We start from the raw sequence: 57671 nt of genomic DNA on the forward strand, positions 1-57671 counted from the left end.
TTTGTCTAATTTTGTTTTATTTTTTTCAATTACAGAATTTGCTGCCTGCACAATGTTATTTGATGAACGATAATTTTGCTCTAATTTAAAAATCTCAACCTTGTCATAATCGCGTTGAAAGTTTAAAATATTTTGAATGTTTGCTCCACGAAAAGCATAAATACTTTGAGAATCATCACCTACTACACAAATATTTTGAAAACGATCTGCTAATGCTCTTACAATTAAATATTGAGAATGATTTGTATCCTGGTACTCATCAACCAAAATATATTTAAATCTGTTTTGATATTTTGCTAAAACGGCTGGAAAACGAGTTAATAATTCGTTAGTTCTCAGCAATAAATCATCAAAATCCATAGCACCGGCTTTAAAACAACGCTCTACGTATTGATGATATATTTCACCCATTTTAGGACGCTGAGCCATTTTATCAGCTTCAATAAGTTCCGGGTTATTATAATATGCTTTTACTGTAATTAAGCTATTTTTAAAGGAGGAAATTCGACTTAAAACCTGTTTTGGTTTATAACGGTCTTTGTCTAATTGCATTTCTTTAATTATTGAAGAAAGCAATCTTACGGCATCTTGTGTATCGTAAATTGTAAAGTTTGAAGGGAAACCTAAATGTTCACCTTCAGAGCGTAATATGCGTGCAAAAACAGAGTGAAAAGTTCCCATCCACAAATTCTTTGCTTCCGAAGCACCAACAACAGTTGCAATACGATTTTTCATTTCGCGTGCTGCTTTATTGGTAAATGTTAATGCTAAAATATTAAAAGCATCCACATCCTTATTCATTAAATGTGCAATCCTATATGTTAAAACACGGGTTTTACCTGAACCTGCTCCAGCAATAATAATCATAGGTCCTTCTTTATGAACAACCGCCGCTTTTTGAGATTCGTTAAGATTTTCTAAATAATTTATCACAGGAATTCTTTAAAATTCAAAAGTACTATTCCAAATTAAGTTGGGCAATAAAAGTTATCGACAAATAATTATTTTATAAAATTATAGTGTTTTGTAAACTGGCTTATAAAAATTAATATTAAACCAACCACAATTAAAAAACTAAAAATCAGTAATATAATTGTATAGTTTTCAATAGGTTTAAATTGAATTAAAATTAAAAAGCCTTGTAGAAATAATACTATTTCTGTTAAAAAAACACCTACTAAAAAAAATCCTATTCCTGTTTTAGAAATTGGTTTATTAAAAAAGATGATTTTTAACTCTTTTAATAAAAAGAAGATAAAAACACTCATAAAAGCAAGTGTAAATAAATGTAAATATCCAATTATAAAAAAAGGTTTTAATGCCAAAGATTTTTTAACAAAATACGGAAATGCAGAAGCTGTTTGAGCTAAAATTTTTAATGCATATGCAACTGTAGCAAAGGTTAAAAGTATTTTTGAAATAATACTGCAATTAATTTGTTGAAAGACCTGTTTTAAAATTTTGAAAAGAAATACTAATGATATCAATTGTAAAATTGATGCTAAAAAACCAATTATATTTAAAGTGCTATTATTTGAACTCCATAAAATAGAAAGTATATATGCTGGAATACAAGCTATATTTAAAAATATTAAAAAGTACTTTTTAAATTTATTAGATATTAAAACTTCCTTATTTTCTAAAACTTTAAATAACAATCCGAATAAAGCAAAAACAAAGAATCCATTGTATAAAAAATGTAAATAGAAATAGACTGTATTATAATATAATGTTGTTTTTCCTTGTGTTACAATTACATAAGCTAAAAACCAGGTTGCAAAACTTGAAATTAAATAATAATAAATACCATATTTAACCAGTTTAACTGAAATACTTTTACCGCTTACATCCTTTAATAACCTGAAAGATAGCATATAAGAAGTTATTCCAAATACTGAAAGCAGAACTATAGAAAACACTCTATAACCACTTATTAAAAAGCTAATTAACATTAAAAAAACAACAATTAATATTATAATTAAAGTATTTTTATAAATAGTTGAATTCCTTTTTTCTTTAGGTATAAACAATTTTAAAATTAAGGAAATAACAGCTAAATATCCCCATCCTAAAAATGCTACATGAGAGTGCCCTTGTAATAAATTTTTATATGAAATAATTTTAGTTGGAAAGGCAAAATTATAACGTAATATTAATCCATATATGGCCGAAAGTATAAATAAAAATAATGAATATAAAATAAGTGTTCTATTGTTTCTAAATAGCATTAATTAATAATTTGGTATTGCAAATAAACATTAAAATTTAGAACAAAAAAAAACGACTTCAAAAAAATGAAGCCGTTTTTAAAATTAACTTGTGATTGTATTACTATTTACTAAAAGTATAAGATATTCCTAACATTATCATATCAGTAGTCATTTCATAACCAACTTTAGATCCAGGAATTGCTCCGTATGGATTTGAAGCAGAAGCCATCATTGGGTTTAAAACTTGACCTTCTGTTTTTCCATCACTTGAACCGTGATGATAAACTCCATTTAAAGTAAAATTGTCATTAAAGTGGTATCCAAAACCTAATTGAAATGCATTCGCAATAACAGCAGTTGCTGGTGTAGAGAAAAATGCCAGTTCCTCTTCAATTGGATTGCTGCTATATGTATAACCAACTCTTAAAGGTAATTTTTCAATACCTTTATATTGTAAACCAACAGATATTATATTAATGTTTTTCCAACCAAAACCTGCTACAGAACCTGTTTGAGTCCATCCTTTTTCAGCAAAACCATCTGTGTTTTCATAATCTACCATTCTATAATCTAAAGCTAAATCAATTGTTTCATTTGAATAACCTGTACCAAAAGACAATATAGCAGGATAATCCATATTAAAACTATTAGTAGTTGTAGCGTTATCTAAATGTGTGTTTTCAAATTCTAAATCTCCAAAAGATTGTGCAGTTTTATAAGAAGCACCTAATTTAAAACCTCCATCTGATTCATAAAACAAACCAACTTGTGCTCCAAAACCAATAGCAGAAGCTTTATCGCTTATTCCATAACCTGCAGCAGTTGGACTAGCAGTTGGGTTTGGTGCTAATTCTAACGCACCATAATTAATTGTTGGTTCAATACCAATTGAGAAATTATCAGAAATTTCATAAGCCCAAGTTACCCCAATTTGCAATAACATATAATCAGATTCTAAATGTCCAAAACCCATAGCTTGTTGAGGATAGTTTATAGGGTTTGAGTTTTCAGTTGGGTTAAAGTTAGGGCTCATTGGATTGTTTGCTTCCTCTGGAAAAGTAACTCCAAAACCACTAATACCAAAAGCCGAAACTCCAAACGTGTGTTTACTATCTTCATTACCCCAAACCATTGCTAATGCAGGCATTGGAGAAACACCTCTATCATCTTCTGTAATTCCTGAAACAGACGGAGCTCCCGCACCTAACATTCCTGCAGGTAAAGTTGCACTTAGTTCTGGTGAAGAAAAGAATAACCCTAAATCAAAATTCATTATTTTATTATCAAAAGTTGATATTGATGCAGGGTTCCATTGCAATGCACCACTAATATCAATTGGTTGTGCTGTTGCTGCTCCACCCATAGACATATTAACAGAACCAACTCCTTGCATAATGTGTCCAGCTTGAGAAAAAGTTGCAGTTGTAAATAATAAAACTGCTAATTTTAGTAAATTTTTCATAATTTAATATTTGTTTAATATTCTTTGTTATGTAACAATTATTGCTTTAATTATAATTATTCTACAATTGTTACACAACAAAATTAAATAGATTCGTAAGTATTAATACTGACAATTATCATTAATTACCTTTTACAAGTGTAACAGATGTTACACTGATAAGATGCTTAATTTCATTTTATTAAAATTTGTAATATTTATTAAATTTTCAATAATTATTGAAGGAATATTGTGTATTATTTTAACATAGTTTAATTTTGAAATGAAATTTATATTTATGGAAACCGAAAAAATAATTGACTTAATAAGTTACACAGTACCAGCAATTGTAACAGGTATTGTATCCTATTACTTCTTTTTTAATTACACTAAAAATGAAGAACGTAAAATTAAATTATCAATTCTTAAAGAAAATCAAAATAATGGACTTCATTTAAAACTACAAGCATATGAGCGAATGACATTATTTATGGAACGAATTAAGCCATCAAAATTATTATTAAGAGTAACTTCAATTAATAATGATAAAAATGCATATACACTAAGTTTAATAAATACAATTGAACAAGAATTTGAACATAATTTATCACAACAAATTTATATTTCAGAAGAATGCTGGAGTGTTATAATTGCTGCAAAAAATGCGACTTCACAAATAATTAAAAAAACTTCAGAAGATAAAAATATTACAAATGCACAAGAATTAAGAGAAGCTATTTTAAAAAGAATGTTAGAGACTTCTCCTCCATCAACAACTGCTCTTTCATTTATAAAAAATGAAGTGAAGAGTATTCTTTAAAAAAGCTGTTATAAAAACTGAGCTTGTCTAAGTTGAGATTATATATTAAATCCTCAAACTATTTAGACAAGCTCAGTATAACTTTAAACTTTAAAACAGCGTTTTTTTTAATTAAAAATTAAAATCTAATCCAATTTTAAAATTTCTACCTAACGTAGTATATCCAATTGTTTCAATATAATCTTCATTAAAAATATTATTTACTTGCGCAAAAAGAGTAAGTTTATTTTTTATAATATCATTACTGGCATATATATCAACTAAATTATATGATTTCAGGTTTATATTTTCACCTGTTCCCCACTGATCAAAATAAGTTCTTTTGGAAATATTTTTTAAACGCAATGATAAATAGGTATTTTTAATACTATTTGTTTCAATTAAGGCTGTAAACTTATTTTTTGGTATATAATCTAAATCGGCACTTTTATTAGTATATGTATGACCTAAACTAATTGTAATATCCTTTAAAGCATTAATTTTAAGTGATGTTTCAACACCTTTTGCATTTAAGGTTTCTGTAGCGTTTTGATAGGTAACATAATCTGGTAAAATAATAGCATTATCTTCTTCTCTATAAAAGAAAACAGAATTTATTTCAAATAGTTGATTTTTTGAAAAAACCAATCCGGCCTCAATTGTTTTATTTTCTTCCGGATTTAAATTCACATTTCCATATTGTGAAAATAATTGATATGTACTTGGTGCAATAAATGCTGTACTAATTGAAGAAATAAGTCTAAATTCATTTGAAAAATTAAAGGATGGATTCACATTATAAACCAAATGATTTCCATATTCACTATGATTATTTAATCGGACCCCAGCATTAATATTGAATCCTGATTTTAAATTATAAATAACTGTAGCATAAGGATCTATCGTATTATAATTCGCTAAATCATCTTCAATATTTCCATAAGGGCTATTTGTTAAATTACTTTGTTTCTGATAATTTAAACCTGTAATTAATTGAATTTCATTGGAAAATTTGTAATTATTTACAATATCAACTAAAGTTGTTTTCCCTGCATATTCGTAATGATCTGTAGTGTTTGCCCAGCTATTAAAACTATCAAACATTCTGTCTATTTTATTATAAGAAGTTGTTAAAGATAAGCTCCCTTTTGTATAATTAAAATTTGAAGTAAGCCCAAATCTTAATTGTTTATTCTCTCCATTATTTATATCAGAATCAGTAAAAGCTCCGGCATCATAATCGTACACATCTTTATCGTAATTATTAAATAACTGAATATTAAATTTTTCATTAAAAGCATAACCAATTCTAACAAATGTATTTATAGCTTTTAGGGCATCACTTTCATATTTTATAGCACTATTTTCATTAAGTGCTTCAGATAATCCATCTGTTTTTGAAGTATTTAATGAAGTGAAATATGTAAATTTATTTAAAGTTCCGTTAACGGTTACATTCTGATTGAAATCATTTAAATTAATTTTAGAATCATTTTGAGAATTATTAGTTCCTATTGAAGTTTGATAATTTAATGAAATTGGTTTATTACTCGATTTTTTTAGTTTAATATTAATAACACCAGTTGCAGCACCTGAACCGTATAAAGTACTTGCCGCACCATTCATAATTTCAATAGATTCTATTTGACTTAAAGTTAATAAACGTAAATCAAAAGTAGTATTTACTCCTGAAGGATCACTAACTGGCACTCCGTCTATAAGTACTAAAACCTGACGATCTCTCCCTCCTCTAATGTAAGTACTTTTATTTTTACCCGCTGAACTATTGGTTCCATTAATTTGAATTCCGGCAATATTATCTAAAACATCAACTACCGATTTTCCTTTTAAATTAGCAATTTCTTCGGCTTTAATTTGGTAAATAATTTTACCCACAAGTTCTTTTTTAATTGCAAATTTTGTTGCTGTAACAACAACTTCCTCTAATTGCTCAACATGTGCTGTTTTTTCTTGAGCAAATAAATTGGTGTATACCATAAAAAGGCATACCCAACCTAAATAAAATGATTTTTTCATTTTTACTTTTGTTTGATTTAATTAATAAAATAAATCAGGTAAATTTTTTAAGTACAGAAATTACTATACTCAAACCTTTCGCCCGAAAGTTTGAACTATTACAATTTTGGCAGGTCTCCTGGCTTGCGTATTGTTATTTACCTTCCCATTCTTTAAGAACAGTGGCAAAAGTTTAATAACAACCACCAATAAATTGGCTAAGCTTACAGTTGCGGGTACAGCGTTGGATTTTAACCAACTTCCCTTTTAACTTAATTTATACTGATGTATAATTTAAGAACCATAAATCTGATGCAAAAATAAATATTTAAGAGTAATTAGTACTATTAATTCTCTAAAATATTACATTTGCCAAAATATTTTTTCTATGAGGTTTATAACTTTCAGATTATTAATAACATTACTATTTTTTTCAATTTTGATTTCTTGTAAAAATGAAATAAAAAAGGGATTAACAAGCGAAAAAATCAATACTAAAAGCAGCATTAAATATGCAAGTGGTTTTAATATTGAATATTTTGAAACTTATAAAAAACTTATTGTTAACGCACCTTATCAAGATTCAAAAGAAACATTTGAATTTATTTTAACCGGTATAAACAGTGCTGAAAAAGGTATTAAAACTCCTGTAAATTCAATAGTAGTAACTAGCACAACACATATTCCAATGTTAGAATTATTAAATGTTGAAGATAAATTGATTGGGTACCCAAATACCGATTATATTTCTTCTAAAAAAACCAGAGATTTAATAAATAGTGGTGCTATAAAAGAGTTAGGTAATGAAGAAAGTATTAATACAGAATTACTTCTTGATTTAAATCCTGAGTTAGTTGTTGGTTTTTCTTTAAACAGCAACAATAAAATGTTTGTAACCATTGAAAAATTAGGTATTCCTGTTATTTTAAATGGTGACTGGCTTGAAGAAACACCGCTTGGGCGTGCTGAATGGATTAAATTTTTTGGTGTTTTATTTGATAAAGAAAAATTAGCTGATAGTATTTTTAATGAAATTGAAAAAAATTATTTAACCGCCAAAAATATTGCTTTAAAATCTAACATAAAACCAAGTATAATTTCTGGGGGCTTGTTTAAAGATATATGGAATTTACCTGCAGGAGAAAGTTTTGAAGCTGCTTTTTTAAATGATGCCAACACTGATTATTTATGGGTAAATTCTGCAGGAAAAGGGAGTCTTTCTTTAAATATTGAAAATGTATTTGAAAAAGGAAAAAATGCTGATATCTGGATTTCACCAAGTTTTTACAGTAATTTAACTGAAATTGAAAAAGCAAATGATCTATATTCAAAATTTAAAGCATTTACAAATAAAGAAGTCTTTTCTTTTGTAAATAAAAGAGGTGAAAAGGGAGGAATTATTTATTTTGAATTAGCTCCTGCCCGACCAGATTTAGTTTTAAAAGATTTAATTAAAATTGCACACCCTGAACTATTAAAAGATTATAAGTTTACTTTTTTTGAAAAACTTAAATAATATTTAGTTCTTTATTGTTTTTTATAATTTACCTCAAAATGAAAAATAAATTTAAATATCAATTTGATAACATTACTGGTATTTTTTATAAAACTTATATTGGTGAAATAACTATTGATGATATTAAGTCTTCATGGAAATATGCTTTTGAAAAAAAAATAATCCCTTCAGGAACAAAAGGATTTATAGTAAATTATAAAAAAGCTAAATTAAAAATGAATATAAATGAACATTTATTAATTGCAAATTTTTATAAGAATAACCTTGCTGTTTTTGGAGGTTCTAAAATTGCTGTTATTACAAAAAGACCAAAAGACATTGTAATACCTTTTTTGGTTGAAACAAAGGACGATGGTTACCATTCCAAACCTTTTAGTACAATCTCCTCTGCAATTGAATGGGTTTTAAAATAATGTAGTTTGCCCTTCATCATTTTTATTCAAATCATTTGATTTGTTCTTAGTTTCGCCATTTTCATTATCAATTACCTCTTCTTCATTTACTTCAACATCTTCTATAACAATTGCTTCATATGGCAAAGGAGCTAACATATTAATCGTTTTAATTTTATCGGTAGTTAATTGATTTCCTTGTGCCTTAATCCCTTTTACAGCAATAAACTCTTCTAAATTAACTTCCATATTTTCTAAGCTACGTTTAGAAAATACAATTTCAGCCATTGGCCTATAATCTGTTGAAACAATTTCTAATTGAGACTTTGGATGTTCAGAAATAATGGTTTCTTCCTTATTTGGATTATCAATCATAAAACGCTTAATATAATAACGTTCTTTTTCACCATCAAAATAAATGGCTGAAATTGGTTTTTCAGGAATCCATTTTTCAAGCACAATCATATCATTATCAAAATGTGTAGTTAGTTCTGGTTTCACAGTTTTTACTATGCCTTTTTGATTGATAATTAGTAATCTGTCTTCAGCTTTAAATTCGCCTAACAATTCTCCTCTATCATCAACATTTAGCCGTTGTACAGTTTCATCAAACCAAATTTTACGTGGTTTTAATGTAGAAACTCCTTCAGATTTTAATTCAATTTTTTTGATTGCATATTTTGTTACTATATTTCCTTTTGAACTTCTCCCTTTAATTGCCAAATCTGAAAAATCAATATCCCATTTCAGTTTTTTTACACTGCCAACAGCTCTTAAATTTATAGTAACTGTTTCTGCCTCTCCATTTGGGTTTGCCGTAAAATATAACACCACTGAAGCTTTACTTCCCGAAGTTAAATCATATTCTTTATCACGAGTTACACCTGTAACATTAAAACGTTTCATATAACTTGGGCCGCTTCTACCATCACGATAAATCATATTATAAACAGTTCTCTTGTCGTTCTTTTTAAATACAGCAATATGTATTATATCTTTTCCAACAAAAGTTTTAGCATCCACCTTTGTAACCATCATTACTCCATCTTTTCTAAAAATAATTACATCATCAATATCTGCACAGTCATCTACGTATTCGTCGCGTTTTAAGGAAGTTCCAACAAAACCTTCTTCTCTGTTTACATACAATTTTGTATTTCGCATTACAACTTTTGTAGCAACAATATCATCAAATAAACGAATTTCAGTTAAACGTTCTTTTCCTTTTCCATATTTTGTTTTTAGGTTTTTAAAATAATCTATAGCAAAATCTATTAAGTTAGCCAAGTGATGTTTTACTTCTGCTATTTTTTCTTCAAGACTTTCAATAAATTGTTTTGCTTTATCTATATCAAATTTCGATATTTTTTTGATTCTAATTTCTGTTAATCTAACAATATCTTCTTCAGTAATAGCACGTTTTAAATGCTTTATATGTGGTTGCAAACCTTTATCAATAGCTTTTATAACACCGTTCCAGGTTTCTTCTTCTTCAATATCCCGGTAAATTCTATTTTCAATAAATATTCGTTCTAATGAAGCAAAATGCCATTGTTCTTCTAATTCATTCAATTGAATTTCAAGTTCCTGTTTTAATAAACTTACGGTATGATCTGTTGATAACCTAAGTATTTCAGAAACACCAATAAAAACTGGTTTATTATCATCAATTACACAGCATAATGGTGAAATTGAGTTTTCGCAATTGGTAAATGCGTATAAGGCATCTATAGTTTTATCTGGTGAAATTCCATTTGGTAAATGCACCAAAATTTCAACATTTGCAGCGGTATTATCTTCAATTTGTTTTATTTTAATTGTGCCTTTATCGTTTGCTTTTAAAATAGAATCTATTAAACTTGAAGTTGTGGTTCCAAAAGGAATTTCGTTAATAACCAATGTTTTTTTATCTAATTGAGATATTTTGGCTCTAACTCTTATTTTACCACCTCGTTTGCCATCATTATAATTTGAAACATCTGCAATTCCACCAGTTAAAAAATCTGGAATTAAGGTAAAACTTCTTCCTTTTAAATGTTTTATTGAAGCATCAATAAGTTCATTAAAATTATGAGGTAAAATTTTTGTTGATAATCCAACTGCAATACCTTCAGCACCTTGAGCCAATAACATTGGAAATTTTACAGGTAAATCTATTGGTTCTTTTCTTCTTCCATCGTAAGATGCTTGCCATTCGGTAGTTTTAGCATTAAAAACTACATCTAATGCAAATTTAGACAAACGCGCTTCAATATAACGAGAAGCAGCAGCACGGTCACCGGTTAAAATATTACCCCAGTTTCCTTGCATATCAATCAACAAGTCTTTTTGACCAATTTGCACCATTGCATCAGCAATAGAGGCATCTCCGTGAGGATGATATTGCATTGTATGACCGACAATATTTGCTACTTTATTGTAACGCCCATCGTCTAAATCTTTCATAGAATGCATAATTCTGCGCTGTACTGGCTTAAAACCATCTTTAATTCCAGGAACTGCCCGTTCTAAAATTACATATGAGGCATAATCTAAAAACCAATCTTTGTACATCCCAGTTACCTTTGTAATGGTATCCTGAGTTCCAAATTCTTCGTTGATTTCTTCGTGGTTTTCTTCTTGCATTATTATTGGTTATTTGTTGAAGTTTTTAAATAATTTATAATTAATACCTTACTCTTCAACTATATCTAATTCAACTTTTAAATTTTTAATAATAAATTTCTGACGGTCAGGGGTGTTTTTTCCCATATAAAACTCTAACATTTTGTCTATTGGCATTTCTTTATCAAGCATTACCGGATCCAAACGAATATCATCACCTATAAAATGAACAAATTCATCGGGTGAAATTTCTCCTAACCCTTTAAAACGTGTCATTTCAGGTTTACCTTTTAAGGAATTTATAGCATTTTCTTTTTCTTCTGGTGAATAACAATAAAAGGTTTGCTTTTTATCACGAACTCTAAACAAAGGAGTATCTAAAATATACAAATGACCTTCTTTAATTAATTCTGGGAAAAACTGTAAAAAGAAAGTAATTAACAACAAACGAATATGCATACCATCAACATCGGCATCTGTAGCAATTACTATGTTATTATATCGCAAATTTTCTAAACCATCTTCAATATCTAAAGCTGCCTGTAATAAATTAAATTCTTCATTTTCATACACAATTTTTTTACTCATATTGTATGAATTTAAAGGTTTACCTCGCAAACTAAAAACAGCTTGTGTATTTACATCTCTAGATTTTGTAATAGAACCACTTGCAGAATCACCCTCTGTAATAAACAACGTACTTTCTAACCGGTTGTCTTTTTTTAAATCGTTCAAATGCACTCTACAATCACGTAATTTTTTATTATGCAAACTAGCTTTTTTTGCACGTTCTCGCGCTAACTTTCTAATTCCAGATAAATCTCTACGTTCTTTTTCAGCTTGTAAAATTTTCTTTTGAATTTTTTCAGCAGTATCCGGATTTTTATGCAAATAATTATCCAAATTTGTTTTAACAAAATCCGTTATAAAAGTTCTTACAGTTGGTAAATCTCCACCCATTTCTGTAGAGCCTAGTTTTGTTTTAGTTTGACTTTCAAAAACAGGTTCCATTACTTTTACACTAATTGCAGAAACAATAGATTTTCTAATATCTGAAGCTTCATAATTTTTTCCAAAATACTCACGTACAGTTTTTACTATGGCTTCTCTAAATGCATTTTGGTGTGTTCCTCCTTGTGTAGTATGCTGTCCGTTAACAAACGAGTGATATTCCTCACTATATTGGGCTTTACTATACGTTAATGCTACTTCAATATCTTCACCTTTTAAATGAATTATAGGAAATAACATAAACTCATCAGCAATATTTTCTTCTAATAAATCTTTTAAACCATTTTCAGAAAAGTACTTTTCTCCATTAAAAATAATAGTTAAACCTGTGTTTAAATACACATAATTTTTAATCATTTTTACAATGTACTCACTGCGGTATTTAAACTTTGGAAAAATACTTCTATCCGGCACAAAGGTTACTTTTGTTCCTTTTCTTAAAGAAGAATCATGTGGTTTTTCATTTAAAGTAATATTTCCAGCTGAAAATTCTGCAAAAGCAGTTTGTCCATCTCTAATAGATTGTACTTTAAAATAGGAAGATAATGCATTTACAGCTTTTGTACCTACTCCATTTAATCCAACAGATTTTTTAAAAGCACGAGAATCATACTTCCCTCCAGTATTCATTTTAGAAACTACGTCAACAACTTTTCCCAGTGGAATTCCACGCCCATAATCACGCACAGTAACTGTTTCATCTTTTACAGAAACTTCAATAGTTTTACCTGCACCCATTACATACTCATCAATTGAGTTATCTAAAACTTCTTTTATTAAAATGTAAATACCATCATCAGGTGATGAACCATCTCCTAATTTACCAATATACATTCCAGGACGCATTCTAATATGCTCTTTCCAATCAAGTGAACGGATATTATCCTCTGTATAATTTGTTTGTTCTGCCATTAAATATTGTAAAATTCTTGAAGAAGTGCTAATGTACTATTTTGACTTAAAAAAGGCAAAAAAGTCTGATAAAATAGTTATTAACAGCTATTAAACAATTAATACTTAAACTTTAGCAGTATTTTTCTTTTTTGAAGAAATAACAGCTATTCCAATAATAACAATAAATGCTCCCATTAGCTGTAATAAAGAAAGTGTTTCGTTTAAAAAAATATAAGCCAAAATTATGGTTGAAATTGGGCCAATACTTCCAATTATTGAAAAATTTGAAGCGCCTAATTTCTTTATTGCCAATGAAACTAAAAAAGATGGAATAATTGTTGAAACTACTGCCATTAAAAAACCTAAAAAATAAACTTCAAAAGAATAAACAAAAATAGTTGTTCTGTCTCCAATTAAATAATGAGCTATAACGCACACTGTTGAAACAATCATAGCATAAGCTGTAAATGGAACTACACCAAATTTTGGAATTAACCAACCGCTTCCAACCAAGTATGATGCATACGTTAACGCACTTAAAAATATTAAAAATCCACCTAAAATTGTATGCTCACTTTCAAATTGAATTTCTCCCCAAAAAGTAATAATAACACCAAAATAAGTAATTAAAATAGCAATTATTTGCTTTGTTGAAATAGTAGTTTTTAAAAATATTTTTGAAATTATAATAACCAAAGTTGGATATATAAAAAGTATAATCCGTTCTAATCCGGCTTTAATATATTTTAATCCTAAAAAATCGAAGTAACTAGCTAAATAATAACCTATAAAACCAAAAAAAACAATCCATAAATAATCATTCCTTTTAATTTTTTCTGGATTTTGAGGTTTTACGTAAAAAGCTATTAATACATAAAACGGAAGTGAAAACAACATTCTAAACAATAATAAATGAACTGCGCTTACCTGATATTGATATGCTAATTTTACCATAATTGCTTTGGCTGAAAACAGCACAATACCAATAATGGCAATTAAAACTCCGGAATTAATTGTTTTTGAAATATTCATCTGACAAACATAATCAGATGTATTATTTTAAAAATTTAAGAAATTTCTCTTTTACGATGTTCACTTAAAAATTATACATTAAAACGGAAATGCATTACATCTCCATCTTTTACAATATATTCTTTACCTTCAACACGCATTTTACCAGCTTCTTTTACTTTAGCTTCGCTTCCATAACTAACAAAATCCTCATATGCAATAACTTCAGCCCTAATAAATCCCTTTTCAAAATCGGTGTGAATTACTCCCGCAGCTTGAGGTGCTGTATCTCCAATATGAATAGTCCAGGCACGTACTTCTTTAACTCCTGCTGTAAAATAAGTTTGTAAGTTTAATAATTTGTATGCTGCTCTAATTAACACAGAAGAACCTGGCTCTTCTAATCCTAAATCTTCTAAAAAAAGTTGACGTTCTTCAAATGAATCTAATTCTGTAATATCCGCCTCTGTTCCAACTGCCAAAATTATAATTTCAGCATTTTCGCCTTTTACAGCTTCTTGTACCGCATCAACATAACTATTACCATCAACTGCTGAATTTTCGTCAACATTACATACATATAATACAGGTTTATCAGTAATAAACTGTAGTGGTTTTATATACTCTTCTCTTTCTTTTTCAGTTAAATCTATAGCTCTAACAGAAACAGCAGCTTCTAAGCCTGATTTAACTTTTTCTAAAACATCTAATTCTTTTTGAGCATCTTTATTTCCAGTACGAGCTGTTTTTTTAACGCGTTCTAATCTCTTTTCTAAAGTTTCAAAATCTTTTAATTGAAGCTCAATATCAATAGTTTCTTTATCTCTAACTGGATCAACCGTTGTATCAACGTGAACAATATTATCGTTATCAAAACAACGCAAAACGTGAATAATTGCATCCGTTTCTCTAATATTTGCTAAAAATTGATTTCCCAAACCTTCACCTTTACTTGCTCCTCTTACCAACCCAGCAATATCAACAATATCAACTGTTGCAGGCATAACACGCTCTGGATTAACCAATTCTTCCAATTTTGTTAACCTATTATCTGGAACATTTACTACTCCAATATTTGGTTCAATTGTACAAAATGGAAAGTTAGCACTTTGCGCTTTTGCATTTGATAAACAATTAAATAAGGTTGATTTTCCAACATTTGGTAATCCTACAATTCCTGCCTTCATAATTTAAATTTTTAGCGGTGCAAATATACTATTAAGATTTAAGTTTTAAAGTTTTTATTTATTTAATACGTTTCAGCAACTATTTCTATGAATAAATTACAATTAAACAATGTGTTTAATTTAAAAATCACGCACTAAAAATATTGGAAATACCTTTTATTTTTTCTTCATCAATTTCAATATTTTCTCCCATTGAAAATTCTGAAACGGACTTTACTAATTTACGAGCAGTAAAATGAATATTATTAATTCCTGATAAGGAAATTTTTAATGCATTTGATTGGTTAATTCCACTACCAGCCATAATTTGTATTTTATCACCATAATTATCTTGTAAATAAGAAATTACATCCAATCCCTCTAATGCAGTTAACTGTAAACCAGAAGTTAATAACCTATCAAACTTCATTTCAATTAATTTTTCAACTGCTTTTTTATAATCTTTTACAAAATCGAAAGCTCTATGAAATGTAACTTCTAAACCTAAATTTTTAGCTATTTTTAACAACTCTAAATTTAGCTCTGAAACTTCATTTGATTTATTTAAAATTCCAAAAACAACCCCACTTGCACCAGCTTCTTTAGCCATTTTTAAATCTGTTTTCATCACTTCAATATCAATTGTTGAATAATTAAAATCTCCTTCTTTGGGTCTTATAATTACATGAACTTCAACTAAAGAATTTTTAACACATTGCTTAATTAAACCAAAACTAGGAGTTAAACCACCAACGGATAAAGCAGAGCATAACTCTATTCTTTTAGCATTGTATTTTTCAGCAATTACAGCTCCTTCAACACAATCTGTACAAATTTCTATATTCATAGTTATATTATTATAAATAGGATACCACAAGGTAAAATTAAATTATTGTAATTAATTTAATTTATATTTATCAAAATATTTAAACTTTCAGATTATTTAAAAATGAATGAATTTAAAATCTTATTACTTATTTTTTTATCAATAATTTCCTGCAATGAAAAAAGTAATAAACCTGATACAATCGAAATTGAAATGGAAACAGAATTTAATGCAAGTAAAAACTATTTAGCACTTGGAGATAGCTATACAATTGGTGAAAGCGTTTCTGAAAAAGATCGTTTTCCTATGCTGCTTGTAAATGAATTAAATACTAACAATTATCTTTTTAATTCTCCCAAAATAATTGCAAAAACAGGCTGGACTACTGGCGAATTAAAAGATGCTATTTTAAAAGAAAATATTGTTAAACAATATAATTTGGTAACCTTATTAATTGGTGTTAACAATCAATACCGAGGAAATTCTATTGATGAATTTAGAGTTGAATTTGCTGAATTATTAAATATGGCAATCTCTTTTGCTGGAAATAATATTGAAAATGTTATTGTAGTTTCAATACCTGACTGGGCAGTAAGTCCGTTTGCTGAAAATAGAGATCGCGCTAAAATTAGTGAACAAATCGATATTTTTAATGCCGTTAAAAAAGAAGAAACACTTAAAAGAAATATTAAGTTTGTTGATATTACAGCTATTTCCAGACAAGCACTTGGTAAATCTGAATATTTTGCAAATGATGGATTGCATTTTTCAGGTCTTATGCATCAACTTTGGGTTGATGAAATTATGAATGCATTTTTAAACAAAAACTAGTTATGAATAGTTTTTTAGAAAAAGCAAAAGCCTTAGATAAAATTGATCCTTTAATAGGATTCAAAGAAAAATTTGTGAATAACCCATCATTGATTTATTTAGATGGTAATTCTTTAGGAAAGTTACCATTAAAAACCATTGAAACAACTTCCAATATTGTAAAAAATCAATGGGGAAATAGATTAATTAGAAGTTGGAACGAACATTGGATAGATCTTTCAAATGAAATTGCAAAAAAAATCGCTTTAATTGTTGGAGCGCAACCAGATGAAATTTTTGTAGGAGATACTACTTCATTAAACCTATACAAACTTTTATTTGCTGCTTTAACCTTACAAAAAGATAAAACTGAAATTATTACAGACGATTTAAATTTCCCAACAGATTTATATATTATTCAAGGACTTATAAAACAACAATTTAAAAACCATTCATTAAAAGTTTTAAAAAGCAATAATGAGGTTTTTATAGACTCTGCAACTATTAGTGAAGCAATTAAAAAAAACACTTCTTTAATCACCTTAAGTTTAGTTAGTTATAAAAGTTCCTTTTTATACAATATGAAAACTATTAATAATTTGGCTCATAAAAATGATAGTTTAGTAGTTTGGGATTTGTCTCATGCTGCTGGTGCCACAACTATAAAACTAAATGAAACAAATGCAGATATGGCAGTGGGTTGTACGTATAAATATTTAAATGGCGGACCAGGTTCACCAGCATTTTTATATGTTAGAAAAGATTTACAAAATAAACTTACCAACCCAATATGGTCTTGGTTTGCACATCAAAAACCTTTTGATTTTGATCCAAATTTTATAGAAAGTTCAGGTATACAAAAATTTGCAATTAGTACCCCTTCCATTCTTTCTTTAGGTGCAATTTCACCCGGATTGGATATTATTTTAGAAGCTGGTATTGAAAATATTCAAGCTAAAAGCAGCAAGCAAAGTGTTTTTTTAATGGATTTAATTCAGAAATATCTAATTCCTTTAAATTTTAAAGTTGCATCACCGCTTGACCAAACTAAAAGAGGTTCTCATATTTCAATAACACATGAAGAAAGTTATAGAATAAACAGGGCTATGATAACTCCAAAAAATATAAATGAAAAAATTATAATTCCTGATTTCAGACCGCCAAATTTAATTAGAATTGGAATTACTCCGCTTTATACTTCGTATCAAGATTTATATGAAGCTATTATTAGAATCTCAGAAATTGTAACTTCTAAAGAATATGAAAATTTTTCTACAGAAAAATTAACTGTTACCTAAATCGTATTCAAAAAAAAATCCCAAACACAATTTGGGATTTTTTTAATTGATTAGCTTATAATCTGGATTGTGCTTCTTCAATTATGTTTTTATATTTTTTCAAAATTCTACTCCACTCTTCAAATTCTTGATCTTCTTTTACGCTTACTGCTCCATCAGCTCTTTCACTACTTATTTTCATTACATATTTTAAAGGGTTAGAATCACCTAATTTAACAATAATTCTTGTTCTTACAGTACTACCATTAAAACCTTCTACCTGCCATGCTGTTCTCATATATCCAGTTTCCTTATCAATTACTTCAAGCACATCAAATTCTGTAGTTACAATAGAACTTAACAATTTCCAGGCATCATCTTCAATAATATCAGGTTTTACCACAATTGTAAAATTCACATTTGCCAAATCAGTTGAAATAGATTGCCTATGTGCCTCATCCTCAATCAATTCTAAATGATCTCTTAATGGAGGCTCTTGATAATCATTAGAATTACAATAATTTTTTTTAATATTTAAAAAACTTTCCTTTTTAACAATAACTTCAACGCAATTATTAAAAGGTACTTTTAAATCGTAAGTACCTACTCCTACAACTTTTCCATCAACATAAATTTCAGCATCATTTGGTGTAGCTTCAATTTTAACCAATCTGTCTGTTAAATTAAATTGATGACTTATTGGAGGGTTAACATCATTGTCCTTATTACAAAACACCTTTTCTTCTTCAATAAATCCATCCTTTTTTACTTGAACTAAAACACATTCCCCTTTTGGTATAATAACATCTGAAGATCCAATTCCGTGAGAATTTTGATTAACAAATATTTCAGCGTCTGCTGGAGAAACTTTTACTTGCACTAACCTATCAACCAAAGTTAAATTCACTTTAGTAGGAGGAATTTCTTTACCTTCTTTATTATAAAAAATTTTTGAAACTGTTTTAAAGCCTTTCTTTTTTATTTCCACTGTAGAATTTGCATCTTTTTTTAAAATCAGCCTATGGTTTTTATTTCCAACAAATATTCCATCAACATAAACACCTGCATCATAAGGTTCTACATTTAATTCAACCAATCTATTTTCAAGACTTACCTGTACATTTTTTGGCCATTTTCTAGTTCTGGGAAATTGTTTTATAACATTTTGAAATCCTTCTTTAACAATTACAATTTTATTTAAAGCTTTTTTATCTAATTTTAAAACAATGGAGCCAACACCGAGTGCGGGTTTAATAATTTCTTCTCCAATAACTTTATAAAAAGTTGCATCAGGATAATTTGCTGTTACAGTAATTTTGCTTTGAGAATAAATAAAAGAAATTGATAAAAAGGCAATTAGAACTGCTAAATTCTTTTTCATGATTTATTGATTAAAGTTAGTTGATTAGCGAATATATAAAAAATATTATTTTACTCCTTATGTAAAAATTGTTTTTTTGCTAATAACTCAACTTCTGACTCCTCATTTTCCTCATCAGGCACACAGCAATCTACAGGGCAAACAGCAGCACATTGTGGCTCTTCATGAAATCCTTTACACTCTGTACATTTATCCGTTACAATAAAATAAATTTCATCATTAACGGGTTCTTGTGAAGCATCTGCATCAAACTTTTTTCCATTTGGCAGTACTATTTTACCTCTTAGTTCGGTTCCATCAGCAAAACGCCATTCTTCTGAAGCTTCATAAATTGCATTATTTGGACATTCAGGTTCACAAGCTCCACAATTTATACATTCGTCTGTTATTTTTATTGCCATACTATTATTTAGATTATTTTTGCAAATATAAAATTTAATTTAAAAATGAATTTAAACCAGCGCATTGAAGCATTTGCAAAACTTGGAGATTTTTTCGGTCAGTTCACTACAAAAGGAATCGTAAAAAAAGAAGATTCAGAATTTAATTCCTTGTTTTTTGATGCTTTTAAGATGCAAATAGAAAGAGCTCAGGAATTTAATGGTTGGTTTACAAAAGATAATGTTTTATATGCTTTTGAAAGTTGGAATGAAGCACTAACGCATGAAAATTTAAAGAACTGGACTTCAAAATATAAATTTGAAGAAAATAAAACCCCAAAAAACATCGCCATAATTATGGCTGGAAATATTCCATTAGTAGGTTTTCACGATTTTTTATCTGTGCTAATAACAGGTAATAATACCCTTGTAAAACAATCTTCTAACGACAAACATTTTTTACCTTTAATTGCAAAATACTTAGAACATTACAATATATATTTCAAAAATAAAATAATTTTTACTGAAGATAAATTGACCAATTTTTATGCTGTTATTGCTACTGGAAGCAATAATACTGCTCGCTATTTTGATCATTATTTTGGAAAATATCCCAATATTATTCGCCAAAACAGAAATTCTGTTGCAATTATAACCGGAAAAGAAACAAAAGAAGAATTAGAAGCTTTAGGAGAAGATATATTTCAGTATTTTGGGTTGGGTTGCAGAAGTGTTTCAAAGTTATTTATACCTAAAGATTACAATTTCGATTTACTTTTTAATGCCTTATTTAAATTTAATAATATTATTAATTATAAAAAGTACGAAAACAATTACGACTATAATAAGGCTGTTTATATTATGAGTTTATTTAACGTTTTAGAAAACGGTTTTGTAATGTTGAAACAGGATGAAAATTATGCTTCCCCTATTGCAACAGTTTTTTACGAATATTATAACTCTTTTGATAGTTTACTGAAAAAGTTAAAAACAGAAAGTGAGCAAATACAGTGTATAGCGTGTAACGAAAACGTTGTAGATTTCGTAAAATTGGGCGAAACTCAACATCCAAAATTATGGGATTACGCAGATAACGTTGATACCATTGAATTTTTATTAAAATTATAATCTTTTTTTTATAAAATTTATTGCATCGGTTTATCTTTTTTTACCGAAATTTGTGTTTACTAAACTCATATTATTATATAAAATGAAAAAACATAATTTTAGTGCAGGTCCGTGTATTTTACCGCAAGAAGTTTTAAAAAAAGCTGCTGAAGCAGTAGTAAATTTTAATGGTATTGATTTATCATTAATTGAAATTTCTCACAGAAGCAAAGAATTTGTAGATGTTATGGAAAATGCACGCAGTTTGGTAAAAGAATTATTGAACTTACCTGAAGGTTATTCGGTACTTTTTTTACAAGGTGGTGCCAGCTTGGAATTTCTAATGGCAGCATACAATTTAATGAAAATTAATGGAAAAGCTGGTTATATGGATACTGGAGCATGGAGTTCCAAAGCTATTAAAGAAGCTAAACAATTTGGTGAAGTTGAAGTTTTTGCTTCATCAAAAGACAAAACATTTAATTATATTCCTAAAAACTATACTGTACCAACAGATGTTGATTATGTGCATATAACTTCAAATAACACTATTTACGGAACTCAATTTAAAGAATTTCCAAAAACGGATAGTTTATTGGTATGTGATATGAGTTCTGATATTTTCTCACGTCAGTTAGATTTTTCAAAATTCGATTTAATATATGCTGGTGCTCAAAAAAATATGGGTCCTGCAGGTACTACCCTAGTTGTTGTAAAAGATGAAATTCTTGGTAAAACAGGTAGAACAATTCCTGCAATGCTCGATTATCAGGTGCATATTAGCAAGGACAGTATGTTTAACACACCTCCTGTTTTTCCAGTATATGTTTCTATGTTAACTTTACAATGGTTAAAAGATTTAGGTGGAATACCTGCCATTGAAAAAATAAATGAAGAAAAAGCAGCATTATTATACGCTGAAATTGATAGAAATCCTCTTTTTAATGGTTTTGCTGCAAAAGAAGATCGATCTTTAATGAATGTAACTTTTACATTGGCTAATGATGATCACAAAGAAATATTTGACAAACTTTGGAACGCAGCTGGTGTTAGTGGAATCAAAGGCCATAGATCCGTTGGTGGATATAGAGCAAGTATTTATAATGCAATGCCAAAAGAAAGTATTCAAGTATTAGTTGATGTAATGCAACAACTTGAAAAAGAAATTTAAACTAAAAAAATAATAAAATAAAATGAAAGTATTAGCTAATGATGGAATAGCTGCAAGTGGTGTAAAAGCACTAGAAGAAGCTGGTTTTGAAGTAGATTTATCAACTGTAGCCCAAGAGCAACTAGTTGATTATATAAATACAAATGAAATATCTGTGCTTCTTGTAAGAAGCGCTACAAAAGTAAGAACTGATATTATAGATAATTGTCCTTCTCTAAAAATTATTGGACGTGGCGGTGTTGGAATGGATAATATTGATGTAGAATATGCAAGAGAAAAAGGACTTAAAGTAATAAACACTCCTGCAGCCTCTTCACATTCTGTAGCTGAATTAGTTTTTGCACATTTATTTAGTATGGTGCGCTTTTTACACGATTCTAACAGAAATATGCCTTTAGAAGGAGATTCAAAATTTAAAGCACTAAAAAAAGCATATGCAAAAGGTGTTGAATTAAGAGGTAAAACTCTTGGTGTTATTGGTTTTGGTAGAATTGGACAGGCAACTGCAAAAGTAGGTTTAGGACTTGGAATGAATGTTATTGCTTTTGACCCATTTATTGATAATGTTAATCTAGAGTTAGAATTTTTTGATGGACAATCTTTATTCTTCAACATTAATACAATAACTAAAGAAGAGGTTTTAAAACAAGCCGATTTTATAACATTACACGTTCCAGCTCAAAAAGAATACGTTATTTCTACAAAAGAGTTTGAAATGATGAAAAACTCAGCCTGCATAGTAAATGCTGCTCGTGGTGGTGTTATTGATGAAGTTGCTTTAGTAAAAGCATTGGAAGAAGGACAAATTTCTAAAGCTGCTTTAGATGTTTTTGAAAACGAACCAACTCCTGAAATTCAGTTATTAATGAATCCTAACCTATCACTTACACCTCATATTGGTGCTGCAACTGGTGAAGCGCAAGACAGGATTGGATCTGAATTGGCAACACAAATTATTGAAATTTTGTTATAATTCTTATTCATAAAATAAATTTAAAAAAGACTGTTTATATAAACAGTCTTTTTTAGTTTAAAGAAGCTAAATATTGTACCTTTGAAGTTTGAAATTTATTTAAAAATTATATTAAATCATGGCAATAATTAAACCCTTTAAAGGATTAAGACCTCCTAAAGAAATTGTAGAAGAAGTTGCATGTTTACCTTATGATGTAATGAATTCTGAAGAAGCTGCTAACATGGCTATCGGAAAGGAAGCATCTTTATTACGTATTACACGAGCTGAAATCGAGTTTGAAAAAGGAACAGATTCACATGCAGAAAAAGTATACTTGCATGCAAAATCTAATTTTGAAGCTTTTCAGGATAAAAAATATTTAGTTCAGGATAGTGAGGATAAATATTATATTTATGCTCAAACAATGAACAATAAAACCCAATATGGTATTGTTGGAGCTGCTTCTTGTCAAGATTATATTGATGGAGTTATCAAAAAACATGAGCTAACCCGACCAGATAAGGAAGAAGATCGAAAAGTACTTTCAAGAATTTTGGAAGCAAATATTGAGCCGGTTTTTTTCACCTACAGAGCTGTTCCTGAAATTGATTCAATTGTTTCTAACATTGTAACTAATAATAAGGCTGAATACGATTTTACTGCAGAAGATGGTTTTGGCCATCATTTTTGGGTAATTAAAGATGCTGAAATAAATAAAAATTTAGAACAACTTTTTAAAGAAAAAGTACCGAATACGTATGTTGCAGATGGTCATCATAGAACAGCTGCTGCTGCAGGTATGAGTGAGGAATTTCGTAAAAAAAATCCAAACCATACTGGAAATGAAGCCTATAATTATTTTATGGCAGTACATTTTCCAGATACTCAACTACAAATAATAGATTACAACCGTGTTGTAAAAGATTTAAATGGATTAAGTACAGATGAGTTTTTATCAAAAATTGATGAGAATTTTATCATAAAACAAATTAGTGATACTATTCTAAAACCAGAAAAACTACATGATTTTTCTATGTATTTAGATAGTAAATGGTATGGCTTAACTGCTAAAAGCAGCACTTTTAATGATGATAATCCAATTGATAGCTTAGATGTAAGTGTTTTATCAAAATATGTTTTAGATCCTGTGTTAAACATTAAAGACTTAAGAACAGATACTCGAATTGATTTTGTTGGTGGTATTAGAGGATTGTCTGAATTAAGCAAACGTGTTGATAGCGGTGAAATGGCAGTTGCATTTGCGTTATTTCCAGTAAGTATGAATCAACTAATGAATATCGCTGACACTAACAATATTATGCCTCCAAAAGTAACCTGGTTTGAGCCAAAATTAAGATCAGGATTAGTTATAAATAAAATTGACGAATAATTTGTGAGTATAACCAATAACATAAATACCTTAATTAAATCACTTCCAAAAAATGTAAAATTGGTAGCTGTTTCAAAAACTAAACCCGTTTCAGATATTTTAGAAGCATACAATGCTGGTCAAAGAGCATTTGGTGAAAACAAAATTCAGGAAATGGTTCAAAAATTTGAAGTACTTCCAAAAGATATTGAATGGCACATGATTGGGCATTTACAAAGTAACAAAGTAAAATATATAGCAAGCTTTGTACATTTAATTCATGGTGTAGATAGCCTTAAAACATTGAAAGAAATAAATAAACAAGCACTTAAAAATAATAGAATTATAAATTGTTTATTACAAGTAAAAATTGCCAAAGAAGACACCAAATTTGGCTTTTCATTTGATACTATTGAAAATTTGTTATCTTCCGAAGAATTTAAATATCTTTCTAACATTAAAATTAAAGGTTTAATGGGAATGGCTAGTTTTGTAGACAACGAAACCATTATTAGGGAAGAATTTAAAACATTAAAAAATTATTTTAACATCTTAAAAAAACACGATTCAGCAAATTTTAACCCAACTATTATTTCAATGGGGATGAGTGGCGATTATAAAATTGCCATTGAAGAAGGCAGTACTATGGTTAGAGTTGGAAGTGCTATTTTTGGAACAAGAAATTACAATTAATTTGTATGCAATTTTAGACATAGAAACCACAGGAGGTAAATTTGATGAAGAAGGAATTACCGAAATTGCCATTTACAAATTTGATGGCAACCAAATTGTAGATCAATTTATTAGTTTGGTAAATCCTGAAAAAGACATTCAACCATTTGTTGTTAATTTAACTGGAATTAACAATGGAATGCTTAAAAATGCACCAAAATTTTATGAAGTTGCCAAACGCATCATTGAAATAACTACAGATTGCGTTTTGGTTGCACATAATGCCAACTTTGATAATAGAATTTTAACTACCGAGTTCAGAAGATTAGGCTATGATTTTGAACGCAAAACATTATGTACCGTTGAATTAAGTCAGAAATTAATACCTGAAGAAAATTCTTACAAACTTGGAAAATTATGTAGATCTTTAGGAATACCAGTATCAAGTAGGCATAGGGCCGATGGCGATGCAATTGCAACAACACAATTATTTAAATTACTTTTAAATAAAGATGTAGATAAGGAAATTGTAAAACAGGCAATAAAAACTGATAACGGTCGTAAACTTGCTCCAAAATTACTTACTATTTTAGATGAACTTCCTACATCAACAGGATTGTTTTATGTATACAATACAGAAAAAACAATTATGTATATTGGAAAAGGAAGAAATATTAAAAAAACAGTTAATCAATTATTTTTAAGAACTTCTAAAAAAGCAAAAACAATTCAAAACAGTGTAGTTTCAGTTTCTTATGAAATAACAGGAAATGAATTAATTGCTCAGTTAAAGTTTGTTCAGGAAGTAAATTCCATTAAACCTAAATTCAATTTTAAACAAAGACCAAATTTTGCAAAAATTGAATTCAGCAATCAAAACCTATTAATAATTGATAAAGGAAGAACTATTGGCGAAAAATCGGTTCTTTTAATTGAGAATACAGAATTTAAAGGGTTTTGTTATACCGAATTAAGCTACCAAATTAATAATATTGACGTGCTTAGAAAACTTATTTCACCTATGGAAAATTCAATTAATAACAGAAGTATCATAAAAAAATACCTACAAAAGAATAATGTTGAAAAACTAATCCGTTTTTGAAAACACATTAACTATGAAAAAAATTGCTTCACTATTTATCCTAATAACAACTATAATAACATCTGCACAAAATAAATCAACTAATAATTTTGGAATAACAAGTAAAGAACTAAATCTCAAAATTTATGAAAAAGATTCAACTGCAAATGCTCTAGTTTTATTTGAATCAGGAAATTCCGAATTTAAAGAAGATCGTTATAACATCATAATAAGAACTAAATATTATTATAAAATAAAAATATTTAATCGTGATGGATATAAAAACGCCTCGTTTTCAATTCCACTTTATAATAATAAAAATAACTTTGATAAAATTAAGGATATAAAGGCAGTAACTCACAACCTTAAAGAGAATACACCTTTAGAAAAAGATCAAATTTTTGAAGAAAAGGTCAATGAAAACTGGAAGTTAGTAAAATTTACAATGCCAAATTTAACAGAGGGTTGTATCATTGAGGTTTCTTATACCATTGAAACTCCATTTAAATTTAATTTAACTGGTTGGGAATTTCAATCTGATATCCCAAAGTTATTTAGTCAGTTTAAAGCATCTATTCCTGGGAATTATGTTTATAACAGGCAATTAAAAGGCTATTTAAAATTAAAAACAAATTCTTCAACAATAAAAAAGAATTGTTTTAGAGTTACTGGTTTTAGTGGACATTCAGATTGCGAGGAAGTTGTTTATGAAATGGAAAATATTCCCGCTTTTGAGGAAGAAGATTATATGACTGATACTGATAATTTTTTAGCCAAAATAAAATTTGAATTATCTGAAACCAAGTGGTTTGATGGCAAAGTTTATAAATACACTAAAACTTGGGGGGATGTAGATAAAGAATTTAAAAAAGATAAAAACATTGGTACACAAATAAAAAAAGCAAATTATTTTAAAGATAAATTACCTATTGAAATAACTAGTTTACCTTCAGAAATTGAAAAGGCAAAATCAATTTATTATTTTATACAAAACCACTTTAAATGGAATGAGAAATATAGCATTTTCAAAAATGTAAACGTTAAAAATGCATTTGAAAAAAAAACAGGTAATGTTGGAGAAATTAACATCTCCCTTATAAACGCTTTAAAATTAGCTAATTTAAATGCTGAGCTTGTAGTGCTTTCAGTGAGGAATAATGGTTTTGCAACTAAATTATACCCTGTTATTTCAGATTTTAATTACCTGATAGCAAAAGTGAATATTGATGGTACATATTTTTTACTTGATGCTACTGAAAAATTATTGCCCTTCGGTTTATTACCATTTAGGTGTTTAAATGGTTATGGAAGAGTAATGGATTTTGAAAAAGATAGCTATTGGATTGATATAAAACCTAATGAAAAAAATATTACTAATCTTACTGCATTGTTAGAATTAAAAGAAGATGGGACAATTATTGGTAAAATAAGAAAATATTATTCCGGCTATAATGCTTTTTTAAGAAGGGAAAAAAGTTTTTCTCTACAGGAAGATGATTTAATCTCAGAATTCGAAAGTAGTTTTACAGATTTAGAAGTAATTAATTATGAAATTATTAATAAAGATGAAAAAGAAAAGCCACTTATTGAAAATTTTGAAGTTAAGATTGAAAATTTAGATAATGTAAATACTATATATTTTAATCCTTTCTTTGATGAAAAATTTAGTAAAAACCCATTTAAGCAAAAAAACAGGTTATATCCAGTAGATTTTGGCTATCCAAGACAATTTAGCACCAATTTTTCATTAGAAGTACCTGATAATTTTAATATTGAATCATTCCCTAAAAATAAATCTATTGCTCTAAATGATAATGGTGGAAATTTTAGTTTACTAATTAGAAAAAATCAAAATTTTAAAATAACTATGAAAAGTGATTTTAAAATTAAAAAACCTATTTATTTTAATGTAGAATATTACTTATTAAAAGAGTTATTTAATCAGGTAATCAATTCGCAAAAAACTCCAATTATATTAAAAAAAATATAGAATTTGATATATTAAAAACTAATCCGTTTTTAATTAAAATAAAAGATTTATTTTAGTAAAAAAATTTAGTTAAACATAAATTGGAAAAACAAAAAGATAATAGGCATTGGAAAGTAAAACTTCATGAAATTATTTATGAAGCAGATACTCCTAATGGTAAGTTATTTGATATTATTTTAATTTTTGCAATTATTGCCAGTATTATTTTGGTAATGTTGGAAAGTGTTGAGAGCTTCGATAAAGAGTATCATAATTTTCTTAATATATCTGAATGGATTATAACCATTTTATTTACCATTGAATATTTAGCTCGTATAATTTCTATAAAAAAGCCCAGCACCTATATTTTTAGTTTCTATGGCGTTATAGATTTATTAGCAACTATCCCAAAATACCTTTCTTTAATATTTGTAGGCACGCATGCACTTATAGCATTGAGAGCACTTCGACTTTTAAGGGTTTTTAGGATTTTAAAACTAACACGTTATTTAGGCGCTTCTAAAACTTTAGCAGAATCACTAAAAGCCAGTAGAATTAAAATTGCTGTATTTTTATTTGTAGTTGTATTATTAACTATTATTTTAGGTACAATAATGTATTTAATTGAAGGTCCTAAAAATGGTTTTACAAGTATTCCTTACAGTATGTATTGGGCAATAGTTACACTAACCACAGTTGGTTATGGAGATATTTCACCACATACACCTATGGGACAATTTATTGCCAGCATTGTAATGATTTTGGGTTATGGAATTATTGCCATTCCAACAGGTATTGTTACTTCTGAAATGGCTAAAACAGATAAAAAAGTTCATACAAATACACAGCACTGTAAAAATTGTGGTGCGGATATGCACCTAGATAATGCAGCATACTGCAATAAATGTGGATTAAAACTGTAACATGGCTAACTATTTAATTACTGTTATTGGGGCTACTGCAATTGGAAAAACAGCATTAAGTATTAAACTAGCAAAACATTTTAAAACCGAAATTATTTCCTGTGATTCTCGTCAGTTTTATAAAGAAATGACAATTGGAACTGCTGTTCCCTCTTCTGATGAATTAGCTGCTGCTAAACATCACTTTATACAAAATAGAAGTATTTTTGAAGACTATAGTGTTGGGCAATTTGAAAAAGATGCCCTTCAAAAGTTAACTAAATTATTTGCTAAAAATGCTATAGTTGTTATGGTTGGAGGAAGTGGTTTATATACCAACGCAGTAATTAATGGCCTAGATTATTTCCCTGAAGTATCACCAGAAATTAGAATAAAATTAAATAAGCAAATTGAAAATGGTGAAATTTCATTGCTTCAAAACAAATTAAAAGAATTAGATCCTGAATCTTATTATAATATTGAAATTGAAAATCCACACCGGTTAATAAGAGCTTTAGAAATTTGCATTGGAACTGGTAAAACCTATTCTGAATTTAAAAATAAACCTAAAGAAATCCGAAATTTTATTCCTATAAAAATTGGGATTTCAGCTCCAAGAGACATTATGTATAAGCGAATTAACCAACGCGTTGATATTATGATACAAGAAGGTTTATTAGAGGAAGCAAAATTATTATATAAACATAAAAATTTAAACGCACTACAAACTGTAGGTTACAGAGAGTTATTTAACTATTTTGATGGTAATTGTACTTTAGATTTTGCAATTGAGGAAATTAAAAAGAATACACGCCGATTTGCTAAACGCCAAGTAACCTGGAATAAAAAAGATGAGAATATTAACTGGTTTGATTTTCAAGAAGATTCAGAAAAAATTATTAATAAAATAGAAGCTTTAATTAACATTGAATAAAATAGAACTTAAAAACTTTTTAGATGATAAAGTATTGGAATACAACAATCCAAAATTTATAGAAAGTGATCCTATACAAATTCCTCATCAATTCACAATAAAAGAAGATATTGAAATTTCAGCATTTTTAACTGCGACTATTGCCTGGGGAAATAGAAAAATGATAATAAAAAATGCTGAAAAAATGATGGCGCTTATGGGAAATTCTCCCTATGATTTTGTTATGAACCATAAAAAGCATCACTTAAATAATTTTAATGGTTTTGTACATAGAACTTTTAATGCCCAAGATTTTAAATATTTTATAACTGCACTGCAACATATTTATAAAAAATACAATGGCTTAGAACCTATATTTTCTGAACATTCAACAAAATATTCAACACAGCCTGCAATTCATCAATTAAAAAATGTTTTTTTTGAAATTTCACATTTGGAAAGAACAAAAAAACATATTTCTGATCCCTTAAAAGGTTCTGCAGCAAAACGAAAAAACATGTTTTTGCGCTGGATGGTTAGAAACGATAACGCTGGAGTAGATTTTGGGATTTGGAAAAGCCTCTCTCCTGCTCAACTCTCCTGTCCGTTAGATGTTCATTCTGGAAATGTAGCACGTAAATTAGGTTTGCTAACTAGAAAACAAAATGATGCCAAAGCATTGGCTGAATTTGATAGTTCACTCAGAATAATGGATAAAAAAGATCCGGTTAAATACGACTTTGCACTGTTTGGATTGGGAGTATTTGAAAAATTTTAATTACAAAAAACTTTCAATTGCTAAATCATAGCTTTTTAAACCAAAACCAGCAATTACACCTTTTGCATTAGGGGCTATATATGAAATATGTCGAAAATCTTCACGAGAATGCACATTTGAGATATGCACCTCAATTACAGGAGTTTCAATACCTTTTATAGCATCTCCAATTGCTACTGATGTATGTGTATAAGCACCCGCATTTAAAATTACACCATCAAAATTAAAACCTACTTCATGCAATTTATCAATTATTTCACCTTCAATATTACTTTGAAAATAATGTAAGTCTATTGTACTGTACTTTTCTTTTAATGTACTAAAATACGCTTCAAAAGTTAAGCTACCATATATTTCCGGTTCACGTTTACCTAATAAATTTAAGTTTGGACCATTTAATATTAATATTTTCATAAGTATTTATTCTATAAATAAAGTTGAAGTAAATTCTTCTGGCATCAAATTTAAAAATTATTATCTATTTTAAACGTTGTTTTATTAATTATCAAATTTATATGCCAAACCTACCTGAATAAAATTTAATTTTTGATTATTATGGTAACCCGTATCAATATAATTGGAAATAGCCAAATTGTATCTCGCATCTATTGTAAACTCATCTGAAACCATAAAACCAAAACCAGCACTTACAGCTAAAATAAACTTCTTATAATTTTTATCTTTATTAATGTCAATTCCTTTTACAGAAAGTAAAAATTGAGATTCTGGACCTCCATAAACCTCAAATTTATCTCCTAATTTATACTTAAATAAAACAGGTATATGTAATAGCCCTATTTTTTCATCAATTTTATTATTGTTTGATGAGTAATACATTTCTGGTTGAATGGAAAAATTAACATCCTTTCTAAATTCCATAAAAGCTCCTAAATAAAACCCTGTTTTACTTACATGTGTAACTCCATCATCATTGAGTTTATCCCTGATATCAACAAAATTAACACCTGCTTTTAAACCAAACTGATTTAAACTTTGTGCATTTATAGTATTAAAATTCAAAATGAAGATTACTATTATAAAACTTAAAATATATTTTTTCATATCATTAAAAATTAGTTTAACTAAGATACTTAATTTCAAATTAATCTCTAATTTTAAATTTATTTAAAGTCAATTTTTTAAATGTTTATATTTACAATATGAAACGAGCATGCTAAAAAGTTTATCTCCAAATAAAATCAATTTTAGCGAATAGCATCTGACATTTTAAAAATAATAAGAAAGACACATGAAATGGAATAGTGCATTAACAGATTATATTACTTATTTAAAAATTGAAAAAGGCTTAGCAAAAAATTCTATTGAAAGTTACAGTAGTGATGTTAAAAAATTAATAAACTATCTTGAAGAAAATCAGATAAAAGTAACACCAATTTCAGTTGATGAAGATAACATTCAAAACTTTATTTATACTATTTCTAAAACAATAAATGCGCGTTCACAAGCAAGATTAATTTCTGGTCTTCGTAATTTTTTTGATTATTTGATTTTTGAAGATTACAGAAAAAACAATCCAACCGATTTAATTGAAACTCCAAAAATTGGTTTAAAATTACCTGATACATTATCTATTGAAGACATTGATTTATTAATTAATGCTATTGATTTAAGTGAACCACAAGGTGAACGAAACAGAACCATTATTGAAACATTGTACAGTTGTGGGTTAAGAGTATCTGAATTGGTTGGCTTACAACTCTCCGATTTGTTTTTTGAAGAAGGATTTATACGAGTTATAGGAAAGGGTAATAAACAGCGGTTTGTTCCAATTAATACACAAACTCAAAAATACATTGCCAATTACATAAATGATATTAGGGTTCATATAAACGTAAAAAAAGGATTTGAAGATACTGTATTTTTAAACAGACGGGGTAAAAATTTAACACGTGTAATGATTTTTACCATTGTAAAAAACTTAGCTATTAAAATAGATTTAAAAAAGAAAATAAGTCCACATACATTTAGACATTCTTTTGCTACACATTTATTAGAACGTGGAGCCGATTTAAGAGCTATTCAGCAAATGTTAGGTCATGAAAGTATTACTACAACAGAAATTTATATGCATTTGGATAGAAGTTTTCTAAAAGAAGTTGTTAATACTTTTCACCCAAGAAAATAAAAAAAATCTCGCCAAAGCGAGATTTTTAACATTTAATTTATTTTAACAATATATACTATTTGGCGATATTTACAGCTCTTGTTTCTCTAATAACCGTAACTCTAACTTGACCTGGATAGGTCATATCGTTTTGAATTTTTTGTGATATTGTAAAAGAAAGTTCTGCTGCTTTTGCATCATTAACTTTTTCACTTTCAACAATAACACGTAATTCTCTACCCGCTTGAATAGCATAAGCTTTTTGCACTCCCGTAAATCCGAATGCAATATCTTCTAAATCTTTTAAACGCTGTATATAGGAATCCAACACCTGACGACGAGCACCTGGTCTTGCACCTGAAATAGCATCACAAACTTGTACAATTGGTGCAATTAACGTTTTCATTTCAATTTCATCGTGGTGCGCTCCAATGGCATTACAAATTTCTGGGTTTTCGTTGTATTTTTCCGCCCATTCCATACCTAACAATGCATGTGGTAATTCACTTTCCGTTTCTGGAACTTTACCAATATCGTGTAACAGACCTGCTCTTTTTGCCAATTTAGCGTTTAAACCAAGTTCAGCCGCCATTAAACCACATAGGTTTGCAACCTCACGTGAATGCTGTAATAAATTTTGACCATAAGAAGAACGGTATTTCATTCTACCAATAGTTTTTATAAGCTCAGGATGTAAACCGTGTATTCCTAAATCTATTACAGTACGTTTTCCAACCTCAATAATTTCTTGTTGTAATTGTTTTTCTGTTTTCTTTACAATTTCTTCTATACGTGCAGGATGAATTCTACCATCAGTTACTAATTTATGTAATGATAAACGCGCAATTTCTCTTCTAACAGGATCAAAACAAGATAAAATTATAGCTTCTGGTGTATCATCAACAATAATTTCAACACCTGTTGCAGCTTCAATTGCCCTAATATTACGTCCTTCTCTACCAATAATTCTTCCTTTTACATCATCAGATTCTATATTAAAAACAGAAACACAGTTTTCTACCGTTTGTTCTACACCAACACGTTGTATGGTATTTAAAATAACTTTACGCGCTTCTTGCTGCGCAGTTAATTTGGCTTCTTCAATAGTATCTTGAATATGAACCATTGCATCAGATTTTGCTTGATCTTTTAGTGATTCTACCAATTCTTTTTTAGCATCTTCAGCAGATAAACCAGAGATTACTTCAAGATTTTCAACTTGTTTACGATGTAATTTATCAACTTCATCAGTTCTTCTTTCTAAAAAATCTACTTTTTTATTGTAGTCATTAATTTTAGTAGATAATTCGTGATTTAATTTTTTATTTTTATCTAGTTCTTGAGATACTTGAGATTCTTTATCTCTAATTCGTTTTTCAGTATCGGCAATTTTTTTATCACGCCCAATAATTACTTTTTCATGTTCAGATTTTAGCTCAATAAACTTTTCCTTAGCCTGTAATATTTTATCTTTTTTAATTGCATCGGCTTCAATTTGTGCTTCTCTAATTAAAGATGAGGCTTCTTTTTTTGTATTTCTTAAAATTTTAGTTGCTTTCTTCTTTTCAAGTGATTTTGCAATTACATAACCAATTGACAATCCTATTACTATACCAATAATTATTGGCATTATATATTCTACCATATTTCAAATTTATATATAAAAAAACCTACAATAGTTTGGGTTTTATGTAAACTCCTAAAAAACAAGTTTAGAGCTAACTAACTGTTCGAGGATCCGTTCTAGACGGCTTGCTCTAATAGTACAGACTCACTCTTCATAAAAATGTGACGTTGAGTTTAACAAACAATAACTAATGTAGGCAGTATTATTAATTAATATTATTTTAAAGAACTTATTTTTTTAAATGTTCATCTAATAAAACATTTAATTTATTCATTGTTTCTATTGCTTCATTTAAATCTTCTTCTTTATTAATGGCTTTTATTTCAATTAATGATGCAAATTGTAGCGCACACATAGCTAAAACATCTTGTTTATCACTAACCGCATAATTCTGCTCATATCTACTAACTAAATCATTAATTTTATTTGCAGCTTTACGCATTCCCTCTTCTTCAATTGCATTTTTCACATTAAGCGGATATACTCTTCCTGCAACGGTAACTTTTATTTTTAACGATTCTGCCATTTAAAAGATCTTATTCGCTTAATTGGGTGATACAATTATCAATTTCACGAATTAAAGCATTTATTTTGAGTTTTGTTTCTCTTCTATCTTCTTTACTGCCTTCTATAGTTTTAGCAATTTTTAATGAATTGTATTTTTTTTCAATTTCATTTATAAATCGCTTTTCTCCAGCTAATTGATTTTCTAAAGTCGCTATTTTATTATATAAAAACTCATTTTCTTCTTTCAAAAAATTAAATTTTTCTAAAAGCGTTTTGAGTTTGTTTTCAAATAAATCAACAACTTCAGTAATATTATTCATTTATCTAAAGAATATAAACTATAAAGACAAAGTTAGTGTTAGTATGTCAATATTACAACTGTTTTTATACCATTTTAAAAAAAACTTACGTTTATTATTATTAATTCGTTGAAATTTTAAAGTTTACAAAAAATATTATTTAGTATTTTAGCACAAAACAATAAAAGTGAAAAAAGTTATAGTAATTTTAATTTTATGTACCTGTTTTAATAGTTTTAGTCAAGGGAATGCTAACTCTAACTATTTATATCCAGCCAATTATTTTAATAATCCGTTAGAAATTCCTTTGTTTTTATCAGGTACTTTTGGAGAATTAAGATCAAATCATTTTCACTCTGGACTTGATATAAAAACTGAAGGAAGAGAGGGATTAAATGTTGTAACTGCCGCCGCTGGGTACGTATCAAGAATTAAAATTTCACATTGGGGGTATGGAAAAGCTATTTATATTACGCATCCAAACGGGTACACAAGTGTATATGCACATTTGAAAAAATTTAATAAAAAAATTGAAGCATATGTTAAAAAACAACAATATGCAAAAGAAAGTTTTGAAATACAATTATTTCCTTCAGCCTCAACGCTACCAATTTCTGAAAATGAGATTATAGCACTTTCAGGAAACACAGGTGGTTCAGGTGGTCCACATTTACATTTTGAAATAAGAGATACAAAAACCGAAAAGCCCATAAATCCTATGCTTTTTGGTGTTAATATTAACGACTCTAAAAAACCAAAAATCAACACTTTAATTGGATACAGTTTAAGTGAAGATGCTCATATTAACAAAATTTCTAAGCCAACTCAAATTTCATTAGTTCAACTTAAAAATGGTGATTTAATTTCAAAAAACATCGCTGCTTTTGGTAAAATAAGTTTTGGGATAAATGCATATGATCAATTAGATGGTGCATATAATAAAAATGGTTTATATAATTTAGAAATGAAAGTGAATGGGGAAAAAATACACGAATTTAATGCTACATCATTTTCTTTCTCTGAAAGTAAATACATTAATTTGCTTATTGATTATGAGCGTTTTGTCAATTTAAAACAACGTATTCAAAAGTGTTTTATTGAGCCCTCCAATAAATTAAGCTTATATAAAAAATCTAATAATAATGGTTATATAAATGTTGAAGATGGATTGAATTATAATGTTGAAATTATTGCAAAAGATTTTAAAGGGAATAGTCAAAAAATTACAATTCCAATTACTGGAAAAAAAGACAGTATTTTGGTAAAAAATGATGAACCAACAACTCCTTTTAAAATTGATAGAGACACCTTTAATAAATTTAGCCTAAATGGCATTACTGTTGCTTTTCCTAAGTATACTTTTTATAAAAACTTTTACTTAGATTTTGATGTAAAGGATTCTATTGTAAAAGTACATACTCCTACAGTTCCTTTAGATAAAAAATATACGCTAACTTTTGATGTTTCAAATTATTCTGAAAATGAAAAAAAGCAGTTATATATTGCTTCAATTAATGATAAGGGAAGATCACAATATGAAACAACTGTAAAAAAAGATTTAACTTTTTATACTTCAACTAAAAAATTAGGTAAATTCACTTTATTAACTGATAATGTTGAGCCTAAAATAAATTTAATCAATTTTAAAAATGAGCAATGGCTAACAAATTTCAGTTCCTTAAAAGTTAAAATAAGTGATAATGAATCTGGAATTAATTCATACAGAGGAGAAATTGACGGTACCTGGATTTTAATGGAATACGATGCTAAAAAAGGTGTTTTAACCTATGATTTAAATGATAAAAAATTTAGTACAGCAAAACATAACTTAAAGGTTTCGGTAACAGATAATGTTGGAAATATTACTACATTAAATACTACTTTTTTTAGAAAAAAATAAGATTCAAAATTTGAAAACATTTACCCTATTCTTTTTATTATTAATAACACTTACTTTATCTGCTCAAACGGCAACAATTAAGGGTATTGTAAAAAATACTGATAAAAAACCAATAGAAGGTGTTTCAATATCGTATTTAAATAATGGAACAACTTCAAATAAAAATGGTGAATATCAATTAAATGTTCCTGCTAATTTTGAAGTTTCAATTTTATTTAGTCATATTTCTTATAAATCGCTTCAAAAAAAAATAAATATTCCCAAAAATAAAACATTTCGATTTTCTCCCACTTTAAGTATTAAAATTGAAGAAATTTCAGAAGTAATTGTTGAAGATTATACAAAAGATGCTGAAGGCATAATTAAAATTAATACTGCAGATATTTCTAAAATACCAGGAGCAAATCAAGGTGTAGAAAATATTTTAATGACTTTACCCGGCGTAAATAACAACAACGAATTAAGTACACAATACAATGTTAGAGGTGGGAATTTTGATGAAAATTTGGTTTATGTAAACGGTATTGAAGTTTATAGACCGTTTTTGGTTAGAGCAGGTCAGCAAGAAGGTTTAAGTTTTGTAAATGGTAATATGGTACAAAATGTAAAGTTTTCTGCAGGTGGCTTTCAGGCCAAATATGGAGATAAACTATCTTCTGTATTAGATATTACTTATAGAGTTCCTCAAAATTATGGTGTAACATTAAATACGAGTTTATTAGGTGGAAGTTTAACTTTAGAAGGAATTTCGCCCAGTAAAAAATTAAGCGCTTTAATTGGGATTCGCTACAGAAATAATAGCCTGTTTATTAATAGTAAAGACATACAAACAAATACAAACCCTAATTTTACAGATGTACAAGCATATTTAACTTATGTTATAAATCCAAAATTAAAAATTGATTTTTTAGGTAATTATTCATTAAATAATTACAATTATACTCCTAAAACTAGAAGAACCAAATTTGGGACAATAGCTGAACCTTTAGAATTAATTGTTTATTATAACGGACAAGAAAAAGATAAATTTAAAACCTCATTTGGTGCTTTAAAAGCTGGCTACAGTGTAAATGATAATTTAAATTTAAGCTTAACAAGTTCAACCTACCACACTATTGAAGATGAATATTATGATATTTTGGCAAGTTATAATATTGGTGAAGTAAATAACGATTTTGCTTCTGAAAATTTTGGTGAAGTTGAATTTTCTGAAGGAATAGGTTCACAACTAAACCACGCACGTAATTCCATTGATGCTTTAATAATTAACACTGAATTTAAGGCTAATTTTAAAAAAAATAATCACCAAATAGATTTTGGTATTAAATATCAAAACGAAGACATTAGAGATCAAATTAAAGAATGGGAAATAATTGATTCTGTAGGTTTTAGTGTTAGACCACCAGATGAAACAGTTAACAACCAACCATATGAACCATTTTCTGGAAATTTAACTCCTTATAAAAGTATTGACACAAAAAATAATGTAAAAATTGATAGATTGGTTTGGTTTGTACAATACAGTAAAAATAAAAATTGGAATAATCATAAAATATGGTATAACATAGGTTTGCGATCACATAATTGGAACGTAAATGGTGAGGGTTTAAATACTTCAAACCAAATTATTTATAGCCTACGTGGACAATTTGCAATTAAGCCAGATTGGGAAAAAGATATGCTTTTTAGATTTTCAGGAGGCATGTACAACCAACCTCCTTTTTATAAAGATTTAAGAGATTTTAATGGCAATATAAATACAACAGTCGCTACACAAAAATCTCTTCAGGTTGTAGTTGGAAATGATTATAGTTTTAATATTTGGAACAGACCTTTTAAATTAGTTTCTGAAGTATATTATAAAAATTTAAGCAATGTAAATACTTATACCGTTGATAATGTAAAAATAAGATATCGTGCAAATAATAATGCAGAAGCTTATGCAACTGGAGTTGATTTAAGACTTAATGGCGAGTTTGTGCCAGGAACTGAAAGTTGGGTAAGTATTGGTTTTTTAAAAACTGAAGAAAATTATAATAATCAAGGTTATATTGCTCGCCCTACTGATCAGCGCTTTAAATTTGGAATGTTATTTCAAGATTATGTACCAAATATACCAAACATAAAAATGTATTTAAATTTAGTATTTAACAGCGGATTACCCGGAGGCTCACCATCTTACACTAATTCTTTTGATTATCAAAATAGGTTAAATGCTTATAAAAGAGCCGATATAGGTATTTCCTATGTTTTTGCTGACAACAACAACCAACATAAAACAAGATGGCTAAAAAACGTTAAAGAATTTGCTTTAGGATTTGAAATATTTAATATGTTCGATGTTCAAAACTCTATAACAAATACTTGGGTTAGAGATGTATATTCCAAACGTTTTTATGGTATTCCAAATTATATGACACCAAGAGTTTTAAATATTAAAATGGATTTAAAATTTTAATATTTAAAAATCAGACCTCTAATTTTTTGTCGTAAGGAATACTTTTTAGAATATGGTTAATTGCATTTACTCTTGCAATAGTTTTCTTATTCGCTCTTATTATTTTCCAAGGAACAACTCCATTAACTGTTTTAGAAAACATTTTCCCTTTATAGTCTGTATAAGTATCCCATAATTCTTGCGCTGCTTCATCTACAGCGGTCATTTTCCACTGCTTCAAAGGGTTCATTTTAATATCGTCAAAACGTTTTTTTTGTTCCTTTTTAGAAATGGACATATAAATTTTAACCAAACGAATTCCAGATTCAGTAATCATTCTTTCAAAATCGTTCACTTGATTCATAAACACCTCATATTCATGCTGGGTACAAAACTTGTTAACAGGCTCTACTACAGCACGGTTATACCAGCTTCTATCAAAAAATACAATTTCACCACCTTTCGGAAATTGGCTTACATATCTTTGAAAATACCATTGTGTTTTTTCATCTTCATTAGGTTTAGGTAAAGCTACAATTCTAAGATGGCGAGGATTCATTCGTTCAGTTGCACGTCTAATTGCACCACCTTTTCCTGCAGCATCCCTTCCTTCAAAAATTATAATAATCCTTTCGTTTTCCTTAATTGCCCAAGATTGCATTCTAATTAACTCAACTTGCAGTTTTTTTAACCTTTTTTCATATTTAACATACCTTACCGCTTTTTCTAAATTGTAAGGCTCTCTTGATAGTAATGCTGTTAATCCTTTATTAGAATTAAGAATTTCAACATTTTGGTCAGTTAATGTAAATTCTTCCATAATTAATCTAATTGTTTTGATGAACGGTGGTACCTCATTATAATATTTGGGTCTGGTAATAAAGTAGTTAATGCTTCATCTTTTCCTTCATAATTAAATTGAGATAAAACATAACGGATACATTCTAAACGCGCCACTTTTTTATCGTTTGCTCTTACAATTATCCAAGGGCTATAACTAGTATGGGTTTTACTAAACATTTGTTCTTTGTAATGTGTATAACTATCCCATAGCTCCTGCCCCTTTTTATCTACAGGACTAAATTTCCAACGCTTTAACGGAGTTTCTAAACGTGCATTAAACCTTGCTAATTGTTCATTTTTTGAAATAGAAAACCAAAACTTTATCAGCACTAGATTATCTTCATATAACATATGTTCAAACTCTGGAACTTGAACCATAAAATTATTATACTGTGTTTCATTACAAAAACCCATAACTGGCTCAACCACAGCTCGGTTATACCAACTTCTATCAAAAAATACAATTTCACCTGAATTTGGTAATTCTTTAATGTAGCGCCTAAAATACCATTGTCCTCGTTCTACTTCTGTAGGTTTTGTAAGTGCTACCAAACGTGTTGATCGTGGGTTTAAATGTTCTGAAAACCTTCTAATATTTCCTCCTTTTCCTGCAGCATCGCGACCTTCAAAAATAATAGCAACTCTTTTTTTATTTTTAGAAATCCAACGTTGTAATTTTACTAATTCAATTTGTAATTTTTTTAGTTCATCTTCATAAAATATTCTATTTTTTACTTTATCAATAGAAATATTTTTTTCGCTGATAATATCTAAAAGTTCTTTATTTGAAGATACTTTTTCAAAATCTTCACGAGTTAACCTTGGAGTTTCTTTCATATTTATTCTACCTTTTCTATGGTTAAACAATCAGCTGGATTATTTGAAATTTGTAATTTCGCATCCGAAGGAGAGATATACGGTATACCTAAACCTAATCCACGCAATATAAATAATAATCCAATTATAACTACAAATACAGGAATAGCTTTTTGAATCTTATTTCGTATTGATAAATTTACAAAATTTCCTAAAAATATAGCTCCTGTCATTAAAGGAATTGTTCCAATTCCAAATAAGACCATATATAAAGAACCATTAAAAATATTACCTACTGATATTGAACCAAGTAACGCCATATAAACAAGCCCACAAGGTAAAAACCCATTAAAAAAGCCAATAGAAAAAATTGCTTTATTTGATTTTTTGGTTAAATAAGAACCTAATTTTTGTTTTATTTGACCAATAATTTTATATAGTGGTTTTGTAAAATTGTATTTATTAAATATTGAAATAGGTATTAAAACCAAAGCAATCATAACAACCCCCATTAAAATAGATAAACGTTGTTGAAAACCTGCTAAATAAAGGCCTTTACCAATTATACCAAAAAGTAAACCAATTAGAGAATAACTAATTATTCTTCCCAAGTGATATAAAAAAGTTTGAAATATTAATTTAGATTTAGATGATCTGTCAACTGGTAAAACAAACGCAATTGGCCCACACATTCCAATACAATGAAAGCTTCCTGCCAATCCTAATACTAAAGCCGTCCATAACATATTAATACATTAGTTTCTCTTTAAATAAATAAGTATCATCAAAAACACTCCATTCTATCTTCACGTCCCATCTACCTTCAACTAAATTTTCATCTTTAATTAAAAATTCATTTGTTACCAATTTTATTGGCTCATTGAAATCTATTTTATCATTAGATAATCTTTTAAACGAAATAGTACCTGTAATATCTGAAGGATTAAACTCTTTTGGAAACGTTATTAACAACCCCTCGGTTACTTTTTTTACTATAACATTCTCATTTAATGCAATACCTTTATTTTCTTTGTCAATTTCTTTTTGGTAATTCAACTCATCTTTATAATACTCTTCCGATACTAAATGATGGTCATACTCAGGTAAAAATGTTACTTTATAAACAAAAGACAATATAAATACCATAAATGCCACTATTGAAAATATAATTGCTGCTGGCCAAGTTATTTTTAATTTCATTTATTTTATTTTTATAGGACCCATAAAATTAGTTTTAGTTGTTTCAATTAATTTTCCTTTTGAATAAATCCCAATTTCTAATTTTTCTTTGGACGAATTTAGGTCTTTTTTATTAATTTCAATAAATAAAGTACCTCCTTGTAATGCTTGTTTTGCAATATTTAAGTTCCCACCAACTAAATCTACTGTTCCTTTATGAGAAATTAACTTAATTTCTACATCCTCAATAGCTTCGGTTGTTTTATTTATTAATTTTACTGTATACACATTTTTTATAGTAGTATCAGTACTTTGAAACGTTTGTCCTGGTAATCTTAAAATTGTAGCTTCCACATCATTACGTAAAAATAACATAGTAACTAACACTCCAATTAATATAGTTAAAATAACAGAATATGCTATTAATCGGGCATTAAATTTAAATTTTTCTTTTTTCTCAATATTGTCTTCTGAAGCATATCTAATTAAACCTCTATCAAATCCAGATTTATCCATTATGTCATCACAAGCATCAATACAAGCTGTACAATTAATACATTCTAATTGTGTTCCGTTTCTAATATCAATACCTGTTGGACAAACTTGTACACATTGTTTACAATCAATACAATCTCCATATCCTAATTCATCTCTATTCTCGTCCTTTCTTAATTTTTTACGCCCGTTTTCACCTTCACCTCTAACAAAATCATACGCAACATTTATTGATTTATTATCTAACAATACACCTTGTAATCTTCCATAAGGACAAACAATAATACAAACTTGCTCTCTAAACCAAGCAAATACAAAATAGAAAACTCCTGTAAAAACCAATAAATAAACAAGTGTACTTAAATGTGCTACAGGACCATCAGTTATATAACCCATTACATTATCTGAACCAATAATATATGCTAAAAAAACATTAGAAATTATAAATGAAATTATAAAGAATATAAACCATTTCAATATTCTTTTTCTAATTTTTTCAGCATCCCATTTTTGCTTATCAAGTTTTATTTGCTTTGCCCTATCTCCTTCAATTAAGTATTCTACTTTTCTAAAAACCATTTCCATAAAAATAGTTTGTGGACACATCCAGCCACAAAATATTCTTCCAAATACCACTGTAAATAATATTATAAAAACAACACTTACCAGCATTGAAATTACTAATAAATGAAAATCCTGAGGCCAAAAAGGAAAACCAAAAATGTGAAATTTTCGTTCTAAAACATTAAAAAGTAGAAACTGGTTTCCTTTTATTTTTATAAATGGAGCGGCTATTAAAAAAGCAAGTAAAATCCAACTAACTATTGTTCTATAATTATAAAACCTTCCTTTTGGTTTTTTTGGAAAAATAAAATTCCTTTTTCCACTTTCATCAATTGTAGCAATTGAATCTCTAAATCTTTCTTTGGTTTCTTTTTCCATATTAAATTGAATAAACTTCTAAAATTTATATGACAAATTTATTGTTTATTAGTTTAGTTAGACGAAACAAAAGTGACAAAAAAACGGGGAAAAAGAAGTTGATTTAATTTTATTTATTATAAACCTACTACTTTGCTCCCCGAATTTACTACTAACTAAAAAAATCAAAAACATATCTCTCAGGAGAGAGATAATTTTTTAAATATATTATTCAGCTGGCCAAATAATATCTCCTTCTGCAGCTTTTGGCGTTGCTGGTGCTGTGCCTTGCATAGAAATAATATAGCTCGCTAACAAAATTCTTTCATCTCTACTAATTGTGCTTTCCCAAGCAATCATACCTTTTCCTGGTCTACCTCCTTTAGAAATAGTGTTGTAAATATTCTTTACTCCACCTCCTAAAACCCAATGATTATCGGTTAAGTTAGGTCCAATACTTCCTCCTAAATCAACTAAATGACAAGCTGTACAAGTTTTTGAAGCAAATAATTCTTTTCCTTTGGCTATACTTTCCTCATCAGTTAATGCAACAATATTGCTGTCATCAAATAATTGTGGATTTGCTTCTTTATACGCTTCAATAGCAGCTTTACCTTCTGCTACTTCTGTAGCAAACTCTTCTTTTTGACTATACTTTTCTGAATTAAAAAACACTTGTGTATAATAAAAAATACTAATTGCTATAGTTATATAGAAACCCGCAAGCCACCAAGGTGGTAACACATTATCTAATTCCTTAATGCCATCATAATCGTGATCTAGCATTATATCTTCTTCGGTTCCTAACTCGTGGGCCTTAGTTATGGATTTCATAAACTTTTTCCAACCTGATATATTTTCTGAATTTTTATTCATGATTAAATTCTTTGTTATTATCGTTATCTAAAGGTAATTGGCTTACTTCATCTATACTTCTCTTTGGCAGTTTAAAAACAAATACAATCATTGTTACAAAAACTATAAAGAATAATAGTAAAGAAATTATTGGGTAAATTTCTACCCCATCAATACCTTCTAAATTATGTTTAATAAATTTTAACATACTATTATTTTAAGGCTGTATTATTAGCTTTTATATCCGTACCTAAACGTTGTAAATAAGCAATTAATGCAACTATTTCTTTGTTTTGAATATTACTTGAACCATAATTTTTAACAAACTCTGGATCTTGTCTTAAATTACTTTCAATTTCTTTAGCTTGTGCTAATAATTGTTGTTTAGCACCACTAATTTGCTCAGTTGAATAAGGTACACCCAACGAAACTAATCCTTCCATTTTACTTTCTAAATTAGAAGCATTAATGTCATTTTTAATTAACCAAGCATAACGAGGCATAATTGAACCCGGTGAAGTTGAACGAGGGTCAAGCATATGATTAAAATGCCAGTTATCGTTATATTTTCCACCAACTCTATGTACATCTGGACCCGTTCTACGAGAACCCCATAAAAATGGGAAATCATACACATATTCTCCCGCTTTTGAATACTCACCATAACGCTCAACTTCTGAACGGAACGGACGGATCATTTGAGAGTGACAGTTATTACAACCTTCTCTAATGTAAATATCTCTTCCTTCTAATTCTAAAGGAGTATATGGTTTTACACTTTCAATAGTTGGAATATTTGATTTTACTAAAATTAATGGCACAATTTCAACTAAACCACCTATTAATATAGCAACTGTTGTTAATATTGTGAATAAAACAGTTCTTCTTTCCAACCAGGTGTGCCAACCTTCTCCAGCAATTCTTTGACCGCTGATTTTTTTAAGTGGAGCTGCTTCGGCTAATTCATCTTCAACAGTTGAACCTGCTTTTGCAGTTTTAATTATATTAATTGCCAATAAAATAAAACCTGTTAAATATAGTGTACCTCCTATTGCACGCATTGCATACATTGGTATAACTTGTGTAACAGTTTCTAAGAAATTTCCATATACTAAAGTACCATCTGGGTTAAATTGTTTCCACATAAATGCTTGGGTAAAACCTGCTACGTATAATGGAATTGCATAAAATAATATACCTAAAGTACCTAACCAAAAATGAGTATTTGCTAATTTTTTAGAATATAATGGCGTTTTCCATAATTTTTCAGCTAACCAGTAAACAATACCAGCAATCATAAATCCATTCCAAGCTAAAGCTCCAATATGAACATGACCTACAATCCAATCGGTATAATGCCCAATTGCATTTAAGTTTTTAAACGATAACATTGGACCCTCAAAAGTAGCCATACCATAACCTGTAATAGCAACTACAAAGAATTTTAATACTGGGTTTTCACGCACTTTATCCCAAGCTCCACGCAAGGTTAATAAACCATTAATCATACCACCCCAAGAAGGGAAAATAAGCATCACAGAAAATACTGTACCTAAATTTTGTGCCCATTCAGGTAAAGCAGTATATAATAAATGGTGAGGTCCAGCCCAAATGTATAAGAAAATTAATGTCCAGAAGTGAATAATAGAAAGTCTATAAGAATACACTGGTCTATTCGCAACTTTAGGTACAAAATAATACATGAGTCCTAAAATTGGTGTTGTTAAGAAAAATGCAACTGCGTTATGTCCATACCACCATTGCACTAAAGCATCCTGAACACCTGAATATACTGAGTAACTTTTAAAAGCACTCACAGGCATTTCTAAATTATTAAATATGTAAAGTACAGCAATAGTTACTAATGTGGCTATGTAAAACCAAATTGCAACATAAATATGACGTTGTCTTCGCTTTAAAATTGTACCGATAAGGTTAATTCCAAATACTACCCATATTAAAACAACTGCAATATCAATTGGCCATTCTAATTCTGCGTATTCTTTAGATGAAGTTAATCCTAAAGGTAAGGTAATTGCAGCCGCAACAATAATTGCCTGCCAACCCCAAAAGTGAATTCTACTTAAAACATCGTTAAACATTCTTGCTTTTAACAATCTTTGTGTAGAATAATAAACTCCTAAAAAGATTCCGTTACCTACAAAAGCGAAAATTACGGCATTGGTATGTAAAGGACGTAAACGTCCAAAACTTAACCAGGATATCGCATTATCTGCTCCTGCAAATTCTAAAAGCCCTGGGAAAACAAAAAGTAGCGCTACTAAAAGCCCTACTAACATCCCTACAACTCCCCATAGAATTGTAGCCCAAAGAAACATTTTTACGATTTTATTATCATAATAAAACTGTTCTTTTTCCATACTTGTTTGATTAATTGTTAATTATTATTATTTATTCCGGTTGATTTTTGATATTCTCTTTAGGCTTAGCAACTAATTCATCATCAAATAACATTCTAACAGACGGAGTATATGTATCCTCATACTGTCCAGATTTTACTGATTTTATAAATACTATGAAAAAAAACACGGCTACAATAATACTTACGCCTATTGTAATGTAGACTACTTCCATTTTTTAGTTACTAGGTTTTTACTTTTGATTTTTTACAAATTTATATTTTTAATTATAAAAAAAAATGATAATTATCATGTTTTAAAATTACACTTTTTTTTAATTATTGATGAAATTATAGCTTTTTTGAAATCCAATTTGTAAGTATTGTTACAAAAACCACTATTGAAATTGAACTTAATGGCATTAATATAGCTGCAACTACTGGTGTTAATAATCCGTTAAGGGCAAAGTACATACCTACTATATTATAACAAAGTGATAAAACAAAACTTGCTTTTATAATTGAAATTGTTTTTTTAGAAAGTGTTAAAAACTTAGGTAATTTGTTAAAAAGTTTTGCATCAAGAATTGCATCACAAGCTGGTGAAAACACATTTACATCTTCTGAAATTGCAATTCCAACATTACTTTGCGCTAATGCACCTGCATCATTTAGACCATCTCCAATCATCATTACTTTTTTACCACTTTTCTGAAGGTTTTTAATAAACTCTAATTTATCTTCAGGCTTTTGATTGAATTTAAAGTGTGTATTTTTAGGTAAAAGTTTTTCTAAATATGGTTTTTCACCATCATTATCTCCTGATAAAATTACTAAATCATACTCTTTTCCAAGTTTTTCAAAAACCTCTTTTGTTCCTTCCCTGTAACTGTTTTTAAACAAATAATAACCTTTAAATTCATTATTTATTTTAATATAAATTGAGGTTTCATTTGCATTAATTGCCTTTGCTTCAACAAAACTGGAAGACCCTAATTTAAAATTCATATTTTTTATAACAGCTTCAATTCCTTTACCTAAAATTTCATTAAACAATGTTGGTTTTTCTTCAAAAGGAGTTGCAATAATATATTCATATAAAGATCTGCTTAATGGATGGTTTGAAGCTCTTAATACACTTTTTAAACCTTTCTTTTCTATTTTTGTCAGCTCTTTCCCTATATAAGTAAGTTGTGTTTTATCGCTTGAGGTTATTGTGCCTGTTTTATCAAATATTATAGTATTAACTTTTGAAATACTTTCAATGGTTTCAGCATTTTTTAAATAGAAATTTTTATAACCAAAAATTCTTAAAATATTTCCAAAAGCAAATGGTGCTGATAATGCCAAAGCACAAGGACAAGCAATAATTAATACTGCAGTAACCACATTAAAAGCCATAGAAGCATTATAAAAATACCAGAATATACCGGCAAACAGTGCTATTAATAAAATAGCTATCGTAAAATATTTACTTATTTTATCTGTAATGTTTTTAATTGTAATTTGTTCACTTTTATTAAAAACATCATTACTCCATAATTGAGTTAAATAACTTTGTGAAATTGTGCTAACTACTTCCATTTCAATGGCTCCTGCTGTTTGCTTACCGCCTGCAAATAATTTATCTCCAGATTGTTTTATAACTGGAACCGATTCACCTGTAACAAAACTATAATCAATGGCTGCATTTCCGTTAATTAAAATACCATCAACGGGAATTAATTCTTCATTTCTAATTAATAAACGATCTCCTTTTTTAATGTCTTTTACTTGTATACTAGTTTCTTTATCGTTATTAAGTATTGTTACTGCAATTGGGAAATAGGATTTATAATCTCTTTCAAACGATAAAAAATTATATGTTTTTTGTTGAAAAAATTTACCTAGTAATAGAAAAAAAATCAAACCGGTTAAACTATCAAAAAAACCTGAACCAATATCTAAAAATATTTCGACAGTACTTCTTATAAATAGCACTGAAATTCCCAATGCAATTGGCACATCTATATTTAATATTTTGTGTCGTAACCCTTTGTATGCTGAAATAAAATAATCTTTGGCAGAATACAAAACTACTGGAACAGCCATTGTAAACATTAACCATCTAAATAAATATTTATATTTTTCCAGCCAAAATTCATCAACTTCAAAATACTCAGGAAAAGACAATAGCATTATATTTCCAAAAGCAAAAGCTGCAATAGAAACCTGATAAACTAAAGTTTTATCAACTTTTTTATTTTTAGAATCAGCATCTTCTAAACTTATATAAGGCTCATAACCTATTGACGTAATTAATTCTACCAATTCTTTTAAATTGGTACTTTTATTTTTAAAAGTAATACGCAATATTTTTTTTGGGAAATTTACCATTGAAGTGGTAACTCCTTTATTTAATTTACTTAAATTCTCTAACACCCAAATACAAGAACTACAATGTATACTTGGTATGTAAAATTCAACTACTGAAGTTTCTGTATCGTTAAATTCTAATAACTTTTGAATAATATCTTCATTATCTAAATAATTGTATTTGCCTTTTATATCTTTCGGAATTGTACCTGGCGAAGTTTCTAAATCATAGTAACAAGTTAGTTCATTGGCATTTAATATTTCATAAACTGTTTTACAACCATTACAACAAAAATATTTATCATTAAATTCTACTGGTTTTTTGCCACAATCTAAACCGCAATGATAACAATTATTAAAACTCATATTTATTTTTATTTCGCAACAAAACTATTCATTTATTCCTTTATAAAAATGATAAAAATCATTTAATTTTGTACATTTGTAACTTATAGTACTTTAAAACAATTGGTTAAATATGTCGAATTGCAGACAATGCATTATTAAAAGATTTAATGCCCTTAAAACTCTAACAAATGATGAATTAGAAAATATTTCTGATCATAAAACAACTCTTATTATTAAAAAAGGAGAAAATTTAATGACTGAAGGTAATGCTATAAATGGCATGTATTGCATTAGAGATGGTAAAGGAAAATTGACCAAGTTAAACACAAATGGTAAAGAACAAATTATTAAATTTATAAAAGGCGGTGATATTTTAGGTCACAGGTCTATTTTAAGTGAAGAACTTGTTGGTTTAAATGCTATTGCTCTTGAAGATATGCATGTGTGTTTTATTCCGAAGGGTGATATTTTAGACACTATTAAAGAAAACACACAATTTTCACTTAAATTAATGAAAAATATATCCCATCAATTAAATGAGGCCAATACTTCCATTTCCCAAATGGCACAAAAACCCGTAAAAGATAGGTTAGCAGAAACATTATTGCATTTAGAAGAAATTTTTGGAGTGGACAATGAAGCCTGTATTGATGTTATACTTACAAGAGAGGAAATTGCAAATACTATTGGAACAGCTACAGAATCTGCAATTAGATTACTATCAAACTTAAAAAAAGATGGTGTAATTGATTTAATTGGTAAAAAAATTAAAATTTCTAATAAAAATGCTTTAAAAAATATCTCTGAAGGATATTAATTTTTTTAAACACCTATAAAAAAAGCCTTTTTGATTTTTATCAAAAAGGCTTTTTTGTTGTATGTAATTTATTTAATACTTATTGCATTGAAGCTGCAATACGTTTGTAAATACCTTTTTCAAGTTTTTCACGAATTGCAGAAAATGAAGTTATTGTAGTTTTAACATCCTCTAATGTATGAGTTGCTGTAGGTATTAATCTTAAAATAATTAAACCTTTTGGAATTACTGGATACACGACAATTGAACAAAATATTCCATAATTTTCTCTTAAATCATTTACCATAGCCATAGCTTCTGGAATATCACCTTCTAAAAATACAGGAGTTACACACGTATTTGTTTTACCAATATTAAAACCGTTTTCTTTTAACCCGTTTTGAAGTGCATTAACATTTTCCCAAAGTTTTGCTTTTAACTCTGGCATTGTACGCAACATATCTAAACGTTTAAGTGCACCTTTCACCATTGGCATTGGCAAAGATTTAGCAAACATTTGAGAACGCATATTGTATTGTAAATACTGAATTATATCTTTATCTGCAGCAAAAAAGGCTCCAATTCCAGCCATAGATTTTGCAAATGTAGCAAAGTATACATCAATATCAGCTTGTATGCCCTGCTCAAAACCAGTACCTTTTCCTTCTTCACCTAATGTTCCAAAACCATGAGCGTCGTCAACAAGTAATCTAAAGTTATATTTATCTTTAAGTGCTACAATTTCTTTTAACTTACCTTGTTCACCTCGCATTCCAAAAACACCTTCGGAAATTACTAAAATTCCACCATTATTTTCTTCAGCAATTTTAACTGCACGTTGTAAGTTTTTTTCTAAACTTTCAATATCATTATGTTGGTATGTAAAACGTTTTCCATGATGTAACCTAACACCATCAATAATACAGGCATGAGAATCTATATCATATACAATAACATCATGCTTGGTCACCAAAGCATCAATTGCAGATACCATTCCCTGATATCCAAAGTTTACCAAATAAGCTGCTTCTTTATCAACAAATTCAGCACATTCCTTTTCTAATTGTTCATGATATTTAGTATGTCCAGACATCATTCTGGCACCCATTGGGTAAGCCATTCCGTATTCAGCTGCAGCTTCTGCATCTGCTTTTCTAACATCTGGATGGTTGGCCAATCCTAAATAATCATTAATACTCCAAGTAATTACTTCTTTTCCATTAAATTTCATTCTGTTTGAAATTTCCCCTTCTAACTTTGGAAACACATAATAACCTTCAGCTTGTTTTGCCCATTTTCCTAATGGACCTTTATCTTTAACTATTCTTTCAAATAAATCTTTCATAAATATTATTTTGCAAAAATTATAATACTATAATTATATTTTCTGGGTACAAAGTACGGTTTTTTTTTTGTGCTAATCAAATGTTAATATTACAAAAAAAGAGGCTAAAAATAAATTCTTAGCCTCTTTTTAATAATTTTTATAATCTTTTACTTGATAAATTCAACTTCTTTATGAGCTTGTTTCTGAGAATCAAAAAAACCTTGTTCTTTCATCCATTCATCACTATAAATTTTCTCCATATAACGTGAGCCATGGTCTGGTAAAACCAACACAACTTTTGAGTTTTCATCAAACATTCCTTGTTCAGCATACTGAATAGTTGCCTGTATAATTGCTCCACTTGTGTAACCTGTAAATAACCCCTCTGTAATTGCAAGTTCTCTTGCTCTATGGGCCGCAGCTTCATCTGTTACTTTTTCAAAAACATCAATTACATCAAAATTGGTTGCTGTTGGAATTAGGTTTTTTCCTAAACCTTCAATTCTATAAGGGTAAATTTCATTTTTATCAAATTCTCCAGTTTCATGAAATTTCTTTAATATAGATCCAAAAGCATCAACACCCAAAGTTTTAATTTTTGGATTTTGTTCTTTTAAATATTTGGAAACTCCTGAAATTGTACCTCCTGTACCACTTGCAGCTACTAAATGAGTAATTTCTCCATTTGTTTGTTTCCAAATTTCCGGTCCAGTTGAATTGTAATGAGCATCAATATTCAATTTATTAAAATATTGATTTATATATAAAGAATTAGCAGTTTCAGCATGTAGTTTTTTTGCTACTTCATAATATGATCTTGGATCATCAGCTTTCACGTGTGCAGGGCAAACATATACTTTTGCACCCATTGCCTTTAACATATTTATTTTACCTGCTGAAGCTTTTGAGCTTACTGCTAAAATACATTTATAACCTTTAATAATACTCACCAAAGCCATACTGAAACCAGTATTACCTGATGTAGTTTCTATAATTGTACTTCCTTCTTTAAGTAAACCTTGTCTTTCTGCTTCTTCTATTATATGCAGTGCAATTCTATCCTTCATAGAATGACCAGGATTAAATCCCTCATACTTTGCATAGAAATTTCCAGGAAGATTTTTTGTGATTTTGTTTAATTGAATTAAAGGAGTGTTACCAATATGGTCTAAAATATTTTTACTTATTCCAGTATTATGTTCCATTTTTTAGAGTTTAATTCAAGTATTTAAATGAAATATTTGAACTATTAATAATATTCTAACGTGCAAATTTAATAATTTTTTTTAAATCTCTATGTAACTTCTAAATCTAAAATAAAACTATAGTCACGCGCAATCTCTTTTAAAGCATCAAACCTGCCCGAAGCACCGCCATGTCCGGCTTCCATATTGGTATGCATTATTAAAATATTATTATCAGTTTTTAATTCACGTAATTTAGCTACCCATTTAGCAGGTTCAAAATATTGCACTTGAGAATCATGAAGTCCTGTTGTAACCAACATATTAGGATAATTTTGACAAACAACATTATCATACGGAGAATACAATTTCATATATTCATAATACTTTTTCTCATTTGGATTTCCCCATTCATCATATTCACCTGTTGTAAGCGGAATGCTATCATCTAACATTGTAGTAACAACATCAACAAAGGGAACAGCAGAAATTATACCTTTATATAATTCAGGATTCATATTAATAATTGCTCCCATTAATAAACCTCCCGCAGAGCCACCACTTGCATATAAATGTTCTTTAGATGTATATTCTTGTTCTATTAAAAATTTTGAACAGTCAATAAAATCGGTAAATGTGTTTATTTTGTTTAGTAGCTTACCATTTTCATACCAATTTCGTCCTAAATACTCACTTCCTCTAACATGTGCAATTGCAAAAACAAAACCTCTGTCTAACAAACTAAGTCGGGTTGAACTAAAACCTGCATCAATAGTATGTCCATATGAGCCGTAACCATATAAAAGCAAAGGAGTATTTTTTGAAATCTCAGTACTCTTTTTATATACTAATGAAATTGCTATTTTGGTTCTATCTTTTGAGGTTGCCCACAAACGTTCACTTTTATAATTATTCTTATCAAATTTTCCTCCTAAAACTTCTTGTTCTTTTTTTACTTCTTTAGTTTTATCTAAAACATTAAAATCAATTACAGAGCTAGGCGTAGTCATAGAATTATAGCCATAGCGAATTACATTTGTATCAAATTCAGGATTGAAATAAACTCCAGCTGAATAAGCTTCTTCTTCAAAAGGAAGGTAAAAATCTTCAGAATTATCCCAACGCAAAATTCTTATTTTATTCAATCCATTACTTCGTTCTTCAACAACTAAAAAATCTTTAAAAATTGAGATATCCTCTAATAAAACATCTTCTCTATGTGGAATTACATCAATCCAGTTTTCTTTTAATGTCTCCGAACTTGAAGTTTTCATTAACTTAAAATTAGTTGCATTATCTTTATTGGTAAGTATGTAAAAATAATTATTATAGTGTGCTATATTATATTCTAAATCACGTTCTCTAGGTTGAAATAATTTAAATTCCCCTGTTGGATTATCAGCTTTTAAAATCCTGTATTCTGTTGAAACAGTACTGTGGGAGCCTATAATAATGTATTTATCCGATTTTGTTCTGTAAACGTATGTATTAAAAGCTTCTTCTTCTTCATAAAAAACTTCTACATCTAATGCTGGATCTGTTCCCAAAACATGTCGAAATATTTTTTCGCTTCTTAACGTTTTTGGGTTTTGTTGCGTATAAAAAACAGTTTTATTATCTGATGCCCAAGCTGCACTACCAGTAGTATTTTCTATTTTTTCCGAAAATAATTGGTTTGTTTCTAAATTTTTAAATTGTAACGTATATTCTCTTCTACCAACAGTATCTATTCCAAATGCTACATATTTATTATTCGGACTTACTGATAAACCTGTTAATTTATAATAATTATGACTTTCAGCTAAAACATTTACATCAAATAATATTTCTTCAATAGCTTCTAAAGTTTCCTTTTTTCGGGTGTAAATAGGATATTGATTTCCTGATTTAAAACGAGTTATATAAAAATAATTATTCTTTTTATAAGGAACAGACTCATCATCTTCCTTAATTCTAGCTTTCATTTCTTCAAATAAATCCTCCTGAAATTGTTTAGTATGTGCTGTTTTTAAATCATAATAATCATTTTCAGCATTTAAATAATCTATTACTTTCGGGTTTTCTCTATCATTAAGCCAATAATAATTATCTATTCTAACATCGCCGTGAATTTTTAATTCCTTTCTAATTTTATCAGCAATTGGGGTATTTATTTCGTTTTCCGACATTTATATTTTTTTACTAGTTTGCAAAAATACTATATTTGTGCTTTTAACTTGTTAAATTTAAAATAAAATGTTTGGAGACTTATCTGGAATGATGGCAAAGCTTAAAGAAGCTCAACAAAAAATAGAAGATACAAAAGCTAGATTAAACACTATTTTGATTGATGGTGAAGCTAATAATGGTAATATTAAAGTTACCGTAACAGCAAACAGACACGTTAAAAATATTTCTATTTCAGAAGAATTAACCGATAAAGAAGAAATTGAAGATTATTTAATAATTGCTTTAAACAGTGCTTTGGAAAAAGCTAATGAAATAAGTGAAACAGAACTTGCAGCTGCTGCAAAAAATGGAATGCCAAATATTCCTGGAATGGATCTATTTAAATAAAGTTATTCAATAAAAAAATCATCTTTAAAACCAATTAAATACACTTTTTCTTGCGCTCTGGTAACTGCAGTATATAGCCATCTTAAGTACTCAATATTTTGTCCATCAGGCAAATAAGGTTGCTCAACAAAAACTGTTTTCCATTGCCCACCTTGTGATTTATGACAGGTTACTGCATAAGAAAATTTTACTTGTAACGCATTAAAATATTTGCTCTTTTTAACTCCTAGTAACTGCTTGTATTTAGATTTTTCATGTAAAAAATCTTTACGAACTTCATGATACAATTTATTTGACTCTTCGTAAGATAAAGATGGAGATTCTGAAGTTAAAGTATCTAATAACAATACCGTTTCAAAAGGTTTTTCATTTGGGTAATCAATCATCCTTACTTTTACTTCAGCAAATCTAAATCCATATAAATCTTTAATATTAAAAATTTGAAGAATTTCGCAAATATCACCATTGGCAATAAAACCAGCTTCACTGGATTCTTTTAACCAGAAATAATTATTTTTTACAACCATTACAAAATCTCCTGTTGAAATTTCGTTTTCCTGCCCTCTTATTTTACTTCTAATTTGTTGATTATACTGATTAGCACGTTTATTTGAACGCACAATAAATGCCGTATCCTCTACTCCAATATTATCATACGCAGTATTTATGGCGTCTTCAATTTCATAACCATCTATTAATCTAATTAAATCAGGATAACCTAACTTAAATTGAAAGGTTTCAAATCCATTATTCGATAAAATCAACCGTAATTCAGTTGCATTAATTAAAATACCTGAATCTACATGTTGACGCATGACTTCATTTAACTCAATTTCAGTTACATCCTTGTTATAATTTAACTCTAATTTTTGAGCATCTAAAGCTGGGCTAATATCTAATTTTACCGGTGGTAATTGTGCAGTATCACCTATAAATATAATTTTACAATGAACACCTGCGTATACAAAAGAAATTAAATCATCCAGTAGAGAACCATTTTCAAACAATTTTGCATTACTTGGGCTATCAGGAATCATTGAAGCCTCATCAATAATAAAAATGGTATTTGTATGCTTATTTGTTTGCAGTGTAAAATCTACTCCTCCTGCTTTATTTTTTTTAGGAAAGTATATTTTTTTATGAATTGTAAAAGCCTGCCTGTTGGAATACCCTGAAATTACTTTTGCAGCTCTCCCTGTTGGTGCTAACAAAACAGCTTTTTTACCAACGCGCCATAAATTATTAACTACAGTACTAATTGTAGTTGTTTTTCCAGTACCAGCATAACCTTTAATTAAAAACAAAGCATTATTGTTGTTCTCAAAAATAAATTCTGATAAATTTTCTAACAATAAATTTTGCGAATTTGTTGGTTCAAAAGGGAATTTTTCAACTAATTCTTTATAAAATTCTGGTGCGGTTTTTGTCATCTTTAAAATAAATTTCAAATATACAATTGATTTCTGCATAAAAGTTTTCCGCATTAAAAAAAATTTGTAGATTTGCGTACATTCACAAAACAAAAATAAAAATTATGACCTTTTTGATTATCGCAGCTGGTATTTTAGTTACAGCTCTTTTAGCGTATGCTATTGTAAATTATATTCCAAGAAAATTGCATTGGATAGTTTCAATAGTTTTAATTGCACTCGCAGCTTTATTAATTTACAAAATTAATTTTGAAATTAGAAAACCTATAAAATTTAACAAGGCTAAAAAAGCACGATATGCAAAGGTTATAAACAACCTTAAAATTATACGTGATGCTGAAGTAGCTCATAAAAAAGTAACAGGTACTTATACTGCCAATGGTGAAAATTTGATTAAATTTATTGATACTGCAAAATTTGCATTAACCCAAACAAGAAACGTTCCTAAAACAATTGATGTTGGTGGTGGAATTACTAAAGAAATTGAAGAAAGAGTTGTTGATACAATTGGGTACGAAGATGTAAAAGCACAATTTATAGGCAGGGATTACAAAAATATGCTGCAAATTCCTGGAACTGACCAGAAGTTTAAAATTGAAGTTGGTTTTGTTGAAAAAATTGCAGGTTTAAAAGCTCCAGTTTTTGAAGTAAAAGTTGATAA

51 protein-coding genes, 1 other RNA gene and 1 riboswitch (2 of these 53 only partly in view) are annotated in these 57671 nt (G+C 28.5%); of the genes, 21 read left to right on the plus strand and 31 right to left on the minus strand.

The genetic code is table 11. From position 1 onward, the window contains the following. The 3 genes from BX611_RS06765 to BX611_RS06775 form a co-directional block, all read right to left on the minus strand. Positions 1-933 carry the beginning of an ATP-dependent helicase gene (locus BX611_RS06765; protein ID WP_115879481.1) on the minus strand. The gene continues 1395 nt to the left of window position 1, outside the view, so only the first 933 of its 2328 coding nucleotides appear in the window; the start codon lies at positions 931-933; the stop codon falls past the left edge of the window. 68 nt (positions 934-1001) lie between these two features. Then, positions 1002-2228, minus strand: coding sequence for a hypothetical protein (locus BX611_RS06770; RefSeq protein ID WP_115879483.1), 1227 nt, complete (start codon positions 2226-2228; stop codon positions 1002-1004). 103 nt (positions 2229-2331) lie between these two features. Beyond that, complete coding sequence (locus BX611_RS06775) at positions 2332-3672, minus strand: OmpP1/FadL family transporter (protein WP_115879494.1); 1341 nt, start codon at positions 3670-3672, stop codon at positions 2332-2334. Positions 3673-3949: 277 nt separating this feature from the next. Between BX611_RS06775 and BX611_RS06780 the strand changes: the two genes are divergently transcribed. Further along, positions 3950-4471, plus strand: coding sequence for a DUF7935 family protein (locus BX611_RS06780; protein ID WP_115879497.1), 522 nt, complete (start codon positions 3950-3952; stop codon positions 4469-4471). A 111-nt stretch (positions 4472-4582) separates the two neighbouring features. Here the strand turns inward: BX611_RS06780 and BX611_RS06785 are convergent, their stop codons facing one another. After that, positions 4583-6487, minus strand: coding sequence for a TonB-dependent receptor plug domain-containing protein (locus tag BX611_RS06785; RefSeq protein WP_115879499.1), 1905 nt, complete (start codon positions 6485-6487; stop codon positions 4583-4585). A 91-nt stretch (positions 6488-6578) separates the two neighbouring features. After that, a riboswitch (cobalamin riboswitch) is annotated at positions 6579-6787 on the minus strand. Positions 6788-6854: 67 nt separating this feature from the next. Between BX611_RS06785 and BX611_RS06790 the strand changes: the two genes are divergently transcribed. Together BX611_RS06790 and BX611_RS06795 are read left to right on the plus strand one after the other, a co-directional pair. Continuing rightward, a complete protein-coding gene (locus tag BX611_RS06790; protein ID WP_115879501.1) occupies positions 6855-7982 on the plus strand; it encodes an ABC transporter substrate-binding protein in 1128 nt (375 codons plus the stop codon). A 38-nt stretch (positions 7983-8020) separates the two neighbouring features. Beyond that, on the plus strand, positions 8021-8395 hold the full coding sequence (locus BX611_RS06795; protein WP_115879503.1) for a hypothetical protein: 375 nt from the start codon (positions 8021-8023) through the stop codon (positions 8393-8395). Here the strand turns inward: BX611_RS06795 and BX611_RS06800 are convergent. The 5 genes from BX611_RS06800 to BX611_RS06820 form a co-directional block, all read right to left on the minus strand. After that, positions 8387-10999: a DNA gyrase/topoisomerase IV subunit A gene (locus BX611_RS06800; RefSeq protein ID WP_115879505.1), complete on the minus strand. Its 2613-nt coding sequence runs from the start codon at positions 10997-10999 to the stop codon at positions 8387-8389. The two genes, BX611_RS06795 and BX611_RS06800, sit on opposite strands and share 9 nt — an antisense overlap. 48 nt (positions 11000-11047) lie before the next feature. After that, a complete protein-coding gene (locus BX611_RS06805; RefSeq protein ID WP_115879507.1) occupies positions 11048-12901 on the minus strand; it encodes a DNA topoisomerase IV subunit B in 1854 nt (617 codons plus the stop codon). A gap of 105 nt (positions 12902-13006) precedes the next feature. After that, a complete protein-coding gene (locus BX611_RS06810) occupies positions 13007-13915 on the minus strand; it encodes a DMT family transporter (protein WP_115879509.1) in 909 nt (302 codons plus the stop codon). Positions 13916-13986: 71 nt separating this feature from the next. Further along, positions 13987-15081: a redox-regulated ATPase YchF gene (gene ychF / locus BX611_RS06815; RefSeq protein ID WP_115879511.1), complete on the minus strand. Its 1095-nt coding sequence runs from the start codon at positions 15079-15081 to the stop codon at positions 13987-13989. Positions 15082-15208: 127 nt separating this feature from the next. Further along, on the minus strand, positions 15209-15907 hold the full coding sequence (locus BX611_RS06820) for a copper homeostasis protein CutC (protein ID WP_115879513.1): 699 nt from the start codon (positions 15905-15907) through the stop codon (positions 15209-15211). Between the two features lie 102 nt (positions 15908-16009). Here BX611_RS06820 and BX611_RS06825 point away from each other — a divergent pair, with 102 nt between their 5' ends. Together BX611_RS06825 and kynU are read left to right on the plus strand one after the other, a co-directional pair. Beyond that, the gene (locus tag BX611_RS06825) at positions 16010-16717 is read left to right on the plus strand and encodes an SGNH/GDSL hydrolase family protein (RefSeq protein WP_115879515.1); all 708 of its coding nucleotides are present in this window, start codon (positions 16010-16012) and stop codon (positions 16715-16717) included. Between the two features lie 2 nt (positions 16718-16719). Then, positions 16720-17994 carry a kynureninase gene (gene kynU, locus BX611_RS06830; protein WP_115879517.1) on the plus strand — a complete coding sequence of 425 codons (1275 nt, stop codon included), beginning with the start codon at positions 16720-16722 and terminating at the stop codon, positions 17992-17994. A gap of 55 nt (positions 17995-18049) precedes the next feature. Here kynU and BX611_RS06835 read toward each other — a convergent pair whose 3' ends face one another. Together BX611_RS06835 and BX611_RS06840 are read right to left on the minus strand one after the other, a co-directional pair. Further along, positions 18050-19354 carry a hypothetical protein gene (locus BX611_RS06835; RefSeq protein ID WP_115879519.1) on the minus strand — a complete coding sequence of 435 codons (1305 nt, stop codon included), beginning with the start codon at positions 19352-19354 and terminating at the stop codon, positions 18050-18052. Between the two features lie 50 nt (positions 19355-19404). Further along, positions 19405-19755 (minus strand): 4Fe-4S binding protein, encoded by a 351-nt coding sequence (locus tag BX611_RS06840; protein WP_115879521.1) that lies wholly within the window; start codon positions 19753-19755, stop codon positions 19405-19407. A 45-nt stretch (positions 19756-19800) separates the two neighbouring features. Here BX611_RS06840 and BX611_RS06845 point away from each other — a divergent pair, with 45 nt between their 5' ends. The 10 genes from BX611_RS06845 to BX611_RS06890 all read left to right on the plus strand — a co-directional run bounded on the left by BX611_RS06845 (position 19801) and on the right by BX611_RS06890 (position 30651). After that, the gene (locus BX611_RS06845) at positions 19801-20862 is read left to right on the plus strand and encodes an acyl-CoA reductase (protein WP_115879523.1); all 1062 of its coding nucleotides are present in this window, start codon (positions 19801-19803) and stop codon (positions 20860-20862) included. A gap of 82 nt (positions 20863-20944) precedes the next feature. Beyond that, positions 20945-22012 (plus strand): 3-phosphoserine/phosphohydroxythreonine transaminase, encoded by a 1068-nt coding sequence (serC, locus tag BX611_RS06850; protein ID WP_115879525.1) that lies wholly within the window; start codon positions 20945-20947, stop codon positions 22010-22012. Positions 22013-22034: 22 nt separating this feature from the next. Continuing rightward, the gene (locus tag BX611_RS06855) at positions 22035-22985 is read left to right on the plus strand and encodes a D-2-hydroxyacid dehydrogenase (RefSeq protein ID WP_115879527.1); all 951 of its coding nucleotides are present in this window, start codon (positions 22035-22037) and stop codon (positions 22983-22985) included. 118 nt (positions 22986-23103) lie between these two features. Further along, entirely contained in the window at positions 23104-24357 is a 1254-nt protein-coding gene (locus BX611_RS06860; RefSeq protein WP_115879529.1) for a DUF1015 domain-containing protein, read from the plus strand. A 3-nt stretch (positions 24358-24360) separates the two neighbouring features. After that, the gene (locus BX611_RS06865) at positions 24361-25029 is read left to right on the plus strand and encodes a YggS family pyridoxal phosphate-dependent enzyme (protein WP_115879531.1); all 669 of its coding nucleotides are present in this window, start codon (positions 24361-24363) and stop codon (positions 25027-25029) included. Position 25030: 1 nt separating this feature from the next. Then, positions 25031-26110 carry a 3'-5' exonuclease gene (locus tag BX611_RS06870; protein ID WP_115880463.1) on the plus strand — a complete coding sequence of 360 codons (1080 nt, stop codon included), beginning with the start codon at positions 25031-25033 and terminating at the stop codon, positions 26108-26110. A gap of 13 nt (positions 26111-26123) precedes the next feature. After that, the gene (locus BX611_RS06875) at positions 26124-28079 is read left to right on the plus strand and encodes a DUF3857 domain-containing protein (RefSeq protein WP_115879533.1); all 1956 of its coding nucleotides are present in this window, start codon (positions 26124-26126) and stop codon (positions 28077-28079) included. Between the two features lie 80 nt (positions 28080-28159). Continuing rightward, positions 28160-28981, plus strand: coding sequence for an ion transporter (locus BX611_RS06880; RefSeq protein WP_115879535.1), 822 nt, complete (start codon positions 28160-28162; stop codon positions 28979-28981). 1 nt (position 28982) lies between these two features. After that, complete coding sequence (gene miaA, locus BX611_RS06885; protein ID WP_115879537.1) at positions 28983-29894, plus strand: tRNA (adenosine(37)-N6)-dimethylallyltransferase MiaA; 912 nt, start codon at positions 28983-28985, stop codon at positions 29892-29894. Continuing rightward, on the plus strand, positions 29887-30651 hold the full coding sequence (locus BX611_RS06890) for a TIGR02757 family protein (protein ID WP_115879539.1): 765 nt from the start codon (positions 29887-29889) through the stop codon (positions 30649-30651). Before miaA ends, BX611_RS06890 begins: the two co-directional genes overlap by 8 nt. Here the strand turns inward: BX611_RS06890 and aroQ are convergent, their stop codons facing one another. Together aroQ and BX611_RS06900 are read right to left on the minus strand one after the other, a co-directional pair. After that, the gene (gene aroQ / locus BX611_RS06895) at positions 30652-31065 is read right to left on the minus strand and encodes a type II 3-dehydroquinate dehydratase (RefSeq protein WP_115879541.1); all 414 of its coding nucleotides are present in this window, start codon (positions 31063-31065) and stop codon (positions 30652-30654) included. An 84-nt stretch (positions 31066-31149) separates the two neighbouring features. Beyond that, positions 31150-31713, minus strand: coding sequence for a porin family protein (locus tag BX611_RS06900; protein ID WP_115879543.1), 564 nt, complete (start codon positions 31711-31713; stop codon positions 31150-31152). A gap of 187 nt (positions 31714-31900) precedes the next feature. On the opposite strand from BX611_RS06900, the gene xerD reads away from it, so the two are divergent. Further along, positions 31901-32797 carry a site-specific tyrosine recombinase XerD gene (gene xerD, locus BX611_RS06905; RefSeq protein ID WP_115879545.1) on the plus strand — a complete coding sequence of 299 codons (897 nt, stop codon included), beginning with the start codon at positions 31901-31903 and terminating at the stop codon, positions 32795-32797. A 55-nt stretch (positions 32798-32852) separates the two neighbouring features. Here the strand turns inward: xerD and rny are convergent, their stop codons facing one another. From rny to BX611_RS06925, 4 genes are all read right to left on the minus strand, one after another. After that, positions 32853-34421 (minus strand): ribonuclease Y, encoded by a 1569-nt coding sequence (gene rny / locus BX611_RS06910; protein WP_115879547.1) that lies wholly within the window; start codon positions 34419-34421, stop codon positions 32853-32855. Between the two features lie 48 nt (positions 34422-34469). Next, a non-coding RNA gene (gene ssrS / locus BX611_RS06915) (6S RNA) lies at positions 34470-34576 on the minus strand. Positions 34577-34632: 56 nt separating this feature from the next. Continuing rightward, positions 34633-34929 (minus strand): cell division protein ZapA, encoded by a 297-nt coding sequence (locus BX611_RS06920; protein ID WP_115879549.1) that lies wholly within the window; start codon positions 34927-34929, stop codon positions 34633-34635. Between the two features lie 10 nt (positions 34930-34939). After that, a complete protein-coding gene (locus BX611_RS06925; protein WP_115879551.1) occupies positions 34940-35230 on the minus strand; it encodes a hypothetical protein in 291 nt (96 codons plus the stop codon). Between the two features lie 166 nt (positions 35231-35396). On the opposite strand from BX611_RS06925, the gene BX611_RS06930 reads away from it, so the two are divergent. Further along, positions 35397-37109 carry a M23 family metallopeptidase gene (locus BX611_RS06930; RefSeq protein WP_115879552.1) on the plus strand — a complete coding sequence of 571 codons (1713 nt, stop codon included), beginning with the start codon at positions 35397-35399 and terminating at the stop codon, positions 37107-37109. A 10-nt stretch (positions 37110-37119) separates the two neighbouring features. After that, positions 37120-39567 (plus strand): TonB-dependent receptor, encoded by a 2448-nt coding sequence (locus BX611_RS06935; RefSeq protein ID WP_115879554.1) that lies wholly within the window; start codon positions 37120-37122, stop codon positions 39565-39567. Positions 39568-39577: 10 nt separating this feature from the next. Here BX611_RS06935 and ppk2 (BX611_RS06940) read toward each other — a convergent pair whose 3' ends face one another. From ppk2 (BX611_RS06940) to BX611_RS06985, 10 genes are all read right to left on the minus strand, one after another. Next, positions 39578-40366 (minus strand): polyphosphate kinase 2, encoded by a 789-nt coding sequence (ppk2, locus tag BX611_RS06940; protein ID WP_115879556.1) that lies wholly within the window; start codon positions 40364-40366, stop codon positions 39578-39580. 2 nt (positions 40367-40368) lie between these two features. Continuing rightward, positions 40369-41226, minus strand: coding sequence for a polyphosphate kinase 2 (gene ppk2 / locus BX611_RS06945; RefSeq protein WP_115879558.1), 858 nt, complete (start codon positions 41224-41226; stop codon positions 40369-40371). A 2-nt stretch (positions 41227-41228) separates the two neighbouring features. After that, positions 41229-41951, minus strand: a complete 723-nt coding sequence (locus BX611_RS06950) for a sulfite exporter TauE/SafE family protein (protein ID WP_115879560.1) — start codon at positions 41949-41951, stop codon at positions 41229-41231. A gap of 1 nt (position 41952) precedes the next feature. Next, entirely contained in the window at positions 41953-42405 is a 453-nt protein-coding gene (locus BX611_RS06955) for a FixH family protein (protein WP_115879563.1), read from the minus strand. Then, positions 42406-43821 (minus strand): cytochrome c oxidase accessory protein CcoG, encoded by a 1416-nt coding sequence (ccoG, locus tag BX611_RS06960; RefSeq protein ID WP_115879565.1) that lies wholly within the window; start codon positions 43819-43821, stop codon positions 42406-42408. Positions 43822-44028: 207 nt separating this feature from the next. Then, the gene (locus BX611_RS06965) at positions 44029-44676 is read right to left on the minus strand and encodes a cbb3-type cytochrome c oxidase N-terminal domain-containing protein (RefSeq protein WP_115879567.1); all 648 of its coding nucleotides are present in this window, start codon (positions 44674-44676) and stop codon (positions 44029-44031) included. After that, positions 44669-44863 (minus strand): CcoQ/FixQ family Cbb3-type cytochrome c oxidase assembly chaperone, encoded by a 195-nt coding sequence (locus BX611_RS06970; RefSeq protein WP_115879569.1) that lies wholly within the window; start codon positions 44861-44863, stop codon positions 44669-44671. Before BX611_RS06970 ends, BX611_RS06965 begins: the two co-directional genes overlap by 8 nt. Before the next feature lie 4 nt (positions 44864-44867). Continuing rightward, positions 44868-47036 (minus strand): cytochrome-c oxidase, cbb3-type subunit I, encoded by a 2169-nt coding sequence (gene ccoN / locus BX611_RS06975; protein WP_115879571.1) that lies wholly within the window; start codon positions 47034-47036, stop codon positions 44868-44870. A gap of 31 nt (positions 47037-47067) precedes the next feature. After that, on the minus strand, positions 47068-47250 hold the full coding sequence (gene ccoS, locus BX611_RS06980) for a cbb3-type cytochrome oxidase assembly protein CcoS (RefSeq protein WP_115879573.1): 183 nt from the start codon (positions 47248-47250) through the stop codon (positions 47068-47070). Positions 47251-47365: 115 nt separating this feature from the next. After that, positions 47366-49735, minus strand: a complete 2370-nt coding sequence (locus BX611_RS06985; protein WP_115879575.1) for a heavy metal translocating P-type ATPase — start codon at positions 49733-49735, stop codon at positions 47366-47368. Between the two features lie 112 nt (positions 49736-49847). Between BX611_RS06985 and BX611_RS06990 the strand changes: the two genes are divergently transcribed. Next, a complete protein-coding gene (locus BX611_RS06990; RefSeq protein ID WP_115879577.1) occupies positions 49848-50534 on the plus strand; it encodes a Crp/Fnr family transcriptional regulator in 687 nt (228 codons plus the stop codon). 79 nt (positions 50535-50613) lie between these two features. Here the strand turns inward: BX611_RS06990 and BX611_RS06995 are convergent, their stop codons facing one another. The 3 genes from BX611_RS06995 to BX611_RS07005 form a co-directional block, all read right to left on the minus strand. Continuing rightward, positions 50614-51858 carry an aminotransferase class I/II-fold pyridoxal phosphate-dependent enzyme gene (locus BX611_RS06995; protein WP_115879579.1) on the minus strand — a complete coding sequence of 415 codons (1245 nt, stop codon included), beginning with the start codon at positions 51856-51858 and terminating at the stop codon, positions 50614-50616. 149 nt (positions 51859-52007) lie between these two features. Then, positions 52008-53045, minus strand: a complete 1038-nt coding sequence (locus tag BX611_RS07000; RefSeq protein ID WP_115879581.1) for a PLP-dependent cysteine synthase family protein — start codon at positions 53043-53045, stop codon at positions 52008-52010. A gap of 89 nt (positions 53046-53134) precedes the next feature. Further along, the gene (locus BX611_RS07005; protein WP_115879583.1) at positions 53135-55192 is read right to left on the minus strand and encodes a S9 family peptidase; all 2058 of its coding nucleotides are present in this window, start codon (positions 55190-55192) and stop codon (positions 53135-53137) included. A gap of 67 nt (positions 55193-55259) precedes the next feature. Here BX611_RS07005 and BX611_RS07010 point away from each other — a divergent pair, with 67 nt between their 5' ends. Continuing rightward, complete coding sequence (locus tag BX611_RS07010) at positions 55260-55580, plus strand: YbaB/EbfC family nucleoid-associated protein (RefSeq protein WP_115879585.1); 321 nt, start codon at positions 55260-55262, stop codon at positions 55578-55580. Positions 55581-55582: 2 nt separating this feature from the next. Here the strand turns inward: BX611_RS07010 and BX611_RS07015 are convergent, their stop codons facing one another. Further along, positions 55583-57010, minus strand: coding sequence for an ATP-dependent DNA helicase (locus BX611_RS07015; protein ID WP_115879587.1), 1428 nt, complete (start codon positions 57008-57010; stop codon positions 55583-55585). A gap of 104 nt (positions 57011-57114) precedes the next feature. Here BX611_RS07015 and BX611_RS07020 point away from each other — a divergent pair, with 104 nt between their 5' ends. Next, a protein-coding gene (locus BX611_RS07020) for a hypothetical protein (protein ID WP_115879589.1) crosses the window boundary here: on the plus strand, positions 57115-57671 show its 5' portion. The gene runs 172 nt beyond the window's last position; only the first 557 of its 729 coding nucleotides appear in the window; it begins with the start codon at positions 57115-57117; its stop codon lies off the right edge, out of view.

This window comes from Lutibacter oceani (genome assembly GCF_003384935.1).
GTDB lineage: Bacteria > Bacteroidota > Bacteroidia > Flavobacteriales > Flavobacteriaceae > Lutibacter > Lutibacter oceani.

Coding starts and splice junctions, on each gene's coding strand:
- BX611_RS06820 (WP_115879513.1), bottom strand. CDS start 15,907: ATGAATATAGAAATTTGTACAGATTGTGTTGAAGGAGCTGTAATTGCT.
- BX611_RS06790 (WP_115879501.1), top strand. CDS start 6,855: ATGAGGTTTATAACTTTCAGATTATTAATAACATTACTATTTTTTTCA.
- BX611_RS06775 (WP_115879494.1), bottom strand. CDS start 3,672: ATGAAAAATTTACTAAAATTAGCAGTTTTATTATTTACAACTGCAACT.
- BX611_RS06970 (WP_115879569.1), bottom strand. CDS start 44,863: ATGTTAAAATTTATTAAACATAATTTAGAAGGTATTGATGGGGTAGAA.
- BX611_RS06985 (WP_115879575.1), bottom strand. CDS start 49,735: ATGAGTTTTAATAATTGTTATCATTGCGGTTTAGATTGTGGCAAAAAA.
- kynU (WP_115879517.1), top strand. CDS start 16,720: ATGAATAGTTTTTTAGAAAAAGCAAAAGCCTTAGATAAAATTGATCCT.
- BX611_RS06955 (WP_115879563.1), bottom strand. CDS start 42,405: ATGAAATTAAAAATAACTTGGCCAGCAGCAATTATATTTTCAATAGTG.
- BX611_RS07010 (WP_115879585.1), top strand. CDS start 55,260: ATGTTTGGAGACTTATCTGGAATGATGGCAAAGCTTAAAGAAGCTCAA.
- ppk2 (WP_115879558.1), bottom strand. CDS start 41,226: ATGAAAGAAACTCCAAGGTTAACTCGTGAAGATTTTGAAAAAGTATCT.
- rny (WP_115879547.1), bottom strand. CDS start 34,421: ATGGTAGAATATATAATGCCAATAATTATTGGTATAGTAATAGGATTG.
- BX611_RS06875 (WP_115879533.1), top strand. CDS start 26,124: ATGAAAAAAATTGCTTCACTATTTATCCTAATAACAACTATAATAACA.
- BX611_RS06770 (WP_115879483.1), bottom strand. CDS start 2,228: ATGCTATTTAGAAACAATAGAACACTTATTTTATATTCATTATTTTTA.
- ccoS (WP_115879573.1), bottom strand. CDS start 47,250: ATGGAAGTAGTCTACATTACAATAGGCGTAAGTATTATTGTAGCCGTG.
- BX611_RS06845 (WP_115879523.1), top strand. CDS start 19,801: ATGAATTTAAACCAGCGCATTGAAGCATTTGCAAAACTTGGAGATTTT.
- serC (WP_115879525.1), top strand. CDS start 20,945: ATGAAAAAACATAATTTTAGTGCAGGTCCGTGTATTTTACCGCAAGAA.
- BX611_RS06860 (WP_115879529.1), top strand. CDS start 23,104: ATGGCAATAATTAAACCCTTTAAAGGATTAAGACCTCCTAAAGAAATT.
- BX611_RS06785 (WP_115879499.1), bottom strand. CDS start 6,487: ATGAAAAAATCATTTTATTTAGGTTGGGTATGCCTTTTTATGGTATAC.
- BX611_RS06920 (WP_115879549.1), bottom strand. CDS start 34,929: ATGGCAGAATCGTTAAAAATAAAAGTTACCGTTGCAGGAAGAGTATAT.
- BX611_RS06925 (WP_115879551.1), bottom strand. CDS start 35,230: ATGAATAATATTACTGAAGTTGTTGATTTATTTGAAAACAAACTCAAA.
- BX611_RS06795 (WP_115879503.1), top strand. CDS start 8,021: ATGAAAAATAAATTTAAATATCAATTTGATAACATTACTGGTATTTTT.
- BX611_RS06965 (WP_115879567.1), bottom strand. CDS start 44,676: ATGAATAAAAATTCAGAAAATATATCAGGTTGGAAAAAGTTTATGAAA.
- BX611_RS06805 (WP_115879507.1), bottom strand. CDS start 12,901: ATGGCAGAACAAACAAATTATACAGAGGATAATATCCGTTCACTTGAT.
- BX611_RS06990 (WP_115879577.1), top strand. CDS start 49,848: ATGTCGAATTGCAGACAATGCATTATTAAAAGATTTAATGCCCTTAAA.
- ccoG (WP_115879565.1), bottom strand. CDS start 43,821: ATGGAAAAAGAAACCAAAGAAAGATTTAGAGATTCAATTGCTACAATT.
- BX611_RS06810 (WP_115879509.1), bottom strand. CDS start 13,915: ATGAATATTTCAAAAACAATTAATTCCGGAGTTTTAATTGCCATTATT.
- BX611_RS06835 (WP_115879519.1), bottom strand. CDS start 19,354: ATGAAAAAGAATTTAGCAGTTCTAATTGCCTTTTTATCAATTTCTTTT.
- BX611_RS07000 (WP_115879581.1), bottom strand. CDS start 53,045: ATGGAACATAATACTGGAATAAGTAAAAATATTTTAGACCATATTGGT.
- BX611_RS07015 (WP_115879587.1), bottom strand. CDS start 57,010: ATGACAAAAACCGCACCAGAATTTTATAAAGAATTAGTTGAAAAATTC.
- BX611_RS06900 (WP_115879543.1), bottom strand. CDS start 31,713: ATGAAAAAATATATTTTAAGTTTTATAATAGTAATCTTCATTTTGAAT.
- ychF (WP_115879511.1), bottom strand. CDS start 15,081: ATGAAGGCAGGAATTGTAGGATTACCAAATGTTGGAAAATCAACCTTA.
- BX611_RS06800 (WP_115879505.1), bottom strand. CDS start 10,999: ATGCAAGAAGAAAACCACGAAGAAATCAACGAAGAATTTGGAACTCAG.
- xerD (WP_115879545.1), top strand. CDS start 31,901: ATGAAATGGAATAGTGCATTAACAGATTATATTACTTATTTAAAAATT.
- BX611_RS06825 (WP_115879515.1), top strand. CDS start 16,010: ATGAATGAATTTAAAATCTTATTACTTATTTTTTTATCAATAATTTCC.
- BX611_RS06995 (WP_115879579.1), bottom strand. CDS start 51,858: ATGAAAGATTTATTTGAAAGAATAGTTAAAGATAAAGGTCCATTAGGA.
- BX611_RS06840 (WP_115879521.1), bottom strand. CDS start 19,755: ATGGCAATAAAAATAACAGACGAATGTATAAATTGTGGAGCTTGTGAA.
- miaA (WP_115879537.1), top strand. CDS start 28,983: ATGGCTAACTATTTAATTACTGTTATTGGGGCTACTGCAATTGGAAAA.
- BX611_RS06780 (WP_115879497.1), top strand. CDS start 3,950: ATGGAAACCGAAAAAATAATTGACTTAATAAGTTACACAGTACCAGCA.
- BX611_RS06855 (WP_115879527.1), top strand. CDS start 22,035: ATGAAAGTATTAGCTAATGATGGAATAGCTGCAAGTGGTGTAAAAGCA.
- aroQ (WP_115879541.1), bottom strand. CDS start 31,065: ATGAAAATATTAATATTAAATGGTCCAAACTTAAATTTATTAGGTAAA.
- ppk2 (WP_115879556.1), bottom strand. CDS start 40,366: ATGGAAGAATTTACATTAACTGACCAAAATGTTGAAATTCTTAATTCT.
- BX611_RS07005 (WP_115879583.1), bottom strand. CDS start 55,192: ATGTCGGAAAACGAAATAAATACCCCAATTGCTGATAAAATTAGAAAG.
- BX611_RS06950 (WP_115879560.1), bottom strand. CDS start 41,951: ATGTTATGGACGGCTTTAGTATTAGGATTGGCAGGAAGCTTTCATTGT.
- ccoN (WP_115879571.1), bottom strand. CDS start 47,036: ATGGAAAAAGAACAGTTTTATTATGATAATAAAATCGTAAAAATGTTT.